Here is a 53,054-nt window from a genome sequence, read left to right on the forward strand (position 1 = left end):
GCCCACGACCACCGCCCCCACGACGACCTCGGAAGCGCCCGGGCCGGTCGTGGTGCCGCCGTCGTTCTCCGAACTGCCCACCCAGCCGCCCCCGCCGTCGTCGACCACCACGGTCCTGCCCGCGCCGCCGCCGGCCGGCACGTCCACGCCTGCGCCGTCGAGCAGCAGCCGCACGACCGTGCGCCCCGAGCCCGCGGCGGTGGTGCTCGGCCCCACCGGCTACGGACCGTTGCGGCTGGGGATGACCTTCGACGAGGCCAAGGCGACCGGGCTGCTCGCCGACGCCGGTACGGCGCCTGCCGAATGCACCACCTACCGGCTCACCGAAGGCACGGCGAACGTCGCGTCGGTGACGATTTCGCCGACCGGGGGAGTGGTGGTCTTCACCGCGACCGGCGCGCGCACTCCGGAAAAGGTGGGCACCGGTTCCACGGTGACCGAACTGAGGAATGCCTATCCTGATCTGACGGCCGGTGCGGGGAATTACAGCGCCGCCGCCGGATCGGGCGCCAACTACACGTTTTACGTCGATTCCGCGGAAACCGTCGTGCACTGGGAACTGGTCGCCCCGCCCGGCTGCTGACGCGAAAGAGCCCGGGCCGCGGCCCGGGCTCTCGTGCGCTCCGCGGTATGGCGGTCCTACAGGGCGCCACCGGCGACCGGCGGCATGTCGGAGGCGCCGTCGTCGCCGACGGACTCGCGGGCCAGCCAGGTCTCCACCTCGAACATGTTGCCGTTGGCGCGCTTGACCACGTTGACCAGTGTGGACATCTGCGACACCTCCTCGACCTGCTCCTTGAGGAACCACTGGAGGAACTGCTCGCCCTGGTAGTCGTCCTCGGCGCGGGCGGCCTTCATCAGGGTGCGGAAGTCGGCCGTGACCTCCTTCTCCTGCTCCAGCGCGAGCTCGACCAGTTCGAGCGGCTCCGCGAAGTCGTTGCGGACCTCGCCGGTGGGCGGGATGTCCACGTGGTGATCGGTGTCGATCAGGTACTGCACGATCGCCAGCGCGTGGTTCCGCTCCTCCACCGCCTGGCGGTAGAAGTGCTTGGCCAGCTGGGGCAGGTCCGCGTTGTCGAACCAGACCGCCAGCGCCACGTACTGCTGGGAAGCGTGGAACTCGTTCTGCACCTGCTGCTGCAGGAGCTCGTAGAACTTGGAGCGCGGTTCTTTCTTCAGCATCGCCATGACTCAAGAATAGGCCATTTTGCTGATCGTTAACCCCTTGGCCCTGGTGATTCCGATTTCGTTTGGGTAGGCTTACCGAGATTAGGAAGTACTTATTTAGGACGTACTAATTCAGCTTAGCCTTTCCTAATTACCCGATCGGGTCACGGACAACGGGACAGGACATGCAACGCGGCCCGCCCCGGCCGGAGCCCAGCTCGGAACCGGCGATGGCGAGCACCTCGATGCCGGCGTCCGCCAGCCGCGCGTTGGTCTCCACGTTGCGTTCGTAGCCGACCACCACACCGGGCGCGAGCGCCAGCGTGTTGTTGCCGTCGTCCCACTGCTCGCGTTCCGCGGTCACCGGGTCCAGCCCGGTGTCGATCACCCGCAGCTTCTCGATGCCCATCGCCTCGGCCGCCGCGTGCAGGAACGGCTCCGGGCCGTCCACGCGCAGCGAGCCGTCGCCGTCCGGGCGCAGCGTGAAGGCCACCAGCTCGTCGCGGGCCAGCGGGTACATCACCACGGCGTCCGGCGCGACCATCGTGCAGACGGTGTCCAGGTGCATCGTGGCTCGGGCCTGTGCGATCGGGACCGCGAGCACGGTGTGGGCGATGTCGTCGGCGAACAGCGAGCGCGCCAGCGACTCCGCGCCTGCGGCCGTGGTGCGCTCGCCGATGCCGACGGCCAGCACGCCCGGCGCGAGCAGCAGCACGTCGCCACCCTCGACCGGCGCCGAGTGGGCGCCGTACGCGCGCGAGGCGTGGGAGAACCGCGGGTGGTAGGCGTAGACGAGGTCGAGCAGCGCGGTCTCGCGGCGGCGGGCGGGCATGGCCAGCGACGAGATCGCCACCCGGTCGCCGATCCACACCGACGAATCGCGGGTGAACAGCAGGTTCGGCAGCGGGTCGACCGCGAAGTCGTGCGGGTGGTGGATCTTGCGCACCAGCGACGCGCCATCGGCGGCGGGCAGCTCCTCGAACGTCAGCCCGGCCATCAGGACCTCGGCCAGGGTGGCGGCGTCCACACCGGACAGGTGCGAGCGCAGCGCGTCCCCCAGGTCCTCGCCGAGGCGCCGGTCGTCGACCGCGGCGTGCACCCCGGCGGCGTGCGCGCGCGGATCGGTGAGCGCCTCGCGCAGCACCTCGGCCAGCAGGAGCACCTCGACGCCGCGGCCGCGGAGCACCTCGGCGAACGCGTCGTGCTCCTCCTGGGCGCGGCCGACCCACGGGATCGAGTCGAACAGCAGCTTGTCGTTGTTGCGCGGGGTGAGCCTCGTGAGCTCGTTGCCCGGCCGGTGGAGCAGGACGGCGCGCAGCGGCCCGACCTCGCTGTCCACCCTGGGGGTTTTGGTGGTCACGCGCTGAGCGTAGTGCGCTGAGTGCCTGTTCAGGGCAGCCAGCTGACGTGTCCGCGGAGCAGCGAGTACCCGACGAACGAGACCACGTCGAGCAGGGTGTGCGCGACGATCAGCGGCACCAGCCGGTTGGTCCGCTGCCACACGCGGCCGAACACCAGTCCCATCACCAGGTTGCCGACGAACCCGCCGAAGCCCTGGTAGAGGTGGTAGGACCCGCGCAGCACGGCGGCGGCGAACAACGCGGTGTTCTCGCGCCAGGCCAGCTGCCGCAGCCGGGTCAGCAGGTACCCGACCACCAGGACTTCCTCGGCGAAGGCGTTGCCGAACGCGGACAGCGTCAGCGCGATCGGGCGCCACCACGTGTCGTCCAGCCGGGACGGGACGACGGCGAGGTTGAAGCCGAGCTGCCAGCCGACGAAGTACAGCACCAGCCCGGGGATGCCGATCAACGCCGCCAGCCCCGCGCCCCAGAGCACGTCCCGGCCGGGGCGGGTGCGGTCCAGGCCCACCTCGGCCAGCTTCATCCCGCCGCGCCACAGCAGGTACGCGCCGAGCGCGCCCCACCCGACGAGCTGCACCGCGGACAGCAGCTGGGCGAGCAGGTCCAGCAGGTCGGCGGCGCGCTGCGGGACGTTCAGCGCGACCTGCTGGTCGGACAGCGGCTCGGGCTGCAGGAGCGAGTCGATCAGCGACAGCAGGCTGCGCGCGCCGGACAGGCCGAGCGTGATCGAGAAGACGACCACCAGCTCGATCTTCAGCCGCCGCGCGGTCCCGGCGTCCACGGGTTCGGGCATCGCGGGACGTTCGGGGCGGAGCCAGGAGCTGAGCACGTCCGCACGCTACCGTCTGGAGACATGGCCAAGATTGCGACCGCTGACCGCGTCGACCGCGCCGAACTGCTGGAGTTCCTCCGCCCCCGGCACCGCGCGATCCTGATGACCACCCGCGCCGACGGCACGCCGCAGCTGTCGCCCGTCACCGCCGGGATCGACCCCGAGGGCCGGTTCGTCGTGGCGACCTACCCGCAGCGCGCCAAGACCCGCAACGCCCGCCGCGACCCGGCCGTTTCGGCGTGCGTGATCTCCGACGACTGGAACGGGCCGTGGGTGCAGTTCGACGGCACGGCCGAGGTGCTGGACGTGCCCGAGGCGGTCGAGCCGCTGGTGGAGTACTTCCGGTCGATCTCGGGCGAGCACCCGGACTGGGACGAGTACCGCGAGGCGATGGTCAAGCAGAACAAGAGCCTGATCCGCGTGACGATCGAGCGGTGGGGACCGATCGCCACCGGCGGTTTCCCGCCGGAGCTCGGCTAGGGCTGCACGCGCACCTGGTTCCGCGCCAGGAACGGGCAGCCCACCAGGCGCCGCAGCTCGGTGCTGAGCTGGGCGGGGCTGTGCACCGGCTTGGCGAAGGCCAGGCGCACGTCGTGGTCGCCGTCGCCGGACTCGACCCGCAGCCGCAGCCCGAACTGGTCCAGGCCGAGCGGGCGGATCCGGCCGCCGCGCAGCTCCTCGGGGATGTGCCGGGCGAGCTGGCCGACGACGTCGGCGTGGTCGGTCTCCAGGTGCCGCAGCCAGCCGGACTCGTAGCCGGCGAACGGGTCCGGCGCGGCGGCGGAGAACAAGTGCGGCCGCAGCGAGTGGGTGCCCTCGGCGTCGGCGAGGACGAGCGAGGCCGGCGTGAGCCGCAGCAGGCTCAGGCCGTGGCCGAGGTCCAGCAGGCGCGGATCGGGCCGCGTCTCGGCGATGGACAGTGCCCTGGCGCGGGCCGACTCCGGGCTGAGGTGCCGCAGCCAGCCGGTGATCCAGAGCAGCCCGCGGATGGGTTCCCGCAGGTCGACGGGCGCGTGGTCGGCGAGTTCGAACACGACGGCCAGCTCGCCGCGGTCCGCCTCGCGGGTGCGGGTCAGCAGCGGGTGGTCGTCCGGCAGCAGGACGCTGACGCTGCCGCTCGGGTGGACGTGGTGCAGTTCGGGCACCACGCGGTCGCTGCCGGTCGGATCGCCCGCGGTCGGCAGCAGCGCGCCGGGGCCGTTCCGCACGGCGATGGTCTTCGCACGCTCGGCGGGGCTGGGTGCGGGCGGACGTCGGATCTCGGTCACTGGCCACCACCTCCTACTTAGGTGAGCCTAACCTGAGTGACGGAGGAAGGGAAGTGGATCAGTAACGTTCCCCGTTGCCACTCCGACTGGCGGACCGTGGAATTCACCCGGCAGCGTGTCTACGAGCCGCACCTCGGCGAACCGGCGGCGACCGATCCACTCGAGGTCGAGATCGTCGAGAAGACCCGTGGTCGTCTGATCACGTCGAGCGTGTTCTACGCCTTCCCGGTCGCACTGGCGGTCCTGTTCCGGCTCACCGGTCCCGCGGTCTGGACGGTGACCGCGGTGTTCACCGTGCTGGCGGCGTTGTCGGTGTGGACGCTGGCCTGCCGGACCCGGCCGCTGGGCCGGCTGCTCCGGATGCCCGCCGTCGTCCTGACGCCGGGGCCGGGGCACCTGCTGGTGTCGGGCCGGACGGTGAGCATCGCGTTGCCCGGGCCGCAGCCGCGCTGGGTCGTCGCGCGGATGCCCCGCTCGAAGCGGCTCCTGCTGGCGCGCGAGCGCCGCGTGTTCATGCTCGGGCCGGACGCGCGCGGCCGGCTCGTGTTGCGGGTCCCGGGCAGCATCATCGGGCAGTTCGGCCGCGTGCGGACCGCACCCGCGCCCGGCTCCCGGGCGCCCGACGAGGTCGCACCGGACGCGGTGGTGATCGCGTTCGTCCGTGAACTCCGGCTCCGGGCGGCGCTCGTGTCCACGGCCTTTCTGGTCGCCGGCGCGTTCGTGTGGGTGCTCACCGAAGCGGGCGCGGAGGCGTTCGGCTTCCCGCGCCCGAACGGCGTGACGGCCGTGTTCTGCGTGGCCTACGCGTTGCTCGGGGTCGCCCGGCCGCTGCAGGTGCGGAGCATCGCGCGGGCGGTGCGCACCCAGCCGTGGACCGAACTCGGCGTCACCCTGGACACGCCGGTCGAACCACAAGCCACGGGCACCGGGAACACGATGGGGCGGGTGACCCTGCCGGACGGGCGGGTCGCGCGGGTCCGGTTCGGCCGCCAGCCGCTCGACCTCCTGGTCAACGTGCGCGAGACGCAGCGGCTGTGGGTGCTCGGCGCACCGGAGCGGGGCCGCAAGCTCGCGGCCGGGGTGCCCGGTCACCCGGTGCTCGGCCAGGTCCGGTTGGACTGACGGGTAACGCCGGTGGCCGCTTGATCGACTCGGAGGTGTGGAACCCACCCAGGAGCGCGTCCTCGTCCACGAGCCGCGCCACGGCGAACCGGCCGCGGCGGACTCGCTCGACGTCGAGATCGTGACCAAGCAGCGCAACCGCCTGATCAACTCGATGGTCGTCTACGTGATGGCGGGCGCTGCGGTGGTGGCGCTGGACCCCGGCCCGCTCTCGGCCGGCTTGGCGACGATCCTCGCCGCGGTCACCGTCGCGCAGCTGTGGCTGCTGTTCTTCCGGGTGCTGCCCTGCCGGAGGCTGCTCGCGCACCCGGTGGTCCTGCTCACCCCCGGCCCCGGGCAGTTGCTGGTGGCCGGGTCGAAGGTCAGCGTCGCGCTGCCCGGTCCCGAGCCGCGGTGGCTGGTCGTGCGGCTGCCTGCGTCGAAGCGGGTCCTGCTGGCCGGGTTGCGGCGCCTCTACTTCATCGGCCCCGACCCGCGCGGCCGCGTGCTCGTCGGGTTGCCGGGCGGGATCAACGGCCGGTTCGGCCGCATCCGGACGGCACCCGAGCCGGGCTCGGTGGAATCGGCCGAGCAGCCGCGGCCGATGGTGGCGGCCCTGCGGGACCCGGTGGTGACCACGTTCCTGCGCGAGGTCCGGCAGCGGTCGTGGGGGATGGCGGGGTCTTTCGTGCTGCTGGCCGCCGGGATCTGGGCGCTGGGCAACCTCGCCTCCGACCTGCCCGGCACCCGCACGTTCACGATGATCCTCGCGGTCGTCTACGCCGTGACCGGGCTGCTGATGCCGGTCCGCGTCGCCACCCTGTCCTCGGCCGTGCGCGAGCAGCCCTGGCAGGAACTGCACGCCACGCTCGACACCGCGATCACGCCGGGCACCTCGGGCGCGGTCGGCAAAGCCACCGGCCGCGTGATGCTCCCCGACGGCGAAGCGGTGGTCCGGTTCCCGCGGGTGCCGCTCGACCTGCTGGTCAACGTGCGCGACACGCAGCGCCTGTGGGTGCTCGGCGTGCCGGAGCGGGGCCGCCGGGTGGTGGCCGGGCTGCCCGGGTATCCCGTTCTCGCGGTGGTGAACCTCCGGTGAACTGTCCGGGGGGCGTACGCGTTTGTCCGGTTCCCGTACGCTACTAGCGTGTCCCATGTGTCAAGCGCTGTGGAACTCACGCCCCCCGGCCCCCGCGGAATTCCGCCCCTCTTCGCGCGGCTCGTAGACGACTCGGCGCTCTTCCCGCCCGGAACGGCCACCATGCCGGACGCGCTGCGGAACTACCTGGCCGGCCGCGAGGGCGACCACGCGGGCCTGCTCGGTGTGTTCCTGTGCCAGGCCTCCCGCCTGCCGGAGCTGATCACCGAGCTGATCAAGATCAAGCCGAAGCAGCCGCTGCCGCTGTCGCTGATCATCGACACCGGTCTCGGCGGCGTGCCGAAGGCGATCTCGATCGTCGAGTCCCGCAGTGAGCTGCTGTCGCTGCGCATGGTCGAGATGCCGGCGCCCTCGGACGTCGACGAGGTGTGGCTGGAGCGCGTCTCGGAGTTCGTGCCGGAGGACGTGATCCGCGTGGTCGAGCCGCGGCGCGGGGTCGGCTGGCTGGACGGCGTGCGGCGGGTGATCGAGCACGGCAGCTGGCCCAAGATCCGCTGCGGCGGCCAGTCCAGCGAGAACTTCCCCAGCGTCGACGAGGTCGCCGACTTCCTCGCCGTCCTGTCCGGCTCGCCCGGCGCCTCCTTCAAGGCCACCAACAGCCTGCACCGCGCGGTCCGGCACGACGACCCGGACAACGGCATCGCCCACCACGGCTTCCTGAACCTGCTCGTCGCGGTGGCGCGCAGCCTGTCCGGCGGGGACGTCCGCGAAGCGCTCGCCTCCACCGACGGCGAGGCACTCGCCGCGGAGGCGAAGTCGCTGTCCGAGCCCGCCGCGAAGGCGGTGCGCGCGCTCTTCGCGTCCTACGCCTGCGACAGCTTCGAGGCTCCGGTCGCCGACCTCGAGGCGCTCGGCCTGCTGTAGTGAGCGCCGAAGGCTCGCTGACCCTCGACCGCGGCCTCGCATTGCTGCAGGCCGTGGCCGACGCCGACGGTGACGCGGCGACGATCTCGGAGCTGGCGACCGCGATCGGCGCCAGCCGCGCGGCGGTCTACCGGCTGCTGGTGCCGCTGTCCGCGCGCGGCCTGGTGTGGCGCGACGGCAGCAAGGTCCGGCTGGGCATCGGCGTGCTGCGGCTGGCCGGTCAGGTCGTCCCGCAGCTGCGCGAGGCGGCCCGACCGGCTCTGCGCGAGCTGGCGGAGAAGGCCGGCGCGACCGCCTACCTGTCGATCGCCGAGGGTGATCTGGTCGAGCCGGTCGTCACGGTGGAGCCGTCGTGGACCGATTTCCACGTGTCCTACCGGGTCGGCGCGCGCCACCCGATCGGTGTCGGCGCGGCCGGGAAAGCGCTGACCCTGCGTCGCGGCAGTCGCGGCTGGGCGGCGGTCACCGGCGAACCACAGCGCGGAACCTCGGGTGTCGCCGCGCCGGTGCGGGGCGTGCCAGGCCTGCGCGCGGCGGTCGGGGTGATCGCGCTGGGGCCGCTCAACGCGGACGCGGTGGGCCCCCAGGTGGTGGCGGCCGCCGCCGCGGTCGCCGAGGTCCTGCGCGGGGACTAACGGGTGCGGCGGTACTCGGCGGCCGCTGCCTCGTACTGCCGGTGCTCGGCCTCGTGGTCCGGCGCGTCGTCCGGGTCGGCCGAGGTGACGAACTCCTGAAGCGCCTGGTTGGCGCCCACCGCGAGTTCACCGGCCCGCGCGAGCATGCCCTTCTCGTAGCGGGTGATCGCGGCGTCCAGGGTGGGCTCCGCCGCGATCGCGTGCGCCAGTTCCGCGCCGTCGAGCAGGGCGAGGTTCGCGCCGAACCCGCCGAACGGGGCCATCACGTGCGCCGCGTCGCCGAGCAGGGTCACGCCCGGGGTGTGCGGCCAGGTCATCGGCGCGGGCAGGACGTGGATCGGCCGCTCGACGACGGCGTCCCAGTCGGTCAGCGCAGGCCGGAAGACGCCGGCCCAGTGGGCGAACTCGCCGAGCAGGAAGCGCTTCAGCGCCTCGGGGTCGTGCAGCGCGATGCGGTCGCCGCGCACGACCAGGTAGCCGCGGATGTGGCCGTTGCTGTTGCGCTGCAGGATGATGCCGTGCCCGTCGCCGTCGTTGGCGAACATCTGCCCGGGGCCGGTCAGCGCGGCGACGCCGGGGTGGCGGGTGTCGACGTCGTCGAAGCGGACGTCGAGGAAGCTGACGCCGGTGTACTGCGCGGTGGCGTCGGTGACCAGCGGCCGGACCCGGGACCAGGCGCCGTCGGCGCCGATCACCAGGTCGGTCTCGGTGGCCGAGCCGTCGGCGAACTCCAGCCGGTGCCTGCCCCCGCCGAGCGGTTCCGCGCGCGCCAGCTTGTGTCCCCAGTGGACGGTGCCGGGTTCGACGTGCGCCGCCAGCAGCGCGCGCAACTGGCCGCGGTCGATCTCCGGGGCGGCGAGGTCGTCGTCGGCGGGCACGAAGGCCTTGATGACCGTGCCGTGGTGGTCGAGCCGGCTCCCGGCCTGTGACTCGGGGCGGGACAGCGCCAGGAACTCGTCCAGCAGCCCGGCGTCGGACATGGCGATCTGCCCGGTGTCGGCGTGCAGGTCGAGGCTGCCGCCCGCGTCCCGGGCGTCCACGGCGGCGTCGGCGTCGTACACGGTGACCTCGATGCCGTGGCGCTGGAGGACGCGGGCGCAGAGGAGGCCGCCGGGGCCGGCTCCGATGATCGCGATTCGTGCAGTCATGGTTACTTCTCCTATCTACTGAACGGGCGGTCGGTCAGTGAATAGGCTAGCTGAACGGGCGGTCGGTCAGCAACTAGACTGGGCGCATGGCCACGAGGGAGGACCGGCGCAGCGGCGCCGAGACGCGAGCCGAGATCCTGCGCGTCGCGCTGCGGTTGTTCATCGAGAAGGGGTACGAGGGCACCTCGACCAGGGACATCAGCACCGCGCTCGGCATCACGAAGTCGGCGCTCTACTACCACTTCCCGAGCAAGGAGGCGATCGTCACGAGCCTCCTGACCGAACGCCGGAAGGAGCTGGCCGAGCTGGTCGAGTGGATCCGCGCGCAGCCGGCGTCACCCGATCTGGTGCGTCGCGCCGCCCTGCGCTGGATCGACGGCACGACGCCCGAGCGGCTCGACGGCATGCGGCTGATGCACGCCAACGGTCCCGTGCTGCGGAACCTGCTCGACGACGGCACCGACGTGCGATCGGAGTTCGAGCAGGTCGTCGACCTGCTCGTGCCCGGCGACGCGACCCCGGCCGACCGGCTGCTGGTGTGGATGGCGTTCGACACCGTGGGTGCCGCGCTGCTGTCCGCTCAGCGGACGGACGCGAGCCGCGAGGACGTGCTGGCCGCGGCCCGCCGGGCCACGATCGCGTTGACCGCCTAGACGAACGCCTGCACGACCGCCAGCAGCGCGAACACCGCGAACGCGAACCCGGCGATGCGCTGCAGCAGCTTCGGCTTGAGCCGGCCGCGTACCTTGTGCCCGATGAACACCGCGACCGCGGCCACCGTGATCAGCGCGAGCAGCGAGCCGGCGCCCACCATCAGCGGATGGCCGTACCGGGCGCTCAGCCCGGCGGTCGCCAGCTGGGACGCGTCGCCCCATTCGGCGGCGAACAGCACGCCGAACGAGGTGGCGGCCGAGCGCAGGAAGGTCACCGGCTTCACGCCCTGCCGGGCCGCGTCCTCGCCGCTCTCGTCGGCCGTCGAGAAGCCCTCGCGCAGCAGCAGGAAGGCCCCGAGCCCGAACAACGCGGCGACGACCGCCGCGACCAGGCTCTCCGGCAGCAGCGTCAGCGCGCGGCCGAAGAGCACCGCGATCGTGGATTGCACGGCGAACGCCAGGGAAACCCCGACCAGGACCGGCCACGCGCGGAAGCGGGTGGTCAGCACGAGGGTGGCGATCATCGTCTTGTCCGGCAGCTCCACGGCCAGGACAAGGACGTACGCGCTGAGCAGTGCCAGCAGTGCGGTACTCACGGTGATTTCCACTCCCCTTTCACTGCAACGATAAAGGGGAGCTCCGGCAATTACCAGCAGATCGGTTTCGCGAATTGCCGGTTTTCGGTTCGCCAGAATTATTTCTGGCTCGGGCGCAGATTTTTCTTCGTTGCGCCGAAACCTGCCTTGAGCTGGGCAGAACCGGTCCGCTCCAGCCACTGGGCGAAGGTCGTCAGCGCTGGTAGGAGCGCTCGTAGCGCGGCGATGTCGACGGGCGGCTCGGGGTTGTTGTTGAGGTATTCGTAACCCTGGGCGAAGCGTGGATTCACGCGGCGCAACTCGTCGATCGGGAGCTGTTCGTAGGGCACTGTGACGCCGATCGCCGCGCTGATGGCGGCGGCCACCTCGCCCGGGGTCAGCGCGTCCCCGGCGAGGGTCAGCGTGCGACCGTCGAGCCGCCCCGCGAACCCGTCCGCGGCGAACGCGGCGATGTCGTCCAGTGCGATCAGCTGCTGCCGGACGTGCGGCGCGAGCGCGGTCCGCAGAGCGCCGTCCCGCAGGCCGAACAGCGGGTTCAGGTAGTTCTCCATGAACGACGACGGCCGCAGGATCGTGTACGGCATCCCGCTCGCCGCCAGGTGCTGCTCGACCTCCCACTTCGCTGCCTGGAACACGTCGGCCGCGAGGGCCGAGCTGTAGACCAGGCGCCGTACGCCGGCCCGCCGCGCGACGTCGATGAGCAGTTTCCCGGCGCGGACCTCGTCCTGTCCGGGCGCCAGCGGTCCGGGGTGCACGCTGAACACGCCGTAGGCGCCCGCCACCGCGGCGGCCACCGAAGCCTCGTCTTCCAGGTCGCCGCGCACCACCTCGGCGCCCGCCGCCGCCAGGTCCTGGGCCCGTGCCGGGTCGCGAGTGAGCGCCCGCACCCGCCAGCCGTCGGCCAGCAGCCGCCGCGCGACCGCCCCGCCCTGCTGCCCGGTGGCTCCGGTGACCAGTACCAGCTCGTTCATGACTTCCTCCAGAAGCGGGGCGACCGCCCCGGCTAATCCGGAAGATACGGAACGATCGCCCCGCTTGTCAAAGCCGTGTCGGTGACCGGGACCTAGGTCCCGGCAAGATCAGGACCCCGGGACCTGATGCCCGGCGAGGGAACAGAGCAGTCTGAATGACGTGGACGTGCTCCAGCTGGCGCGGTGGCAGTTCGGGATCACCACCGTCTACCACTTCCTCATGGTCCCGCTCACCATCGGACTGTCGGTCCTCGTCGCGGGGATGCAGACCGCCTGGGTCCGCACCGGTGAGCAGCGCTACTACAAGATGACCAAGTTCTGGGGGAAGCTCCTGCTGGTCAACTTCGCCATGGGCGTGGTGACCGGCATCGTCCAGGAGTTCCAGTTCGGGATGAACTGGAACGCCTACTCCCGCTTCGTCGGTGACGTGTTCGGGGCGCCACTGGCGATGGAGGGCCTGGTCGCCTTCTTCGTCGAGTCGACGTTCCTCGGCCTGTGGATCTTCGGCTGGGACCGGCTGCCGAAGAAGGTGCACCTGGCCTGCGCCTGGGCGTTCTCGCTGGCCACGATCGCCTCGGCGTACTTCATCCTCGCCGCGAACTCGTGGATGCAGCACCCGGTCGGCGCCGAGATCGTCGACGGCAAGCCGACGCTCAACTCGATCTGGGCGGTGCTCACCAACAACACCGCGCTCGCCGCGATCCCGCACACCATCGCCGGCGCGTTCTCGGTCGCCGCGGCGTTCCTCGTCGGCATCGCCGCCTGGCACCTGTGGCGCAAGCGCAAGACCGACGACGAGCACCGCGCGGTGTGGCGGTCGTCGATCCGCCTCGGCGGCTGGACCGGGATCGTCGCGTTCGCCGTGCTCGCCATCACCGGCGACGTCCAGGGCAAGCTGATGTTCGAGCAGCAGCCGATGAAGATGGCCTCGGCCGAGGCGCTCTGCCACACCGAGCAGCCGGCCAGCTTCTCGATCATCGCGATCGGCGACGTCACCTCGGAGAACTGCGAGGACGTCAAGACGTTCAACGTGCCCGCGCTGCTGTCCTTCCTGGCGCACAGCGACTTCACCACCGAGGTCAAGGGCGTCCAGGACCTGGTGACCGAGTACCAGGCGCGCTACGGCACGAACTACCCGGACGACCCGGCGCTCGGCGAGCTGGCGGGCAAGCCGATCGACTACGTGCCGAACCTCCCGGTGACCTACTGGGGCTTCCGGATCATGATCGGCTTCGGCGCGATCTCGGCGGGCACCGGGCTGCTGGCGCTCTGGCTGACGCGCAAGAACAAGATTCCGGACACCAAGTGGTTCCCGCGACTGGCGCTGCTGAGCATCGCGACGCCGTTCATCGCGAACAGCGCGGGCTGGATCTTCACCGAGATGGGCAGGCAGCCGTTCGTCGTGGTGCCCAACCCGTCCGGTGTGGACGGTGTCTGGATGTTCACCGCGCAGGCCGTGTCGCGGATCTCCACCGGTGAGGTGTGGACCTCGCTGATCGCGCTGACCACCCTGTACGCCGTGCTCGGCGTGGTCGAGGTGTTCCTGATCCGCAAGTACGTGCGCGGCGGCATCGAGGGCGTCATTCCGCCCAAGACCGATCACGACCAGGAGGGCAAGGATGAGCTTGCCTTCGCCTACTAGGGAACGGCCATGACCCTGGAAACCATCTGGTTCTGCATCATCGTGCTCTTCTGGCTGGGGTACCTGTTCCTGGAGGGCTTCGACTTCGGCGTCGGCATGCTGCTGCCGATCCTCGGCCGCGACAACACCGAGCGGCGGGTCATGATCAACACGATCGGCCCGGTGTGGGACGGCAACGAGGTCTGGCTGATCGTCGCGGCGGGCGCGATGTTCGCCGCCTTCCCGGGCTGGTACGCGTCGTTGTTCTCGGCCACCTACCTGCCGTTGCTGCTGGTGCTGCTGGCGCTCATCGGCCGCGGCGTCGCGTTCGAGTACCGCGGCAAGGTCGACTCGGAGCGCTGGCGGCGCAACTGGGACCGAGTCATCATGATCGGCTCGTGGGTTCCGCCGCTGGGCGTCGGGCTGATCCTGACGACCACGATCCTCGGGCTGCCGCTCGACGAGCACGGCAACCGGATCGGCGGCGCGTTCGAGTCGGTCCGCTGGGACACGCTGCTCGGCGGGCTCGCCGTCGTCGGGTTCGCCCTGGTGCACGGCGCGGCGTTCCTGGCCCTGAAAACCGCGGGCGACCTGAGGGAACGGGCGCGGCTGTTCGCCATCCGCGCGCTGCCGGTCGCGTTGGTGCCGCTGTTCGCCCTGCTGGCGGTCGTCCAGTGGCGCGAGGGTGCACTGTGGACACTCGTCGCGCTCGGCGTCGCGGCGGTGGCCGCGGTGGTCGCCTGGCGCAAGCTGGTGGCGGACCGGGACGGGCAGGCCTTCGCCGCGCTCGGCGTCACGATCGCCGCGGCCGTGGTCACCCTGTTCGGCGCGCTCTACCCGGACGTGCTGCCCTCGACGCTCGACCCGGCGAACTCGCTGACCGTCGCGGACACCGCGTCCAGCCCGTACACGCTCGAGGTGATCACCTGGGTCGGCGCGTTCGGCGCCCCGGCCGTGCTGGTCTACCAGGGCTGGACGTACTGGGTGTTCCGCAAGCGGATCAGCGCCGCCCACATCCCGCCGGTGCACACCCCATGAACTTTCCCGGACGCTCCGTCCTTCCCGCACCGGTGTCCACAACGGACACCACGCGTCCGGGAAAGGGTCCGCTCGGCGCGCTGCCCCTGTTGTCCGCGGCCGCGCGCCGGGCGCTCGCCCTCTCCGGTCTGCTCGCGCTCGGCAACGCCGCGGCGCTGGTCGCGCAGGCCTTCCTGCTGGCTTCGGTCTGCGCGGCGGTGGTCGCCGGGCACGGCGTCGGCGCCGGTCGACTGGCCGCCCTCGCCGGTGCCGTCGTCGCCCGTGCGCTGATCGCGTGGGCGCTGCGGGTGGTCGCCGCGCGCGCCGCGGCCGGGGCCAAGGAGGAACTGCGGGCGAAGGTCGTCGACCACGCGCTGCGGCTCGGTCCGGAGTGGATCGCGCGGCGCGGGCCGGGCGAGCTGACGACGCTCACCACCAAGGGCCTGGACGCGCTCGACGCCTACTTCACCGACTACCTGCCCGCGCTGGTCACCGCCGCGGTGGTGCCCCTCGGCGCGGGCGCGGCGGTGTTGTTCGCCGACTGGCCGTCCGCGGTGATCATCGCGCTGACCGTGCCGTTGCTGCCGATGTTCGCGATCCTCGTCGGCAAGTACACCGCCGACCGCTCGGCCGCCGCGAGCGACGCGCTGCAGCGGATGTCCGGCCACCTGCTGGAACTCGTGCGCGCGTTGCCGGTGCTGGCCGCGTTCCGCCGCGCGGAGGCGCAGGCCGAGGCGGTGCGGCGGGTGTCCGACAAGCACCGGCAGGCGACCCTGAAGACGTTGAAGGTCGCGTTCTCCTCGGCGTTCGTGCTGGAGCTGGCGGCGACGCTGTCGGTCGCGCTGGTCGCCGTGGTCATCGGCGTGCGGCTGGTCGGCGGCGACCTGTCGCTCGCGATCGGACTCGGCGTGCTGATCCTCGCGCCGGAGTGCTACCAGCCGCTGCGCGCGGTGGGCGCGGCTTTCCACGCCAGCGAGGACGGGGTCGAGGCGGTCCGCCGCGTCACCGACGTGCTCGCCGAACCGGTCACGCCGGAAGGCACCGCGATCCCCGGCCGCGGCGAGGTGCGGGTCGAGGGGCTGCGGGTGGCGCGCCGCGGCGGGTACGCGCCGGACGGCGAGACGTTCACGCTGCGGCCGGGCACGCTGACCCGGCTCGATTCGCCGAGCGGCGCCGGCAAGTCGACGACGCTCGCCGTCCTGCTGGGCTTCGTGCGGCCGTCCGCGGGGACGGTGCTGGTCGACGGTCTACCGCTGAGCGAGGTCGACATGTCGGCCTTCCGCCGGGACATCGCGTGGGTGCCGCAGAACCCGGCGTTCACCGGGGGCACCGTACGGGCCGAGCTGGACCTGGCGGTCGAGGAGCCGCCGGACCCGGTCGAGGTCGACGCGCTGCTCATCGAACTCAACCTCGCCGGCCTGGCCGACGCGCCGGTGCACGAGCTGTCCACCGGCCAGCGGCAACGGGTCGCGGTCGCACGGGCGCTGCTGCGGGTCCGGCACGGCGCCTGGCTCCTGCTGCTCGACGAGCCCACCGCGCACCAGGACGCCGCCAACGCCGCACTGGTCGACGCCGCCATCGCGTCGACACTGCCGCTGGGCACCGCGGTCCTCCTCGCCGCGCACCACCGGGACAACCACGTCGCGGTCACCCACGCGGTGGCACCCGCGCCGCACACCACGACCACCGCGGAGGCGCAGACACAGACGTTGCGCGGCGTGGTGAGCCGGCGGTTCCTCGGCGGCGCCGCGGTCGGCGCGCTCGCGTTGCTGGCCGGCGTGGCGCTGACCGCGACCTCGGGCTGGCTCATCGCCAAGGCCTCGTTCCAGCCGCCGATCCTGACGCTGACCGTCGCCGTCGTCGGGGTGCGTGCCTTCGGGCTCGGCCGCGCGGCACTGCGGTACCTGGAACGGCTGATCACGCACGACGCCGCGTTCCGCATCGCCGGGCAGCTGCGGGTCCGGCTGTGGCGCGGGCTGGTCCGGCTCGGGCCCGCCCGCGCGCTCGGCCTGCGGTTCGGCGAGGGGCAGCGGCGGCTGGTCGCCGACGTCGACACGGTCCGCGACCTGCTGCCGCGCGTGGTCACGCCGCCGCTGGTCGCGGTGCTCGTGCTGGCTGGGGCGATCGCCGTGCAGACGGTCCTGCTGCCGGCCGCCGGGCTCGTGCTCGCCGTCGCCGTGCTGGTCGGGGCCCTCGCCGCGCCCGCGCTCGCGTTGCGGCTGGAGCGCCGGGCGACCACCGTGCTCGCCGAGGGGCGCCGGACGGTGAGCGCCCGGGTGCTCGGCCTGTTCGAGTCGGCGGCCGAGCTGATCGTGTCCGGCGCGCACCGCAGGCGCCGCGCCGAGCTGGCGGAGGCCGATGAGCGGCTGGTGCACCAGGCGCGGCGCCAGGCCTTCGGAGCGGGCGCGGCCGACGCGTTGATCACGCTGGTGACCGGCGCGGCCGCGGTCGCCGGGGTCGGTCTGGCTGCGGGCTCCGGCATCGACCCGGTGCTCGCGCCCGTCCTGGCCCTGGTGCCGCTGGCACTGGCGGAGGTCCTCGCGACGCTGCCGCCGGTGGCCCAGCACTGGGACCCGCTGCGCACCTCGATGGCCCGGATCGCCGACGTCGAACGCGCGCGGCCGCAGCCGCCGGTGCCGACCGGGCCGATCGCGTTCGAGCACGCCGACATCGGCTGGACCGCACCGGTGCTGCGGGACGTCGACCTGCGCATCCCGGCCGGCGCGCACGTCGCCGTCGTCGGCCCGTCGGGCGCGGGCAAGTCGACGCTGCTCGCCGCGCTGCTCGGGTTCCTGCCCGCCCAGCGCGGAAGTCTCACCACCGCCGCCGAGGTCGCCTGGGCGCCGCAGGAACCGCAGCTGGTGTCCACGACCGTCGCGGAGAACCTGCGGCTGGCCGATCCGCACGCCGACGACGACCGGTTGCGCGAAGCCCTGCGCCTGGCCTGCCTGGACCTGCCGCTGGACACCGTGCTCGGCGGCGCGGGCAGCGGCCTGTCCGGCGGGCAGGCGCAGCGCCTCGCGGTCGCGCGGGCGCTGGTCGCGGCGCCGCACGCGGATCTCGTCCTGCTCGACGAGCCGACGGCGCACCTCGACGAGCCGACCGCCCGGCGGCTGTGGGCCAACCTGCGCGCGGCGCTGGCCGGCCGCACGGTCGTGCACGTGACCCACCACCCCGAGGAGGCGGCCGAGGCCGACCTGGTCGTCGAGGTGGGTGACGGGCGCGTCAGCGTGCGGGAGCCCGCCCTGGAAGGCGGCTACGCTTGACCCTGCTCATGGAACCCACCCTCGCCGCCCGCGCGTTGTCCGCGGCCACGGAGATCACCACCGCCGCCCTGTCCGGCGGCGACCCCGACGCGGTCCTCGATTCGGTGGTGCACAAGGCCGCCGAGCTCGCCGGGGCCGATCTGTGCCTGGTGATGGTCCGCGCGGACGACGGCAAGGTGTCCGTCGAGGCCGCCCACGGCAGCCACCACGAGGACCCGCGCGGCGTCGTGCTGCCCGCCGAATCCGCGGCGGGGCAGGTCGCCCGCGGCGGTGTCACGGTGGTGGCCGACGACATGACCACCGACCCGCGCACGGCACCGTACGTGCCGTCCGAGCTGCGCCGCTTCGGCCCGTTCGCGGCCGCGCCGTTCGGCTCCGGCGGCCGGGTGCTCGGCGCGCTGGCGGTGTACCGGGAGCGGTCCGGGCGGCCGTTCGACGAGGCGACGGTCGAGGTGCTGACCGCGTTCGCTGCGCAGGTCGGCGTCGTGCTGGCGCTGGCCGAGGCCGCCAACGACCGGCACCGGATCACTCTCTACCAGGAGCGCGAGCGCATCGCCCGCGAGCTGCACGACGTGATCGTGCAGCGGTTGTACGCGGCGGGCATGCAGCTGGACCGGGTGCGCCGCCGCATGCGCAAGCGGTTCGCCTCGACCGACGCGACCCGGCTCGGCGAGGCGATCGACCAGCTCGACCAGACCATCGAGGAGATCCGGCACACCGTGCGCGAGCTGCGGTCGCCGGAACCGGAGACGGCGGAGAAACCCGCGGCCACCGACCTGGCCGAGTCGGCGCGCGCGGAGGTGCGGATCGCGGGGGAGCTGCTCGGGTTCCCGCCCACGCTGGAGCTGTCCGGCGAGCTGGCCGACATCCCGGCCGAGCGGGCCGACCACATCCGGGCGGCGCTGCGCGAGGCACTGTCCAATGTGGTCCGCCACTCCGGGGCCAGCGAGACCAGGGTGACGCTGGTGCGCGACCACGACGGCGTGAAGCTGCGGGTCCGCGACAACGGCGCCGGCGTGCCGCAGGACGTGCAGACCCGCGGCCTGCGGCACCTGGAGGAACGCGCCAAGCGCGCGGGCGGGAAGTTCTACCTCAACTCCTCGCCCAGCCTGGGCACGCTGGTGGCGTTCGAGCTGCCGCTGGACAAGCGCGCCAGCTGATCACGCGACGCCGCCGCCACGTCGGCCGCGACGCCCAGCTCGCCCAGCATCTCCGCGGCGGCGGCCATTTCGGCGGTGCGGCGTTTCGCGTGCTTGACGCTGCCGGTCACCAGCCGCTCCACAGTGGACTCGTCGGCGCGGGTCAGCTCCTCGACGATCACCCCGTGCAGCCAGTCCTGGACCCCCGCCGCGCGGGCGGCTTCCAGCGCCTCGACCACGGCGGCGGACATGCCCTTGAAGAACACGCTCCGCAGCAGCTTCCGTTCCGCGGCCACGCCGGCTTCGCCGGGCAGCACCTCGACCGTCGCCCCCAGCGCGCCGAGCAGCTTCGACACCGCCTCGGCAGCCGGACCGCTCGCGAGCATCGGCACCCGCAGGCCGCGGCCGGGGACCGGAGCCATGATCGCGACGTCGGCGAAGTCGATGGCGGCTTCGGCGGCGATCGCGGCGAGCTCGCGCTTCTTGCCGGGCGAGGCGGTGTTCAGGTCCGCCCAGACGCCGCTGACCTTCGGCAGACCGGCCCGCAGCGCGTCGACGGCAGCGGCCGAGCTGTTCACGCTGAGCACCAGGTCCGCGCCCTCGGCGGCGTCGGACTCGGAGTCGAACCCGGACGGCACCACCGGGTCGTAGCCGCGCACGACGGCGCCGGCCGCGCGCAGGTCGCGGGCGAATTCACTGCCCGCTTCCCCGAGGCCGAGAATGGCGACGACGGGTGGCTCATCGGACATTGCGGACTCCTCCTCGACACCGACTACCATCCGAGTAGACGATGTGCTCGACAAAATTGTCAACAAAGCGTGTGGGGAGCGGGCGTGGGAGAGCGGGCCGAGATCGAGAAGCCGGTGGTGGACGCCATCCGGGAGGCGATCATCCGCGGCGAGTTCGTGCCGAACCAGCGGCTGGTCGAGGCCGACCTGTCCGCCCAGTTCGCCGCGAGCCGCGCCAACGTCCGCATCGCGCTGCTCGAACTCGCCAACGAGGGCCTGGTCGAGCGGGTGCAGAACCGCGGCGCGCGGGTCCGGGCGGTGTCGCTGGAGGAGGCCATCGAGATCTCCGAGGTGCGCATGGTCGTGGAGAGCCTGTGCGCGGAGAAGGCCGCCGAGCGCATCAGCGACGAGGAGATCGGCGAGCTGAAGGCCCTCGGCAAGGCGATGCGCAAGGCCGTGGCGTCCGGGGACGTCATGGGGTACTCGGGGCTGAACCAGGAGCTGCACCGCCGGGTGCGGGAAATTTCGGGTCAGCACACGGCGGGCCAGGTGTTGGAGCGGCTGCGCGCGCAGAGCGTCCGGCACCAGTTCCGGCTGGCCATGCGCCCTGGCCGGCCGTCGGTGTCGCTGCCCGAGCACCTGGCGATCATCGACGCCATCTGCGCCCACGACGCGGCCGCGGCCGCCGCGGCGATCCGGCAGCACCTGAGCAGCGTGATCGAGGCGCTGCGGGAAGCCGAGCAGGCCTGAGGCGTGATCGCGGCGCCGCGGGACTCCGAGCAGGCTTGAGCCTCAGCTGACGCCTTCGACGGTTTCCAGCATCACCTTGAGCAGCCGGGCCAGTTCTTCCTGCTGCTCCGGCTGCAGGTTGGCCAGCGCGGCCTTTTCGCCTTCGAGGTGGGTGGGCAGCAGTTCGTCGATCAGCTGGACGCCCAGCTCGGTCAGCCGGACCTGCACCACGCGCCGGTCGCGTTCGCTCGCCGTCCGCGACACCAGGCCCAGCCGTTCCAGGCGGTCGAGCCGCTTGGTGATCGCGGCGCCCGAGGACAGCATCTCGCGGCTGATCTGGCCCGGGTTGAGCACCTCGTTGCGCCGCAGCGCGCACAGCACGTCGAACTCGGCGCGGTTCAGGTCGTTGGCCAGCAGGAGGTCGTCGGTCGCGCGGCGGATCAGCGACGCGAGCCGCAGCACCCGGCCGACGACCGCCATCCCGGTCGTGTCGAGGCCGGGGTGCACGTCCAGCCACTGGCGCCGCACTCTGTCGACGAGATCACTCACCGCTGAGCTCCTTCGTACACGAATCGTTCGGTAGTATTTTACTCGTGAATGATTTCGGCCGCCACGACCTGTTCCGCGCACTCTCGCCGCGCGGCTGGTGGCGCCTGCGCCCAGTCGACCGGGCGCTGGTGTCCGCGTTACGGGCCATGACCGGGGCGAACATAGTCCTGGTCGCGGTTGTGATCGCAGGGCACACCGAGCTGGCGCCCGCCGCGGCGTTCGGCGGGATGACCGCGGTGCACGCCCGGTTCGAGCCGTACCCGGTGAGGGCCCGGCTGCTCGCCGTGATCGGCGCAGGTCTGACGCTCGCGGTCGGCCTCGGCGGGGCGGCGTCGGCCGCCGGGTGGGGTCCGCTGCCGATCGCGATCCTGGTCGCGGCGGTCGCCGCGGTGGCGAAACTGGTCACGGACGGTATCCGGTCGGGCCCGCCCGGCGGGCTCATGTTCGTCTTCGCCGCGGGCACCACGTCGGCGTTCCCGGTCAGCTGGCCGGGTGTCGCCGCGCAGGTCGGCGCCGCGGCCGCGGGGGCGCTCGTCGCGTGGGTGGTCGCGCTGTCCGGGTGGCTGTTCTTCGACCACGACGGCGACCGGACGACGTCGTGGCGCGCGGGCTTGCGGGCCGCGGTGGACCGCTCGTCGCACGAATGGCCGCGCGCGGTGAAGGTGTTCGCCGCGGTGCTGGCGGCCGGTCTGCTCGCACACGCGCTCGGGCTCGGGCACCCGTACTGGGCGACGGTCGCGGCGGCCGCGGTGCTGCAGGCCACCCACCTGCAGCACACGATGCACCGGTTCGTGCAGCGCGTCACGGGCACGGTCGCCGGCGTCCTGGTGGCCGCGCTGCTGCTGACGCTGGACCTGCCGCAGCCGGTGAAGCTCGCGGTGATCGTCGTCGCGCTGCTCGGCGCGGAGCTGACCGTCATCCGCAACTACGCGCTCGCGATGGTGTTCGTGACGCCGCTGGTGCTGCTGCTCGGCTCGATGTCGGCGCCGGTCGACACGGTCGCCGTCACCGCGGACCGGCTGGTGGACACGGTGCTCGGCGCGGCGATCGGACTGGCCGCCGCACTGGTCCGGCCCGGTCGCGGCTACCAGCTGGCCTGAACTACTTGGCGCGCCGCGCCACCCACGCCACCGCCTGTGTGCGGCGCTGCATGCCCAGCTTCGACAGCACCGACGTGACGTGGTTCTTCACGGTCTTCTCGGCGAGGAACAGGCGCTCGGCGATCTCCCGGTTGGACAGGCCCTCGCCGATCAGCTCCAGCACCGTGCGCTCCCGGTCGGTGAGGCTCGCCAGCTCGTCCTCGGCGGGGTGGCGCAGCTTGTCCAGCACGCGGGCGGTGGTGACCGGGTCGAGCAGCGACCGGCCCGCGGCGACCTCGCGCACGGCGTTGACGACGTCCTGCCCGCGGACCTGTTTCAGCAGGTAGCCGGATGCGCCGGCCATGATCGCACCGACCATGGCCTCCTCGTCGTCGAACGCGGTGAGGACCAGGCAGTACGGCGGGTTCGGCCGCGCCCGCAGCTCCCGGCACAGCGCGACGCCGTCGCCGTCCCCGAGCCGCACGTCGACGACGGCGACGTCCGGCTCCACGTGCATCGCGACGGCGAGGGCCTCGTCGGCGCTCCCCGCCTCGGCGACCACCTCGATGTCCGGTTCGTCGCTCAGCATTTCCCGCAGGCCGCGCCGCACGACCTCGTGATCGTCGACGAGCAGCACCTCGATGGCCATACCACCGAGCCTAGTCAGCCGGAGAGTTCTTCGACCGCCTTCGCGATGCGGCGCTGCCGGGTCGCGTCGGTCTTGGCGTCCTCGATGGCGAGCGTGTACCGGCGCTGCTGGCTGTAGGAGAGCTTGTCGAAGGCCGCCCGCGCCCCGGCGGCTTCGAGCGCCTCGGCGAGGTCCGCGGGCACCTCCACGACGCGGGGTTCGGTGTCCACGGCGAGCTCGACCTCGACCTCGTCGCCCGCGGTCAGTCCCGCGGCCGCCCGGACCTCGGCGCTGACCGGCAGCATCGCCCTGCCGTCCATGCTGCCGACGCTGGTCCGGTACTCGTAGCCGTTGAGCCGGGCCCGGACCTTCGGCCGTCTGCCCGCGTTCAGGCCGTCCAGCACGTCGGACGGGACCTCGATCCCCGTCGCGGTCTTCTTGCTCTGCTCGAGCGTCGCCTGGAACTTCATGCCGCCGCCTCCCAGATCCGCCGGGACGCGGCTATCGGGTCGCTGGTGACCGAGACCGGGACGTCCCAGATCCGGGTGATCCGGTTGTCCTTGTCGTACTCCGGCCAGCCCGGGTCGCCGGTCGTGGCGAACGAGACCCACGCCTTGCGGATCTCCTGGGACAGCGTGTCGGCCTCGGGCGGGGCCGGGTTGCCCAGCAGCATCTCCGCGAGCGGGCCGGTGTAGTTGCCGAACGTGAGCTGCACGTCGAGCGCGTGGCAGGAGCGCAGGAGCCCGCCGAACGCGGGCGAGCGCCAGGTCAGCTCGTAGCACCAGCTGCGGCCGGGGTGGTTCTGCGCGGACCACAGCGACGGCAGGCGGAAGGTGCGGTCGGACAGGATGAGGACGTGCAGGTCGGCGTCGGAGATGCCGGGGTGGGCGGCCCGGTACTCGGCGACGGCGCCGGCGGGCAGGCCGACGGCGTCGGCGGTCGCGGCCGGGTCCACGCCGGAGAGGTCCTGGCCCGCGACGAAGAGGGTGAACTCGTCGTGGTTGAAGCCGGCGATCAGGTCGACCTCGGCGCGCAGGTTGTGCCAGGGCAGGCCGGTGAGCAGGTCACCGTCCACGACCGGCCCGAACGGCGTGATCTCGCCGGGCGCCATCTGCACGGCGTGGATGGCCTCGGACGGCACCTGCGCGAAGCCCTCGAGCGTGGCGGGGACGCCGAGGGCCGCCGCGATGCGCTCGGTGGTGCGCCGGACGCGGTTCTCGGAGAGGAACCCGTGCGCGACGCTCTGCCCGATGGCGCGGCGGAACAGACCGCGCCCGGCGTCCGAGGCGGTCAGCGCCGCGACCGACGTGCCACCGGCGGACTCGCCGAAGATCGTCACGTTGTCCGGGTCGCCACCGAAGTCGGCGATGTTCTCCTGGACCCAGCGCAGGGCCGCGAGCTGGTCCAGGAAGGCCCGGTTGGCGGGCGCCCCGGGCAGCCAGCCGAACCCCTCCAGCCCGACGCGGTAGTTGAAGGTCACGACGACGACCCCGGCACGGGCGAGGTTGGCGCCGTCGTACTCGGGCTGCCGCGCGGTCCCGATCAGGTAGGCGCCGCCGTAGATCCAGACCATGACGGGCAGACCGCTGCCGCCGGCGTCCGGAGTCCACACGTTGACGCTCAGGGAGTCGTCCCCTTCGTCCGGCCGCCAAGCCGACGGCATGCCGGGAAAGAGCGACCCCTGCGGCGGCGAGGCCGAAAAGCGGACCGCATCACGCGTCCCGTCCCACGGCTCCGGCTCGGCGGGCGCCTGGAACCTCGCGGGACCGGTCAACGGCCCGGCGAACGGAATGCCCTTGAAGGAGCTGACCACCCCGTCAGCCACGCCACGAACGGCACCGGAACGCGTCTGCACGATGGGATCCACCGGTCGTGGATATCACACGTTCTGCGACGAAGTCACTCGCAAGCGGTTCCGTCGCCGTCGCGGTCCAGCCCCGAGCGGTAGCCGGGGTCGCCGCGGTGAAGGGGAGCCGCGCCCGCGGCCCGCGCTTCCGAGCAGTTGGCGTAGTAGGCGCTGGAGACGTCCGGTTCCTCGGTTGGCTTCTGCGTGCTGGGCTTCGGCGCCGCGGGTTTGGGGGTGCTGGCGGGAGCGGGTGGAACGGTGACCGGCGGCGGCGCGACCGGCGGTGTGGTGGGGCTGCCGTTGCAAGGCGGTCCCCACAATCCTGCCTTCGCCGTGCTGGCCGCGCTTTCCGCGGACCGCAGGACGTTCGCGTAGGAGTCGGTGACCGCATCCGCGACGAAACGCGCGTAACCACCCTGCAGGGCGGCGACCGCGTAGTCCGTTCCATCGGCGAGCAGGACGTGCGCCAGCGTCCGCCCAGCCTCCTCGGTGACCGACTGCAAGCTCACTTCCTTGCCGACCAGAAATGCGGTGGCCCAGCTCGCGGTCTCCGTTCCGTAACAATCCGCGGCCGGCTGGATTCCGGGGACGTAAACGGTTTTCGAGATTCCCGCGGTATCGCTTACCACGATGCTAGATCCGGTCACCCGCGTGACCCGGAGAACGGGCTCCACGGGCGGACTGCTGCTGGTGGTGGCCACGGTGGTGGTAGTCGGCGCGGGCTGCGCGACCGGTTTCTCCGTGGGCTTTCCGAACACCGCGCCGAGCACGAAGAGCACCGCGAACACGGCTAGAACGATCTTGATCCAGGTGGGCACTCGCCGTTTCGGCGTGGCGGGAACATCGGGCACGGCTCTTTTCTCGCTGCGCGTCCCGAATGCGTTACAGAACCGCCGATGATCACGATTGTGTTTCACCAGGAACGTTTTCGCGCCCGCCGCGATGGACTACGCGTCAATCCTCGACCAGGGAAGCCGGAATGCTCATCGACATCATCCCCATGTCCGGTTCCGGCCGATTTCCGGCCGTCGGCACCGAGTTCACCGCGATCGACTTCGAGACGACCGGCCTGCAGCCCGGCCGGATCATCGAGGTCGCGGCCGTGCGCGTGCGCGCCGACGGCACAGTGCTGGGCGAGTTCTCGACCCTGGTCGATCCCGGGCCGGGAGTCGACTCGGGGCCCGCGCGGGTCCACGGCATCACGCGGGCGCAGCTGGACTCCGCGCCCGCGCTCGGCCAGATCGCGGGGCACCTGCTCGACCTGTGCCAGGGCAGCGTGCTCGTCGGCCACAACCTGGCGTTCGAGCAGGGTTTCCTGGCCGCGGAGCTGGAGCGGATCGGTCTGCGGCTCCCCACGTTGCCGGGCGTGTGCACGCTGGCTGCCGCGCGCACCGCCCTCCGGTTGCCGAACTACCGGCTGGCCACTGTCGCGGAAGCGCTCGGCCTCGGCGGGTTCCCCGCGCACCAGGCGGCTCCCGACGCGCGGGCCTGCGCGCAGGTCCTCGCGGCACTGGTGAGCACGCACGGCCTGGCCTTCGAGCGCCGGTTCGACCTGCCGCGGTTGCCGCGCCTGGCGGTCACCGGTCGCGTGGTGAGCCGTCCCGAGCCCGCCCGCGCGACCGCCGGGACGTGGCTCTCCGGCCTGGTCGACCGGATCGAGTCGGCGGACACGCCGTACGCGGACCTGCTCGCCGACGCGCTCGCCGACCACCACCTGTCCGACGCCGAAGCCGCCGACCTGGCCGCGCTGGCCACGGCGGCCGGCATGTCCTCGTCGGACGTGCACCGGGCGCACCTGAACTTCGTCGCCGCGATGCGGGCGGTGGCCGAGTCCGACGGCATCGTCACCGACGACGAGGAACGCGAGCTGCGGCACGTGGCCGAGGCGCTGGGCGTGCCCGAGGCGCTGCGGGACCTCCGCCGGGCGCCGTCCGCGGACCGGACGCGGGTGCTCGTCCTCGGACGCACCGCTGCCGCCGACGCGCTGCGCGCCGCGGTGCTCGCGGCTCGGATCCCGCTCGCCAAGAACCTCACCGCGTCGGTGACGCACCTCGCGGTCGCGGACGACGTGCCCGCCGCCGAACCGCGGCTGGCGCGGGCGCGGGAACTCGGTGCCGCCGTGCTCGACCTGCCTGCCGCGTGGCAGTCGCTGGGCCTGGTCCCGGTGCAGCCGCGGACGGCGCCCGCACCGCCGGTCGCCGTCGCGCCCCCACCGCCGGTCGCCGTCCCGCCGCAGCCGACTGCGGTGCTGCCTCCGACGCCCGTGCCCGCCTGGCCACGACCGGCCGCCACACTCCCGCCGGTTCCGCGGGACCGCCAGTGGATCGCCTGGATCACGATGGGCACGGGCCTCGTCCTGATGTTCCTGACGGTGATCGCCCTGTTCGGCGGCGCCGGGCTGGCCGCGGGCGTCCCGCTCGGCGCGATCGGCGTCGGTCTCCTGCTCGGCGGCTGGACCGTGGGCGACCCCAAGAGCCGCTACCCGGCCATCTCCTCGAGGAAGGCCTGAGTCTCCGGGTCCGTCGAGTACACGCAGGTCCCCCGCATCCCGCGGGTCAGCAGCACCTTGTACGTGTTCCGCACGAGCCGGCCGAACTCCAGGTCGTCGGCCTTCTTGGCGTCCGGGTCGTGGGAGTGCTCCCGGCGCGCGACCCAGCGTCCGTCGCGGCGGACGAGGTCCGGGCCGAAGATCACGCCGGACCAGTCGTACTCGAAGCCCTGCGCCGTGTAGATGCAGCCGACCTGCCCGAAGCCGCGCTCGTCGGAGGCCCAGTAGTACGACTCGGGCACGTCCGGGACCCGCTGTTTCGGCTTGGCGTTCCACGGACGGCGCCAATCCCCGATGACGACGTCGTCCACGAGCCGCTTGCCGTCGGGGGTGGACGCGGGGTCGCTCCACCGCCAGCAGTAGCCCGCCGACAGCCGGCCGGTGCCGCCGTGGGTCTCCATCCGCTGCCGCAGCCAGGCGTCCAGCGCGTCCGGCGTCGCGGCGCTGGCCACCACGAAGTCGTCGCCCAGCTTGCTCCACGGCACGGGCGGCAGCCGGTCGAGACCGAGCAGCCGGGCCACCCAGCTGTCGAACGCGTCCGACCCGCCGCACCGGAACTGCCCGGACAGGCGCACGACCTCCAGGCGGCAGCCCAGCGACTCGGCCGCCGCGGAGATCTCCGCGAGGGAACCCATTTCGCCGGGCCGCACGGTCTGGTTCTCGTCGAGCAGGAACACCGGCACCGACGCCACTTCGATCAGCTCGTCGACCTGCCGCCCGGCCTTCGCGCGCTGGTCGCGCTTCGTGTAGCGGTTGACGCTGGTCTCGCGGATGCGGTGCGCCTCGTCGCAGATCAGCACGTCCAGCTCGCGGGGCGGCGAGTCGATGTAGTTGTTGAAGTACTTGAACAGGGTCTGCACGCGCCGGTTCCGCGCCCCCGCCACCTTGCGCATCGTGTTGGTGAACGCGCTGGACCCGGTCGCGTGGTGCACCCGCCGTCCGCGGCGGGCGAGTTCACCGAGCAGGCTCAGCGCGATCACGCTCTTGCCCGAGCCGGGACCGCCCAGCACGACCACGACCGTCCGCGTCGCCGCCGCCCTGGCCCGCTCGACCGCCTGCATCACCACCTCGACCGCGACCTGCTGCTCGTCCAGGAGCACGAACTGCTCCCGCTCCTGGATCTCCCGCGCGGCGAGGTCCAGCAGCGGCTTGGTCGGCGCGTGCTCGAAGCCGAGGAACTCGTCGGCCGAGCGCCGGGCCGCGTCCCGGCCGGCGGCGGGGTCGAGCAGCGACCGCAGGCGGTCGGCGAGCTTCGCCTTGTCGTCCTTGGTGAACAGCGTGCCGAACTCGCTGGGCTGGTACTGCCGCAACGACGAAATGCCGGCGGCGTCGGCGTTGTGCAGGTACGCGACCCCGTGCACCGCGTTCGGCCGGTCGGCGAGCGCCGGGGTCGAGTCGACCAGGTACTCGCAGTACCGCCGGACCTGCTCGACCGGGTGCAGCACCGGATCGGGGCGGGAGGCGATCCGCACGAGGTCCGCCGCCAGCAGTTCGGCCTTCGACCACTGCTTCAGCTCGACCAGGACGTAGCTGGCCTCGCCGGTGCGCGGGTGCAGGCCGCAGAGCACCGCGTCGACGCGCTTCGGGCTGTGCGGCAGCTTGTGCTCCAGCAGCACCTCGACCTCACCGAGCCCGGCGTCGACGAGGTCGGCCAGGAACGGTCGCAGGCTGCGCTCCCAGGAGTCGATCTCGCTCTGGCCGGGGCGGTGGCCCCACTGGTGCCTGGCCTGCTCCGTCAACGTCGTGGCCAACTGACCGGCCTCCGCGAGAAGGTGCTCGGCGCTGTGCCGGACAAGAGCCACTTCGTTTCCCCCACTGGGCACGCGTCATCCACGTGCGGGTGGGGGCAGCGACGAAGTGGCTACTTCGGTGCCCGTCGGGCCGCGGGTGCCAGGTTAGTCGAAACGATCAACGGGGAACCGCGACTCGTTGCGGTTCACCTTTGCTTCGGCGGCTTCCAGGAGGTCCACGCCGAGCACGTCGGCCAGCCGGGCGAGGTAGATGGTCACGTCGGCCAGTTCGTCGAGCACCGCGGCGCGGGTGGCCGGGTCGTCGAGCACCGAGGCGGACTCCGCGGGCGTCAGCCACTGGAACAGCGCCGTCAGCTCGCCCACCTCCCCGGACAGCGCCATCACCAGGTTCTTCGGCGTGTGGAACCGTTCCCAGTCCCGGGCGGCGGCGAACTCGGCCAGCCGCCGTTGCAGATCGTCGAGCGTCACAGGGCGCAGTATCCGGTGCCGCACGACCCGATCGGGTTGCGGTATCACTGTGGGTATGTCGCCGATCCCCGAGCTCCAGCAACGCCAGATCGATCGCTGGTGTGAGCGGCGGGTTCCGGCTGGTCAGCGCGGTGAGTACAGCGTGATGTCCCGCTGGCGCGGGCGCATCGTGACCCTCGTCGAGCGGCGCGCCGAATGGGCCAGCGGCGGTGCGGCCGAACGGCCGTTCGCGCAGCTCCGCTACGGCCTCGACGAGATGTGGTCGCTCTACTACCTCGCCGACGCGGGACGCTGGCGCCCGTACCCGCGCAGCGTCCCGGAGATCTCGCCCGTCCCCCTCCTGGACGACCTCGATCGTGGCGCGGAGACCGGTTACTTCTTCCAGTGGCTCAGCCCCTGCTGATGCTCACGCAGCGTCAGAGAAGACGACGCTGTTGGGTGACGGTCTCCTTCCATCGGGTGCGGCAGGATTGTCCGCATGACCTCGGCCCCGGATCTGCGTGCCTACCTGCGCACTCTCGACGCGGAGACGCTGGCCGAACTCCTCCTCGAACAGGCGGACCGTGACCCGCGGTTACGACACGAGCTGGAGTTGCGCGCCGTCGCGCACGGCACCGTCGGTCCGGTTCTGGACACTCTGCAACGACTCCTCGACGCCGGCACCCAGGCCGACCTGACCCCGCTGGCCCGCCGGATGGCCGACACCGGAGCCACCGGCGCCGAGCTGCGCCGCGCGATCGGCCTCTACGCCCGCGCCTGCGCCGTCCACCCACCCGACCCGCGCGAGCTGGCCGACTGGATCCTGGAAACGCAGCTCGACCGGCCCGGCTGGCCCGAGATCAACCTCGCCGACTTCGCCGCCGCGCTCGGCGACGAAGGCTTCACGCACCTCAAGGCCGCGCTCGGCGAGGCCCCGGAGAACGACGCCACCCGCCGCCTGACCGAGCAGCTCGCCGAGGTCACCGGCGACGTCGACACCCTCCTCGCGATCCTGTCCGCCCAGCCGCCCACCCCGGCCACCACGCTGCGCATCGTCCGCCTGCTGCGCTCCGCGGGCCGCCACGGCGAGGCCATCGCCCACGCCGCCCGCACCGTCGTGCACCCGCGCGAGGGCGTGCTCGCCCTGCGCCGCGCCGAGTTCCGCCGCCACCCGTCGCCGGACACCTACCGCGCGCTGCGGGCCGCCGCCGAGGAGCTCGGCCGCTGGCCCGAGGAGCGCGAGCAGGCGTTGTCCCGCCTCGCCGAACACGACCCGGCCGAGGCGATCCCGGTCTACCGCCTGCACGTCGACGAGCTGATCCAGCTCAAGGACCCGGACGGCTACCGCGAGGCGGCCCAGCGGCTGCGTGAGCTGCGGGCCCTGCACAAACGCGCGGACCGGGTGCCGGAGTTCGGCGAGTACCTGGCCGGTCTGGTCGAGACGCACAAGCGCAAGACCCGCCTCCTCGTCGAGGTCCGCAACGCCCGCATCGCGCTGCCCAGGGTGGTCTCCGGCCGCGGAGCTGCCACCATGGGCGCATGAGCCCGGTCAGCCGGAAGCGAAAGCCCGCGAAGAAGAAGTCCGCCGTCTCCGATGAGCGGCGGCAGCTGCTCAAGACTGTGCTCGCCGACGCGGAGGACGCGTTGGCCGAGCGCGACCCGGTCGAGGTCGAGCTGATGGCCTCGACGATCCTCGGCGACCTGTGGCACCCGTCCGACGAAGGCCGCGACGTCGTGCTGCCGCTGATCGACGACGCCGCCCGCCGCCCGAGCCCGGCCGCCCGCGCGCTGCTGCGGATGCTGCAGCACCTGGCCCTCACCGAGGAGCAGCGCGACCGGGCCGCGGAGGCGGCCGACGCGTTCTCCGCCATGCCCGAACCGCCCTGGGACCTGGGCGACCTCACTGTCACCGAGTGCTGGCAGCAGGCCGACGTGTACGGCGACGGGGCCACCCTGCTGCTGTGTGCGGCCCGGGCCGGTCACGCGCACGGGCTCGTCGCCGAGGTCGAGCTGAGCGGCGGCGGCCTGGGCGACGTCTACCTCACCGACCAGGTGGGCGACCTGGTGGACAGCATGCGCGCGGGCGAGGAGGCCAGCGAGGTCTTCGTGACCGAGCGGATCCCGCTGCCGAAGGCACGCCGGATCCTGGAAGACGCGGTCGCGGTCAACGACAGCGCCGCGGCCCTGCTGCCGGACGTGATCGCCGAGGACCCGCTCACCCCGCTGCGCGCGCTGGTCGCCGCCCGGCTGCGCGCCATGCCGCCGGCCGAGCCGCCCGTGGAACCGCCGACGTTCACCGAGCAGGAGCGGGACGAGCTGGTGCGCGCCTTCCTCGCCGAGGCCGACGGCGTCCGCGACGACCGCTGGTTCACCGACTGCGTCCGGTTCGTCGTGGACTACGGCTGCGACGACGACTTCGGCCGCCCGCTGCGGGTGGGCCCCGGCAAGTTCGACCTCCTCCTGGAGGACGTCCTCAACACCGAGGGCTTCCCCGAGGAGTTCCTGGCGACCCTGCCGGAGGTCCTGCCGCCGTGGGGCCGCTGGGCCGGCGAGCGCTCCGGGCTGCGGCCCGCCGCGATCGAGCGGCTGCTGGAGGAGCTGGACGAGATCACCGAGGAGTTCCGCGACCTGCTCGCCGAGGAAGACGCGGATTTCGATCATGAAACAGGCGGTGCCGCGCCGATCGCGCTGCGACGCGAGTAGGCCAGGATGTGCGGGGTGACGGATCTCCGCGCCTACCTGTCCTCCCTCGACTCCGAGACGCTGGCCGGACTGCTCCACGAACAGGCCGAACGCGATCCGGAACTGCGACGGTCGCTCGAACTGCGGGCCGCGGCGCCGGAGCCGCAGGCCGAGGTCGCGAAGATCGGCCCGGTGCTGGACACCGTGCAGCGGCTGCTCGACTCCGGCACCCGCGCCGACGTCGCCCCGCTGGCCCGCCGCACCGTCGAGCGCATCTGCCGGGACGAGGGCGACGGCGCCGAGCTGCGGCGCGCCCTCGGCCTCTACGCGCGGGCGTGCGCGGCCCGGCCGCCGGACCCCGTCGAGCTGGCCGACTGGCTCGCCGGCATCGCGTTCGACGGGCGCACCGAGATCGACCTGGCCCAGTTCGCCGTCCCGCTCGGCGAGACCGGGCTGGCCCAGCTGCGGTCCCACGTCGACCGGGCCGGCCGCGACCGGGCGAAGCGGCCGGTCGCCGAGCGGCTGCACGAGCAACTGGTGGAGATCTCCGGCGACGTCGACGGCCTGGTCGCGATCCTGTCCAAGCAGCTGCCGACCATGGAGGCGAGCCTGCGGATCGTGCGCGTGCTGCGGGCCGCGGGCCGCACGAGCGAGGCGATCACCTACGCGGCGCGGGCGCTGAAGCAGGACCCGGCGGCCACCGAGCTCGCCGACGACGTGCTGGGCCTGCGGCGCGCGGAGTTCGACCGCGAGCCGACTGTCGCGAACGCCGACGCGCTGATCGAGGCGCTGGTCGCGGCAGGCCGCGAGGACGAGGCCGCGGAGCTGCTGGAGGTCCACCGGGCCCACGTGGAGGAGCTGATCGGCAGCCGGACCGTCGAGCACTACCGCGAGGCGGCGCGCGCCCTGCGCCGGCTGCGCAAGCTGTACCGGACGGTCGGCCGCGGGGCGGACTTCGCGCCCTATCTGGCCGAACTGGTCGGCAGGCACAAGCGGAAGGTCCGGTTGATCACCGAAATCCGGAACGCCCGGATCGCGCTGCCCAAGGAGTGAAACGCCGATCCCGCGCGTCGGCCCGGGCGCGGCTGGTGCGAACATGAGCGCATGACCGAGGTGCCGCAGCCGGAGACCGCATTCGACGAGGTTCTGAACGCCTTCGCCGAACTGGGGAACGACGCCGATCCGACCCGCGTCGAGCTGGTCACCTCGGAGATCCTCGGCGAGTGGTGGGAGGCCGACGACGACCTCGCGGCCGGCCTGATCGACCTCGCCGCGAGCACCGCCGAGCCGGAGCGCCTGGTGGCGCCGCTCGCCGCGCTGCGGGTCCTGGCCGCGGACGAGGACCAGCGCGAGGCCGCGGGCCTGGCGCTGGAAAAGTTCGGGCTGCCCGAGCCGGCCTGGGCGGCGAAGCTGAACCAGGTCACGCCCGGCGCCTGCTGGCGCGCCACCGACGTCTACGGCGACGAGAGCTCGGTGCTGGTGTCGTTCGGCGACCACGGGCTGGTCGTGTCGATCAACTACGGCAGCTTCGGCGGCTGGGTCACCGACGCCGCGATCGTCGAGTCGCCGCAGGACGTGCTGGCCGAGCTGCGGGCGGTCGGCGAGTCCGCGGAGATCAGCCCCGAGCAGGCCCACGAGGTGATCGCGGACGCCTTCGCGGGCACCGAGTGGCAGGCCGAGCCCGAGGTGGGCGAGGACTTCGTCCGGTTCCGCGCGCTCGCACTGGCCCGGCTGCGCGCGTTGCCGGAGCCGGCGGAGGTCGCGGAGCCGGAGCCGCTGTCGGTCGAGGAGCAGGCCGAGGTCATCGACTCGTTCTTCGCCGCGGCCGGGAACGAGGTCGGCGACACCGAGGACGCCCGCGTGGTCGCGTTGCGGCTGATCGAGTTCGGCCTGGAGCACGACGCGCGGCGCCCGCTGCGGGTCGGCCCGGCCAAGCTGGAGTCCTTTGTGGACTTCGTGGACGACGGGCAGATCGAGCTGACCGAGGAGCAGGACGCGGCGATGGCCGCGCTGCTGCCGGTGTGGGCGCGCGTGTTCGGCGAGCGCCAGAGCCTGCCCGAGGACGCGCTGACCGCGCTGGTCGAGGCGGTCGAGGACCGGCTGGACGACCGCGAGCCGGAGGAGGAGTCCGCATTGGACGCCTACCTGGCCGGCTCGGAGGACCTGACTCCGGAGGACGTGCAGGACCTGCTGGAACGCCGCCAGTTCGCGCTGCCGTCGCTGACGGTCGAGACCGAGGACGACGAGGTCGAGCTCGACCCGTCCGACCCCGAGCAGCGCCGGATGCTGGTGCTGAGCGAGTTCGCGGCCGAGTTCGAGGACGACGACGAGTCCGAGCTGCGGGCGGTGGCGCTGACGACGGTGGTCGACCAGCTGTGGGACGGCGAGCCCGCCGAGACCTGGATCGCCGCCCAGCGCCTGACCGAGTCGGGCCTGGAGCGCGACGAGGTGCTGGCCGAGCTGACGGCGGTCCTGGAGGAGCACCTCACCCAGGACGAGGACGGCGAGCTGGAGTTCGACCTCGACGACTACGTCGCCGCCCTCGACGAGCTGGACCCGGGCTCGGCGGACGAGTGAGGCAGCGGTAGTGACCCGGACCGTCGCGATCACCGGCGCCACCGACGGCCTCGGCCGGGCCCTCGCGGTGCGTCTCGCCGCCGAAGACGTCCGTCTCGTCCTGCACGGTCGTGACCCCGGCAAACTCGACCGGATCGCCGCGGAGGTGCGCGCCGCCGGGGCCCCCGCGCCGGTCACAGTGACCGCCGACCTGTCCGAACTCGCCCAGGTTGCCCGGCTGGCAGGCACGATCGCGGACGAAGCCGGCCGGCTCGACGTGCTCGTCAACAACGCCGGCATCGGGTCCGGCGAGCCGGACGGCCGCGAGCGCCGCACCAGCCGGGACGGCCACGAGCTGCGCTTCGCGGTGAACTACCTGGCGACCTTCGTGCTCACCGAGAACCTGATCCCGCTGCTGCGGGCCTCGGCGACCGCGGACCACGCCGCCCGCGTCGTCCACGTCGCGTCACTGGGCCAGCACCCGCTCGACTTCGACGACCTCATGATCGAGCGGGACTACTCGGGTACGCGTGCGTACGGGCAGAGCAAGCTCGCGCAGATCATGCACTGCCTCGACCTCGCCGGGCGGTTCGCGCCCGCCGAGCTGACCGCGACCAGCCTGCACCCGGGCACCTACATGCCGACCAAGATCGTCCTGTCCGAGATCGGCTTCAGCTCCGACACCCTGGACACCGGGGTGGCGGCCACCCGCAGGCTGGCGGTCGCTCCGGAGGTCGAGGGCGTGACTGGCCAGTTCTTCGACCGGGACCGGCCGGCCCGGGCGAACGAACAGGCCTACGACGAAGCGGCGAGGGCGACGCTGCGCGCCCGCAGCCTCGCTCTCGCGGGCGCGCACCTCACCGGCTAGGGCACGGCGGTCGTCGGGCTGTCCACGGCCACGGGGTCGAGCGGGCGCTTGCGGCGGCGGTCGGCGAGAGCGTCTTCGAAATCGAGGACGAACGCACCGAAGGCCATCACCAGCAGCACCGTGATACCGAGCACGGCGCCGATCCACGTGAAGATGATCGCGAACATCGGCGTGCCTCCTCCCTGGTCAGGGCGCATTTCCTGCACTCCAGGGTGAGCTTTGCGAGGTGCCGGCGGTATCGGCCAACCGGTTACCGCTCGGTCGCCGGGGTCAGCCGTTCGGCCGAGGCCGCGCCTACAGTTTGCGCAGGCGCACCCGGTTGATGCTGTGGTCCGGGTCCTTCCGGAGCACCAGCGTCGCGCGGGGGCGCGTCGGCAGGATGTTCTCCACCAGGTTCGGCTCGTTGATAGTGCGCCACAGGTGCCGCGCCTCGGCGCGGGCCTCGACGTCGTCCAGCGTGGCGAAGTGGTGGAAGTGCGAGGCCGGGTCGGCGAACGCCGTGCTGCGCAGCTTCAGGAACCGCTCCACGTACCAGCGCTCGATGTCCTCGATGTGCGCGTCCACGTAGATGGAGAAGTCGAACAGGTCCGACACCGTCAGGCTCGGGCCGGGCTGCAGCACGTTCAGGCCCTCGATGATGAGGATGTCCGGCCGGTTCACGACCTGCTCCTCGCCGGGCAGGATGTCGTAGGCGAGGTGCGAGTACACCGGCGCGCTGACCGACTCGGCGCCGGACTTGACGTCGGAGACGAAGCGCAGCAGCGCGCGGCGGTCGTAGCTCTCCGGGAAGCCCTTGCGGTGCATGATGCCACGGCGGACCAGCTCGGCCTTCGGGTAGAGGAACCCGTCGGTGGTGACCAGGTCGACGCGCGGGTGGTCGGGCCAGCGGGCGAGCAGGGTGCGCAGGATGCGTGCGGTGGTCGACTTGCCGACCGCGACGCTGCCGGCGATGCCGATCACGAACGGCACCTTCGTGCCGCGGCAATCCTCGCCGAGGAAGGTCGTGGTGGCTTCGTAGAGACGTTGACGCGCCGCGACCTGCAGGTTGATCATCCGCGACAGCGGCAGGTAGACCTCGGCGACCTCGGTCAGATCGATCTGCTCCCCGAGCCCCCGCAGACCGCGCAGCTCCTCGGCAGTCAGCGGCAACGGGGTGCTGCGACGCAGCTCCCGCCACTGCTCCCGGTGGAGCTCGACGTACGGGCTGAGCTCACGTACCCGTGGCATTCCCACACTCCTTGCCCGTCGGTGGGCTGGGCTGGCGTCGACATCTCCGGTAACGCAGGTTCAACGGTAGGTCTTACGGCGCGTAAATGCGCTGTGACCTTCTACACGCACCCCGGAAAGCGCCGCTGACCAGCGCGGGAGTGTTAGGGCGTGTCCGGAAGGGGCTTGCGTGGCGGTGCGGGTGGCGGCCCCTCCCGCCAGCCCGCCACCACCCTCAACGGACGCGCTTCGCGTGGCGGTCTCCATCTGCGTCACCCACCACCACCCTCAACGGACGCGCTCCGCGCGGCTCCGCCCGTTCAAACCCGCGGCGGCGCCAGGTGACGGCCCACCGCAAGCGGCTCCGCCGCTTGGGAAACAGAACCTAGTTGCGCCGGAAGACCTCGTCCCAGGCCGCCGCCACCTGGCGCGCGCAGGTCTCCGGGCTGACGCCGCCGACGCCGGTGCCGAGACCGGGCATCGCGATCGTCCCCACGACCGCGCGCACCGCCACGCCCTGCTCCAGCACGCCGTCGCGCCACTGCAGGAACACCGCCCGCGCCGCCAGGTACGGGTGGACCGTATCGGCGGGCAGTCGCTCGCCGGGTTCACGCATCGTCGGCGCGCTGATCAGCCACGCGGGCGCGGGCTCGCCGGTGGGGACCACGACCGCGCTGCCCACCGGCAGTTCGCCGCCGTGGTAGGCGAGGATCGTGCTGCGGACGTTCTGCTCGACGTTCGGGAAGGCGCGCGCGTAGACGGCGTCGATCCCGCCGCGCATCCAGCCGAACGAGTTCGCCGGGCTCACCACGGCGTCGGCGACGACGTCCAGCACCGAACCCTGGTGCACGCGCACCGATCCCGTCATGGTGTCCACAACGGAGCGCCACGCGCTGGCGAGTGGTTCGTCGACGGCACACAGCACCAGGGCGGGAGTCGAGGGAGCGACCTGGTCCTCCGTTCGGTTGCCGGTGGGTTGGGTGCCCGATTCGGCAGTCACCTCTACACCATGCCAAAAAACGCGACCCCGCGTAACCACGAGACGCACTCGAATGCCTGAACAGACCAAGTCCCGGCGCGGTGCGTAGCCTGTCCGCGTGTCACGGATCGCATATTTCGGGCCGGTCGGGACGTTCACCGAGCAGGCGGCGCGCACTTTCACGACGGCGGGGGACGAACTCGTCGCCGCCGAGACGATTCCGAAGGCGCTGGACGCCGTTCGGCGCGGTGAAGCGGATGCGGCGTGCGTGCCGGTCGAAAACTCAGTCGAGGGCGCGGTTCCCGCGACGCTGGACAGCCTCGCCGTCGGCGAGCCGTTGATCGGTGTTGCGGAAGCCTTGCTGCCAGTGCACTTCAGCGTCCTCACGCGGGACGACGTCGGCGAAATCCGTACTGTGGCGAGCCATCCGCACGCGCTCGCGCAGGTCCGGAAGTGGCTGGAGGACAACCTGCCCGGCGCCCGCGCGGTGGCGGCCGGCTCGACCGCGGCGGCCGCGGTCGCCGTGCAGGCAGGGGAGTTCGACGCCGCCGTGACCGCGCCGGTCGCCGTCGAGCACTACCCGCTGAAGGTGCTGGCGACGGAGGTCGCCGACGTCCGGGACGCCCGCACCCGGTTCCTGCTGATGCGGCGGCCCCCGGTGACGTTGCCGGAGCCGACCGGCGCCGACCGCACCTCGATCGTCGCCGCGGCCGCCAACCGCACCGGCGCGCTCGCCGAACTGCTCACCGAGCTCGCGACCCGCGGCATCAACCTGACCCGCCTGGACGCCCGCCCGAACAAGCAGAACTTCGGCGAGTACCGGTTCTTCATCGACTTCGAGGGACACGTCGCCGAGCCGCGCATCGCCGACGCGCTCGCCGCGCTGCGCCGCCGCTGCCGGGATGTCCGGTTCCTCGGCTCGTTCGCCCGGGCCGACGGGGTGACGGCGACCATCGAACCGGCCGCCCGCAACGAGGACTTCACCGACGCCGCGGACTGGGTCGCCGCGGTGCAGAGAGGGGAGCAGGCGTGAAGCTGTACCTGGTCCGGCACGGGCAGACCCCGGCCAACGTCGCGAAGAAGCTGGACACCGCGTTGCCCGGGCCGCCGCTCACCGAGCTGGGCCACGAGCAGGCGCGGCAGCTGGCCGAGAAGCTCTCGACCGAGCCGGTGGAGGCGGTCTACGCCTCGCACGCGATTCGCGCGCAGCAGACGGCGGCCCCGCTGGCCGAGGCACTGGGCATGACGGTGGAGCGGGTCGAGGGCGTGCACGAGATCGTCGTCGGCGACCTGGAGGGCCGCCACGACCGGGAGGCGATCGAGCACTACCTGACCGTGGTCAGCCACTGGACCCGCGGCGAGCTGCACGTCTCGATGCCCGGCGGGGAGACCGGCGAGCAGGCCAGGGCGCGGTTCACCGGCGCGATCGCCGGTCTCGCCGAGCGTCACGACCTCACCCGATCGGACGGTGTCGTGGTGCTGGTCTCGCACGGCGGGCTGATCCGCGTCGGCGCGGAGTGGCTGGCCCCGAATGTGCGGCCCGAGCTGGCCGATCAGGGCCTGATCCCGAACACCGGCATCGTCGAGCTGGAGATCGCCGCGGACGGTGGCTGGCAGTGCCTGAACTGGGTCGGTTTGCCCATGTAGGCGACTTCCCGGGCGGTGACGCAGGGTGGTTTGTTGTAGTTTCACCGCATGTCGCGATGGGTCGTCGGAAAATCGCGTGACACCACGCAACCCGGCGTGTGGACCGCACGTCTCCCGGGTAGTGCTCCGATCGGCACAGGGAGGGGAAAGATCGTGGTTCGAGGACATTTCCCGCGCATCGGGCTCGGTGTGGCGACGGCGGCACTGGCGGCCGTCCTGGCCGGATGCGGCACCGCGGGCACCGAGAACGCCCAGCCGCAGTCGGGGGCGCCGACGACGCCAGGCTCCACCTCGAGCAGCCCGTCCACGTCCGAGTCGTCGCCCGAACCGGACGCGGCGACCAGCACGAAGGCCGGCGAGACGCTGTGCAAGTCCAGCGACCTCAAGCTGACCCTCGGTCACGGTGACGCCGGCGCCGGCACGGTCTACCGGCCGCTGATCTTCACCAACGTGAGTGACCGTCCGTGTGTGATCCAGGGCTTCCCGGGCGTTTCGTACGTCGCCGGGGAGGACGGCCACCAGGTGGGCCCCGCGGCGGTCCGTCAGGGCGAGAAGGGCGGCGCGTTCACGCTGAACAACGGCGACACCGCCTACGCCGAGATCGGGTTCGTCAACGTGCAGAACTACGACACCGTGACGTGCCAGCCGCAGCCGGTGCGCGGCCTGCGGGTCTACCCGCCGCAGGAGACGGCGTCGATGTTCGTCGAGCTGCCCACCACGGGCTGCGCGAGCGAGAAGATCCCCGGTGACCAGCTCACCGTCCGGACGATCCAGAAGGGCAGCGGCGAGTAGCTAGACGGTGCCGCAGATCTCGCGGGCCTGGGCGAGGTGCCGCCGGCCGTTGGGGTCGGCGAAGTTGAGGCTCAGCGCCATCCGCCGCACGCCGTCGATGTGGTCGGCGAGGTCGTCGTAGGTCGAGCTGACCTCGGCGGCCGCCGAGGCCAGCGCGTCCGCCGCCATGATGTGCTGCAGCACGCCCGGTTCGAGGGTGCCCCGGCCGACGCGGCCCTCCGGCAGCGGCTCGGCCCTGGCCAGCGCGGCGCATGCGGCCTTCGCGTCCGCGGTCGGGCCGCTCACCGCGGTGGTCGACGCCCACAGCACGCCGATCATCCCGGCGCCGACCGCGAACCCGGCGACACCCGCCAGCACCAGCCGGCGCCGCGCCGCGACCGGCTCATCGGAGTCGCTGATCCGCATAGGACATTCCAGCACCGACCGGACGCCCGCACCAGACGCTGATCGGCCCCCATCCGGGGGTGGCACGCGCGGGCCCCGGCGACGACCATCGGCTCCATGACATCGACGTCCCCCTACGACCGGCCGGACGCCTGCGTCGCCCGGCTGCTGTGCGACGACCACCCGGACGGCGACGTGGCCTTCACCGTCGTCGAACCGGACCTGACCAGCCGCGACCTCACCTTCGGCGAGCTGCGGGACGCCTCCGCGCGCTTCGCCACCGCGCTGGCGGAACTGGGGGTCGGGCGCGGTGACCGGGTCGCGACGCTGATGGCCAAGTCGGCCGAGTTCGTCGTCGCCGTGCTGGGGATCTGGCGGCTCGGCGCGGTGCAGGTGCCGCTGTTCACCGCCTTCGCACCGCCCGCGATCGAGACCCGGGTCGGCGGCGTCCAGGTGGTCATCGCCGACCCGTCGCAGCGCGCCAAGCTCGACGAGGTCCCCGGCGAGCGGCGGGTGATCGTCACCGGCGAGGCGAGCGGGGACGACCTCGCGTTCGCCGACCTGCTGCGCGCGGAACCCCAGCCGGAGCCGGTCGCCGTCGGCGGCGACGGGACGATCGTGGAGCTGTTCACGTCCGGTACGACCGGTGCGCCGAAGGGCGTGCCGATCCCGGCGCGGGCGATCGCCGCGTTCCGGATGTACCAGGAGTTCGGCCTGGACCACCGGCCGGACGACGTGTTCTGGAACGCCGCCGACCCGGGCTGGGCCTACGGCCTGTACTACGCCGTGATCGGCCCGCTCGCGCTCGGGCAGCGCAGCCTGCTGCTGCACGCCGGGTTCTCCCCGGAGCTGACCTACTCGGTGCTGGAGCGGTTCGGCGTCACCAACTTCACCGCGGGCCCGACGGTCTACCGCGCGCTGCGCAACGCCGACGTCCCGGTGCCGGACGGGTTGCGGCTGCGGCACTGCTCGTCGGCGGGCGAGCCGCTGAACCCGGACGTCATCGAGTGGGCGGAGAAGGCGTTCGGCGTGCCGATCCTGGACCACTACGGCCAGACCGAGCTGGGCATGGTGATCGCGAACGGCTGGCACCCGGACATCCGCGGCGAGCTGCGGCCGGGCTCGATGGGACGCGCGCTGCCCGGATGGCGGGCCGAGGTGCTGCGCCCCGACGCCGACGAGGTCGCGCCGCCGGGCGAGCAGGGCCGGGTGGCCGTCGATCTGGAGCACAGCCCGCTGATGTGGTTCACCGGGTACCGCGACGCGCCGGATCGCACCGCGGAGCGGTTCTCCGCCGACGGCCGCTGGTACCTGACCGGGGATGTGGCCACGAAGTCCGCGGACGGCTACTTCACGTTCGCCTCGCGGGACGACGACGTCATCCTGATGGCCGGGTACCGCATCGGGCCGTTCGAGGTGGAAAGCGTGCTGCTGCAGCACGACGCCGTCGCGGAGGCGGCCGTGGTCGGCCTGCCGGACGAGCTGCGCGGCGAGGTGGTGGCCGCGTTCGTCGTGCTCCGCCAGGGCGCCGAACCGGGTGAGGAGCTGGTGACGGAGCTGCAGCAGCTGGTGAAGACGAAGTACGCGGCGCACGCCTACCCGCGCCAGGTGCACTTCGTGCCCGAGCTGCCGAAGACCCCGAGCGGCAAGCTGCAGCGGTTCCTGCTCAGGAAGAGCTGACCGGCTCGCGATCCATCGAGAACCGCCACAGCAGCAGCACGGCGAGCGCGGCCAGCGCGATCTGGGCGCCCCCGGACACCGCGAAGGTGGCGCTCGCGCTGCCGAGCACCTGCGTCAGCGCGCCGCCGGCCAGCGCGCCGAGCGGGATCGCGCCCCACACGACCGTCCGCCACACCCCGAGCACGCGGCCGAGAAGCTCGCTCGGCACCAGGGTGTGGCGGGCGGTCGCCAGCACCACGTTCACCGCCACGACGGCCGCCGCGAACAGCCCGAACAGGGCGGCGGACGCGATCGGCTGGTGCACCAGGCCCATCGCGCCGAACCCGACGCCACCGGCGAAGATCCCGGCCACCAGCACCGGCCGCCGCCCCGCGCGCCGCACCAGCCGCGGCGCGACCGCGGCGCCGGCCAGCCCGCCGATGCCGCCGACGAACGTGAACAGCCCGAACGCGGCCTCGCTCAGCCCGAGGTCCTCCAGCGCGTACAGCACCAGCTGGGCCTGGGCCATCTCGCTGGCGAAGCTGATCAGCCCGGCGATGACCACCAGACGGCACAGCAGCGGGTGGTGGACCAGCCACTTCAGCCCGTCGACCAGGTCGGTGCGCAACCGGGTCGGCTCGGCCCGGGTCTTCGGCCGGAAACTGCCCGCCAGCCCGACGAGCAACGCGGCCGCGATCGCGAACCCGGCCGAGTTCAGCAGGAACGGGAACGCGGCGAACACCGCGAACGTGAGACTGCCGATCGGCCCGCCGAGGAAGGTCTGGCCGAGGATCTCGGCGCCCTGGAACTTGCTGTTCGCGCTCTCCAGCTGATCCGGCCTGGCCAGCGCCGGGATCATCGCGTTGCCCGCGCTCTCCGCCACCGTCTCGGCCGCACCCAGCAGCAGCGCGGCGACGTAGACGAGCCAGATCGACAACGTGCCGGTGTACACGAGCAGCGCGGTCAGCCCGACGACCACCGCCCGCGTCGCGTTCGCCAGCAGGACGGCCCGCTTGCGGTCCACCCGGTCCGCCAGGGTCCCGGCGAACACGCCGAGCAGCAGCCACGGCAGGAACTGGGTCGCGGACAGCGCGCCGATCTGCACCGGGTCACGCGTCAGGGTCGCGGCCAGCAGCGGAAAGGCGACCTTGCCGATCCCGTCGGCGAGGTTGCCCACCGCATTGGCCGCCAGCAGCCAGCTCAGCCGCCGGTCCGGCATACGTCCTTCATGATCACCCTCGGTGGCGTCCCGATTCCCCAGTGCTTCCGATGCTGCCATGACGAGCGTTGGAAAGGCGAGTTGATGAACCCGAATCGGGGGTCGGCGAAAGACAAAAGATGCCTCGCCGGCGGGCAAGCTCTGGGGAGGAAGGGGCCGGGTCGCCGGGGTGGTTCGTTTGTTGTGCCCGTTGCTTTGGGTGCGGGTGGGCCTGGGCTCGCGTCCGCCCCGTGGCCAGGCAACAGGGAAGCACCAAAGACAGGCCCTGTCCAGGGTGAAGTGGACGCTGCGCGCCCTGGACAGGGCCTGTTTTCGGCGCTCGGGTGGCAGCCAGGCGACGGGGAGAACGCGAGCGGGGCCCACCCTGGTGGGTCACCTCTAAAGAAGGGTTAGCCCCAGCCGAGTTCGTGCAGGCGGCTGTCGTCGATGCCGAAGTGGTGTGCGATTTCGTGCACCACCGTGATCAGCACCTCTTCCACCACCTGCTCCTCCGAATCGCACATGGCGAGGATCGGGGTGCGGTAGATCGAGATCCGGTCGGGCAGCACGCCGCCGTAGTCGCTCGTTCGTTCGGTCAGCGCGACGCCGTGGTAGAGGCCGAGGATGTCCGGCGCCTCGTCGTTGTGGTCCTCCACCAGCACGACCACGTTGTCCATCGCGCCGGCCAGTTCCTCCGGCACCTCGTCCAGCGCGTCGGCCACCAGTTCCTCGAACCGGGCCTTCGACATCTCCACGGGCACGGGCCACTACCTGCCCGGGCTCGTGGGCGGAGCCGGCGTCCCGGCCTTGCGGATGCTGCCCGTCACCGGCGCGAGGCCGCTGTTGTCCGCCAGCTTCGCGCCGACCTTGCAGTTCACCAGCGTCGAACCGGCGTCCCAGCTCTCCTGCTCCCGGATGTCCCACGTCAGGATCAGCTTCTGCGCCGCCAGGTCGACCTCGCCCGCGTAGTCCTGGACCGCCCGGTTGCACTCGGTGTCCAGCCAGATCTTCTGGTCGTTCTGCGACGGGTAGCCGTCCGGGAACTTCGTCTTCAGGTCCAGCGTGGCGACGATCTCGTAGGAGTGCGGCTGCGCGCAGTCGATCGGGTTGCCGACCGTCTTGTCGACCAGCGCCAGGCACGTGCCCGGCTCCCACACCGCCGACTGCGACTGGCCCGCCGCGTTGCCGATGATCGGCTCCAGCTTGCCGCCGGGCGCGGCCCACTGCAGCACGCACCGCATCTCGCGGTCGCCGTCGGCCCACTCGTCGTTTCCGGGGCGCAGCGCGCTCACCGTGAACCGGCCGAACGGGTCGAGCTGCTCGTTCAGGTACGTCTCCACACCGGCCGTGCAGCGTTCCAGCGCGATGTCCCGCCACTGGTCGACCGTCGGCGCGGGCGCGTTCGGCGGGTACCTGTCGCCGATGTTGACCACGCCGGTGACCTCGTACAGGTGCGGCTGGGCGCACGGCACGATGTGGATGTCCGACACGTCCGGCATGGTCCACGTGACGCAACTGCCGGGCGGAGCGGTGAACGCGGCCTTCGCCTCGGGGGACTCCTCGACCTCGCCGCCGCCGCTGACGGCGCCTCCCCACGAGAACGCGACGCTCAGCGACAACGCCAGGATGGCGCCCAAAAACACACCCGCCATCACCAGGCGGGTACGCAGCGTGGTCTTTTCCACTCCATCTCCGAGCATCGCGTCCCATAATGCCTGCGTCAGCGGGACGGGACACCCCTCGGGTGGTTAGGGTGAGCGCGATGACAGACGACGGTGCGCCGGGCGGCCAGCAGCCCCCGGAAGAACAGCCCCCGCGTGGCTCGATGCGGTTCCAGGACCCGTCGACGGCCAAACGACGGGAGCCCACGCTGGCCGAGCAGCGCGCTCGGCGGCAGGCGCTGGAGGACCAGGCCCGCCAGGAGGCCGCCGAGGAGCAAGCACGCGCCCAGGCGGAGCAGAAAGCCGCCACCCGGCGGAAGGTGCTGATCGGCAGCGGCGTGACCGTCGGCCTGGTCGCCGTCGTGGCGAGCTGGTACATCGCGGCCACCGGTGACGAGGTCAGCGCGGTCTGCACGGACAGCACCGGCACGGTGCGGCCCGACGAGTTCTGCGACGACAACTACGCCACCAGCCACGGCGGGTACTACAACTCGGCCACCGGCTTCTGGTTCATCCCGATCGGCGGCGGCCGCTACGAGCAGTACCGCTACAACTACGGCGGCACCGGCACGGTCGGTCAGCCGGTGCGCGGCGGCACCTACACCGCGCCGTCCGGCAACACCACGGTCAAGACCCAGTCCGGCAAGACGGTGCAGCGCGGCGGCTTCGGCATCAGCGGCAAGTCCAGCGGCGGCGACGGGAAGAGCGGGGGATCCTAGGGTGCGGAGGGGGACCGCCCAGCCGCGGCGGGACTGGCAGCGCATCGTCGAAGAGCAGGGCCTCGTGTTCGGCACGCCCGCCCGCTACGGCTCCGGCCAGGAGCGGCCGTACTGGGACGAGTCGGTGCACTACGTCCTGGAGATGGACGAGGTGCTCAGCCTCGAAGCCGACGTCGAGCTGCTGCATTCGATGTGCCTGGAGGCCGTCGACAACGTCGTGCTGACCGAGCGCTACCGCGAGTTCGGCATCCCGGAGTGGGTGTGGCCGCACATCGCGGAGTCGTGGAAGCGCCGCGACCCGCACGTCTACGGCCGCTTCGACCTGCGCTACGACGGCAACGGCCCGGCGAAGCTGCTGGAGTACAACGCCGACACGCCGACGTCGCTGCTGGAGGCGTCGGTGCTGCAGTGGCACTGGAAGACCGACGTCTTCCCGGACGACGACCAGTGGAACTCGGTGCACGAGCGGCTCGTCGAGCGCTGGCAGGAGATCCGCGGCCAGCTGCCCACCAACGAGCTGTACTTCACCTGGTCCAGCGCCGACCCGACGGGCGAGGACCACATCACCACTTCCTACCTGCAGGAGACCGCGGCCGAGGCCGGCCTGGACACCGTGGGCCTGGCGATCGAGGAGATTGGCTGGGACCCGGTGCTGAAGCGGTTCGTCGACCTCGAAGAGGCGCCGATGAACACCGTGGTCAAGCTGTACCCGTGGGAGTGGGTGGTCGAGGAGGAGTTCGGCCGCTTCGCCGCCGAATCACTGCCGCGCACCCTGTGGATCGAGCCGCTGTGGAAGATGCTGCTCTCCAACAAGACGCTGCTGGCGATCCTGTGGGAGAACTACCCGGGCCACCCGAACCTGCTGCCCGCGTTCGTCGACCAGCCGGGCATCCTCACCGAGTACGTGCGCAAGCCGAAACTGGGCCGCGAGGGCGCGAACGTGCAGATCGTGGCGCCCGGCTACGAGACCGAGACCGGCGGCGTCTACGGCGCCGAGGGGTACGTCTACCAGGCGTTCGACCCGCTGCCCGAGTTCGACGGGTTCCGCCCGGCGCTGGGCGCGTGGATCGTCGGCGACACGTCCGCGGGCCTCGGCATCCGGGAGACCGCGGGCCTGGTCACCGACGACGGCGCCGCGTTCGTCCCACACCGGATCCCGCAATCGTGATAAACCACCCGCGATCACTCACACCACCAAACTGGGAGAATCCGTGACCCACACCCTCGCGCTGGCCGAGACGTTCGGTTCCGACCTCGTGCGCGGGATCGGTGCGATCCTGCTGTACGGCGTCATCGGGCTGCTGCTGATGCTGGTCGGGTTCTACGCGATCGACTGGACCACCCCCGGCAAGCTGTCCGACCTGGTGCGCCGCGGCCTGCCGAACGCGGTGATCGTCACGGCGTCCGGGATGCTGTCGATGGCGTTCATCGTGGTCGTCGCGATCTTCAACTCGGCCAGCGACCTCACCGAAGGCCTGATCACCTCGCTGGTCTACGGCCTGCTCGGGATCATCGTGCAGGTCCTGGCGGTGCGGCTGCTGGAGTGGTCGACCCGCATCGACGTCAAGGGGACCATGCAGAGCGAGGTGTTCGCGCCGGCCAGCATCGTGGTCGCGGCCGCGCACCTGGCGCTGGGTCTGGTCGTCGCGGTCTCGATCAGCTGACCGGTAGCCCCTAGGGTGGGTGTGTGCGCCTGCTGAGGACTCCCGAAGACCGGTTCACCGACCTCCCCGACTTCGACTACCCGCCGCTCTACTGCGACCTGGAGAGCGAGCACGACGGCATCGTCCGGATCTCCTACGTGGAGGCAGGCCCGTTCGACGGTCCCGTCGTGTTGCTCCTGCACGGCGAGCCCAGTTGGTCCTTCCTCTACCGCAAGGTGCTGCCGGTGCTGGCCGACGCCGGGATCAGAGCGATCGCGCCCGACCTGATCGGCTTCGGCCGCTCCGACAAGCCCGTCGACGTCGCCGACCACACCTACGCGCGGCACGTCGAGTGGATCCGCTCGTTCGCGTTCGACGCGCTCGACCTGCGTGACGTCACGCTGGTCGGGCAGGACTGGGGCGGCCTGATCGGGCTGCGCGTCGTCGCCGAGAACCCGGACCGGTTCGCCCGCGTGGTGGCGGCCAACACCGTCCTGCCGACCGGCGACCAGCCCATGCCGCCCGAGTGGCTCGCCTTCCGCAACGCCGTGCAGAAGGCGCCAGTGCTCGACATCGGACGGTTCGTGCAGTCCGGCTGCCGCACCAAGCTCACCGACGAAGAGCGCGCCGCCTACGACGCGCCGTTCCCCAACGAGATGTACAAGGCCGGTCCACGCGCCATGCCCGGGCTGGTGCCGACCACTCCGGACGACCCGGCGAGCGAGGCGAACCGCCGCGCCTGGTCGGTGCTGTCCGAACTGGACACCCCGTTCCTCTGCGCCTTCGGCGACAGCGACCCGATCACCGGCCCGGCGGCCCCCGTCCTGCAGCGCGCCATGAAGGGCGCGGCAGGCCAGGACCACCGGACGCTGGCGAACGCGGGCCACTTCCTGCAGGAGGACCAAGGCGAGGAGCTGGGCCGGATCATCGCCCGGTTCGTCACCGGCTGACAGCCGCGGACGCCACGGTGGCGGCACCACCGTGGCGTCCCCGCGTCAGCGGTTGCGGCGCTGCTTGGTGTCGTCCTCCATCTCGACGCGCTCCTTGCGCACCTGGCCGGACACGGTCTGCTCGTCGCGCACGGTTTCCTTGGCCAGCCGCACCTTTTCGACCGGCACGGTCTCCTTCTCGACCTTCGGGCGCTCCTCGTGCAGGGTGATTTCCTGCTCCTCGTCGGAGATCCGGGCGCCGGTGCGGTCGCCGTCGGTGATCGGCTCGCGCTCCAGCCGCACCTCCTCGTGCGTCACCGGCACCTTGACCTGCTGCTCCTCGGTGACGGTGTACTTGCGCAGCTTCACCCGGCCGGTCTCGACGCGCTCGGTGCCGACGTTCAGCCGTTCCTCCGAGCGGGTCATCGACTCGCCCGCGGCGCCCCGCTTGCTGGGCTGCGGCGTGGTGCGGCCGCCGCCCCGGTTCTCCTGGCTGGCCCGCGGCGCCGGCATGTCGTAGAACCGGTACAGCTCGGCGGATTCCTGTTCGGACAGGTGCCGGTCGCCGTCGGTCTGCGGCGCCTCGGACACCTTCTCCTTGGTCACCTGCACGTGCAGGCCATCGCGGTCCATCGTGGCGCCCTTGAGCGGCACGAAGCTTTCCTTGTGCCCGAACATCCCGGTGCGGACCGTGACCCACTCCGGCTGCTGCGTGTCGTCGGCGACGTAGACCGTGCCGACCTTCCCGATCTTGCGGCCGTGGGTGTCCACCACCGCGTTCTCCATGAGCTCCTCGGGACGCATGGTGCCAGTCATTGCTCACTCCTTCCCCGTTTCCGTTCCGCCATGGGTGTAGACGGATCGGTGGGGGTGCGAAACTGACACCATCAGGGATCACTCACGTGGGCGTCACCCGCGCATCGGTTGCCGCTGCTTCGATCGCGTCGAGCAAAGCATCCAGAGTGGACAGCTGACGCGGTTCGAGCCGACCGAAGACGCGGGACAGGATTTCAGTGCCGGCCCGCCCCGCGCCACGTGCTCGTCCACCGCCCGCCGCACCTGGTTGGAGACGGTCAGGTAGCGCAGCCCGATCTTCCCGGCTTCCGGCATGTGCACCTCTCGGAAAGTAGTGAGGTACCTCAGCGTGAAGGTGGACGAGCTCCGCCACGCGGCCGGGCAGCCGGTCGACGCGTTCCTGGCCGGACGGCTTCGCCGAGATGACCGCGGTCAACTACCTCGCACCGTGGCTGCTGACGAACCTCCTGCGGGAACGGATCACCGGGCGGGTCGTCACGGTCGCCTCCGAGGCGGCCCGGCACGCGCCCAGCGTCGACGCGGCGCGCGACCTCGCGTTCACCGGCGAATACACCCGCCGCGAGTCGTCCGTCCACTACGGCCGGACGAAGCTCATGGCGATCGTGTTCAGCCAGGGACTGGCCCGCCGCCTCGCGGGCCCCGGCGGCTCCGCCGTGTGCTGCGACCCCGGCTTCGACACCACCGGCCTCGGCCGGGAACTGCCGTTCGCCGGGCTGCTCGAAAAGACCCTGCGCGGCTTGCGGATCGGCGATCCGCGTCGCGGAGCCGGGATCATCACCCGGCTCGCGACCGACGACACCCTCGCCTCCGGCGGCTACTACTCCGTCCGGGACGCCCAGCCGCTCGATTGCCCCAAATCGGGCCGCGGCGCGGAGATCCAGCGCCGCCCCTGGGACGAGACGGCGAGGCTGCTCTAGGCCGTGCTGCCGTCGGGGTTGATGACCGCGAAACCGGTGTAGGGCACCAGCGCCTCGGGGATCCGGATCGAGCCGTCGGCCTGCTGGTTGTTCTCCAGCACCGCCACCAGCGTCCGCCCGATCGGCAGGCCGGACGCGTTCAGCGTGGCGATCTGCGCCCGCTTGCCGTCCTTGCCCTTGCCGCGGATGTTCGCCCGCCGCGTCTGGAACGTGCCGGTGTCCGACGCGCTCGAGATCTCCCGGTAGGTGCCCTGGCTGGGCAGCCACACCTCGACGTCGAAGGTGATCTGCGCGGAGAACCCGGTGTCCCCGGCCGCGAGCTTGATGACCCGGTACGGCAGCCCGAGCTTGCGCAGCGGCGCCTCGGCGTGCGACAGGATCTCGTCCAGCGCCTCGCGCGAGCGCTCCTCCTCGACGAACTGCACCAGCTCGACCTTGGAGAACTCGTGCTGCCGGATCAGGCCGCGGGTGTCCTTGCCGTACGAGCCGGCCTCCGAGCGGAAGCAGGGCGTGTGCGCGGTGTAGCGCAGCGGCAGGTCCTCCAGCTGCAGGATCTCGCCCGCGTGCAGGTTGACCAGCGGCACCTCGGCGGTCGGGATGAGGAACAGCTCCCGGTCCGCCACCCCGGTGCGGAACAGGTCCTCCTCGAACTTCGGCAGCTGGCCGGTGCCGGTCATGGTCTGCCTGGTGACCAGCGCGGGCAGGCTGAACTCGGTGTAGCCGTGCTCGCCGGTGTGCACGTCGAGGAAGAACTGGGCCAGCGCGCGCTGCAGGCGCGACCCGGCGCCCTTGAACACCGCGAACCGCGGGCCGGACAGCTTCGTCGCGCGGCTGAGGTCGAGGATCCCGGCGCGCTCGCCCAGGTCGACGTGGTCGAGCGGCTCGAAGTCGAACTCCGGCGGCGTGCCGACGCGGCGCACCTCCTCGGCGAACTCCTCGGTGGCGCCGTCCGGGATCTCGTCGAGCGGGATGTTCGGGATGCCGAGCAGGAACTCGTGCAGCTCCGCCTCGACCTCCCGCTGCTCCTCCTCGAGCCGGGTGATCCGGTTCTTCAGCTCGCGGGCCCGCTCGCGCAGCTCGGTGACGTCCTCACCGCGCTTGGCGGCGGCGCCGACCTCGGCCGCGGCCTTTTTCGACTCGGCCCGCGCCTGGTCGCCCTCGCTGATGACGGAGGACCGCCTGCTCACCAGCTTGCTCAGGTGGTCGGTGTCGAGCACGTACCCGCGACGGCGCAGCTTGGCGGCCGCGTCCACCTCGGGGTCGAGCAGCTGGCGGGGGTCGTGCATCAGTACTCCTGGTGCGAGCCGGTACGGATGCGCTCCAGCGTAACGAGCCCGACCAGCGGGTTTCGCGCTACCCGGTCGGCAGCCCGATCTCCCGCCGCGACGGAGCGCCCAGGTCCCAGTCGAGTGGCACGCCGGCGGCGCGCAGGGCCGACCACATGGTCACCTGGTTGGCCGTGAGCACCGGGATGCCCAGCCGCCGCCGCAGGGGCTCGATCACGTCGTAGGTGGGGACGTTCGTGCAGCTCACGAACAACGCGTCGGCGCCGGTGGTGTCCAGCTCGGCGACCGCGGCCAGCACGTGCGCGTAGGTCATCTTCCAGATTTCGCCGAGCATGCCGAGCCCGACGCTCGCGGTCGTGGTGATGCCGTACTCGGCGAGGAACGACACCAGCCGGTCGGTGACCGCGTCCACGTACGGCGTCACGACCGCGACCCGGCGCACGCCCAGCGACTCCAGCGCGCCGACCATCGCGCCGGAGGTGGTGACCGCGCGTGGCGCGCCGGCGTCGAGCATCGCCGCGACCAGGGCGGCCTCACCCGCGGCGCCGCCGATGAAGCTGCCGGACGTGCACGAGTAGGCGACCACCTCGGGTTCGGGGACGAGCAGGTCGCGGGTGGCGCGGCGGACGCCGTGCGGGTCGGCCAGCGCCTCGGCGAGCTGCACGGTGACCGGCTCGGGCAGGTAGGGCAGGCGCGTGGTGTGCAGGCACGCGTGGTCGGGCACCCAGCGCCACAGCTCCCGGTCGAGGGCGAAGTCGAACGGCGCGACCACACCGATCCCGGTCTGGACCGGCAGGGTGATCTCGAACGGATCAGCTGTCATGGCGGCGTCTCCCTCTCCCGGCAGCGCCCGCCAGGCTAGGTTCGGCGTGGGACAACCGATCACGCCGCGAGTTACCGAGCGGTTAAACCTGGTCCGGGGAGGCATTCAGTGAGGTGGCGGATCGCCGCGGTGGTGGCAGCGGCCGGCCTGGTCAGCGCGTGCACGACCACGGTCAGCGGGACACCGCAGCCGGCGCCCGGGCGGATCACGGTCGCGCCGGCCGACTCGACCGACCCGTGCACGCTGCTCACCACCGACGAGGCCGCCGAGCTGGGGCTCGGCCCTGGCACGCCGAAGGCGGCCCAGCCCTCCTACCGGGTGCCGCCGGGCTGCGAGTGGCGTTCACTCGACCCGGACGCCAGCCTCGACGACTCGCTGCAGGCCTACTACGGCACCGACCAGACGATGGAGGAGTACTTCGCCGCGCAGCCGCTCGGGGAAAAGGAGATCGGCGGCATCACGTGGCAGCACTACAGCTCCATCATGGGCGACTGGCTGTGCAACCTGGCCGTCAAGCTCGGCGAGATGGAGTTCGTGGTGCTCAGCGGGCAGAACCTGCTGGACCCGAGCAAGTCGTGCGTGGTGGCCGAACGCGCGGCGCCGATCGTGGCCGCGCACCTGCCCCAGCGCTAGGGCGAGCAGGGGCCCAGCGTCCGGACCTCCGCGCCGGGGAACAGCTGCACCAGGTCCGGGGCCACCTGCTCGGGCGTGGTGTCCGGCCGGGTCATCAGGACCACGGCCGCGGGCAGTGCCTCCGGCCGGGACTTGCTCAGCAGGTCCGGGTCGTCGGCGAAGATCCGCTTGAACTCCGCCCAGGCCTCCAGCCGGGTCTGGGTGCGGACGCTGGCGAACCGGGCGTCGCCGCGCAGCCGGTCCGCGGCGGCGGACATCACCGGGTCCGGGTCGGTGCCGTTGAAGTAGACGGTGATCTGGTGTTCGCACTGGTCCCGTGCCTCCGCGGCCTGCCGGTCCGCGGGCGATTCGCCCGCCCACAGGAGCGCGCCGCCCCCGAGGCCGGCGCCGACGGCGAGCACGAGCGAGAGGACGAACACCCACACCGGGATGCTCCTGGTCCGGGGCGGGCCGGCCGCGGCGGCGGGGGGGGGGGGGGCCGGGTGGTAGGGGGCCGGGCGGTTCGGTAGTACACAACGCTTTATTTACTCACCAAAACACTGTCTCAGGTGTG

56 protein-coding genes (1 of these 56 only partly in view) are annotated in these 53,054 nt (G+C 72.1%); 30 read left to right on the plus strand and 26 right to left on the minus strand.

What is annotated here, in order from left to right; genetic code table 11:
- On the plus strand, positions 1-583 hold the 3' portion of the coding sequence (locus tag ABZ193_RS09585) for a hypothetical protein (protein WP_020416375.1). Its footprint begins 230 nt before the window's first position; the window shows 583 of its 813 coding nt (coding positions 231-813); the start codon falls outside the window, past its left edge; the stop codon is at positions 581-583.
- Positions 584-639: 56 nt separating this feature from the next.
- Here the strand turns inward: ABZ193_RS09585 and ABZ193_RS09590 are convergent, their stop codons facing one another.
- From ABZ193_RS09590 to ABZ193_RS09600, 3 genes are all read right to left on the minus strand, one after another.
- Positions 640-1,188: a ferritin gene (locus ABZ193_RS09590; RefSeq protein WP_020416376.1), complete on the minus strand. Its 549-nt coding sequence runs from the start codon at positions 1,186-1,188 to the stop codon at positions 640-642.
- 130 nt (positions 1,189-1,318) lie between these two features.
- On the minus strand, positions 1,319-2,506 hold the full coding sequence (locus tag ABZ193_RS09595; RefSeq protein WP_027935604.1) for an arginine deiminase: 1,188 nt from the start codon (positions 2,504-2,506) through the stop codon (positions 1,319-1,321).
- Between the two features lie 50 nt (positions 2,507-2,556).
- Positions 2,557-3,321: a CPBP family intramembrane glutamic endopeptidase gene (locus ABZ193_RS09600; RefSeq protein WP_020416378.1), complete on the minus strand. Its 765-nt coding sequence runs from the start codon at positions 3,319-3,321 to the stop codon at positions 2,557-2,559.
- 60 nt (positions 3,322-3,381) lie between these two features.
- On the opposite strand from ABZ193_RS09600, the gene ABZ193_RS09605 reads away from it, so the two are divergent.
- Positions 3,382-3,840 (plus strand): PPOX class F420-dependent oxidoreductase, encoded by a 459-nt coding sequence (locus ABZ193_RS09605; protein WP_020416379.1) that lies wholly within the window; start codon positions 3,382-3,384, stop codon positions 3,838-3,840.
- Here the strand turns inward: ABZ193_RS09605 and ABZ193_RS09610 are convergent.
- Positions 3,837-4,628, minus strand: coding sequence for a DUF2470 domain-containing protein (locus tag ABZ193_RS09610; RefSeq protein ID WP_020416380.1), 792 nt, complete (start codon positions 4,626-4,628; stop codon positions 3,837-3,839). The genes ABZ193_RS09605 and ABZ193_RS09610 overlap by 4 nt on opposite strands.
- A 96-nt stretch (positions 4,629-4,724) precedes the next feature.
- On the opposite strand from ABZ193_RS09610, the gene ABZ193_RS09615 reads away from it, so the two are divergent.
- From ABZ193_RS09615 to ABZ193_RS09630, 4 genes are all read left to right on the plus strand, one after another.
- Complete coding sequence (locus ABZ193_RS09615) at positions 4,725-5,750, plus strand: hypothetical protein (RefSeq protein ID WP_020416381.1); 1,026 nt, start codon at positions 4,725-4,727, stop codon at positions 5,748-5,750.
- 37 nt (positions 5,751-5,787) lie between these two features.
- On the plus strand, positions 5,788-6,828 hold the full coding sequence (locus tag ABZ193_RS09620; RefSeq protein ID WP_354709535.1) for a hypothetical protein: 1,041 nt from the start codon (positions 5,788-5,790) through the stop codon (positions 6,826-6,828).
- A 69-nt stretch (positions 6,829-6,897) separates the two neighbouring features.
- Positions 6,898-7,752 (plus strand): hypothetical protein, encoded by an 855-nt coding sequence (locus ABZ193_RS09625; RefSeq protein WP_269462683.1) that lies wholly within the window; start codon positions 6,898-6,900, stop codon positions 7,750-7,752.
- Positions 7,752-8,387, plus strand: coding sequence for a helix-turn-helix domain-containing protein (locus ABZ193_RS09630; RefSeq protein ID WP_020416384.1), 636 nt, complete (start codon positions 7,752-7,754; stop codon positions 8,385-8,387). Before ABZ193_RS09625 ends, ABZ193_RS09630 begins: the two co-directional genes overlap by 1 nt.
- On the opposite strand, the gene ABZ193_RS09635 is transcribed toward ABZ193_RS09630, so the two are convergent.
- Positions 8,384-9,535 carry an NAD(P)/FAD-dependent oxidoreductase gene (locus ABZ193_RS09635; protein ID WP_020416385.1) on the minus strand — a complete coding sequence of 384 codons (1,152 nt, stop codon included), beginning with the start codon at positions 9,533-9,535 and terminating at the stop codon, positions 8,384-8,386. The genes ABZ193_RS09630 and ABZ193_RS09635 overlap by 4 nt on opposite strands.
- Positions 9,536-9,621: 86 nt before the next feature.
- Between ABZ193_RS09635 and ABZ193_RS09640 the strand changes: the two genes are divergently transcribed.
- Positions 9,622-10,188, plus strand: a complete 567-nt coding sequence (locus ABZ193_RS09640) for a TetR/AcrR family transcriptional regulator (protein ID WP_020416386.1) — start codon at positions 9,622-9,624, stop codon at positions 10,186-10,188.
- Here the strand turns inward: ABZ193_RS09640 and ABZ193_RS09645 are convergent.
- On the minus strand, positions 10,185-10,772 hold the full coding sequence (locus ABZ193_RS09645; RefSeq protein WP_027935606.1) for a TMEM165/GDT1 family protein: 588 nt from the start codon (positions 10,770-10,772) through the stop codon (positions 10,185-10,187). The genes ABZ193_RS09640 and ABZ193_RS09645 overlap by 4 nt on opposite strands.
- A gap of 110 nt (positions 10,773-10,882) precedes the next feature.
- The gene (locus tag ABZ193_RS09650) at positions 10,883-11,755 is read right to left on the minus strand and encodes an NmrA family NAD(P)-binding protein (protein ID WP_354709537.1); all 873 of its coding nucleotides are present in this window, start codon (positions 11,753-11,755) and stop codon (positions 10,883-10,885) included.
- Positions 11,756-11,915: 160 nt separating this feature from the next.
- On the opposite strand from ABZ193_RS09650, the gene ABZ193_RS09655 reads away from it, so the two are divergent.
- The 4 genes from ABZ193_RS09655 to ABZ193_RS09670 are packed head-to-tail and all read left to right on the plus strand — an operon-like array spanning position 11,916 to position 18,819.
- The gene (locus ABZ193_RS09655; RefSeq protein ID WP_354709538.1) at positions 11,916-13,397 is read left to right on the plus strand and encodes a cytochrome ubiquinol oxidase subunit I; all 1,482 of its coding nucleotides are present in this window, start codon (positions 11,916-11,918) and stop codon (positions 13,395-13,397) included.
- Between the two features lie 9 nt (positions 13,398-13,406).
- Positions 13,407-14,414, plus strand: coding sequence for a cytochrome d ubiquinol oxidase subunit II (cydB, locus tag ABZ193_RS09660; protein WP_354709539.1), 1,008 nt, complete (start codon positions 13,407-13,409; stop codon positions 14,412-14,414).
- Complete coding sequence (cydD, locus tag ABZ193_RS09665) at positions 14,411-17,659, plus strand: thiol reductant ABC exporter subunit CydD (RefSeq protein ID WP_354709541.1); 3,249 nt, start codon at positions 14,411-14,413, stop codon at positions 17,657-17,659. Before cydB ends, cydD begins: the two co-directional genes overlap by 4 nt.
- Positions 17,660-17,667: 8 nt before the next feature.
- On the plus strand, positions 17,668-18,819 hold the full coding sequence (locus ABZ193_RS09670; protein ID WP_354709542.1) for a GAF domain-containing sensor histidine kinase: 1,152 nt from the start codon (positions 17,668-17,670) through the stop codon (positions 18,817-18,819).
- On the opposite strand, the gene ABZ193_RS09675 is transcribed toward ABZ193_RS09670, so the two are convergent.
- On the minus strand, positions 18,747-19,547 hold the full coding sequence (locus tag ABZ193_RS09675) for a DUF1932 domain-containing protein (RefSeq protein WP_354709544.1): 801 nt from the start codon (positions 19,545-19,547) through the stop codon (positions 18,747-18,749). The genes ABZ193_RS09670 and ABZ193_RS09675 overlap by 73 nt on opposite strands.
- 84 nt (positions 19,548-19,631) lie before the next feature.
- Between ABZ193_RS09675 and ABZ193_RS09680 the strand changes: the two genes are divergently transcribed.
- A complete protein-coding gene (locus tag ABZ193_RS09680) occupies positions 19,632-20,276 on the plus strand; it encodes a GntR family transcriptional regulator (protein ID WP_020416394.1) in 645 nt (214 codons plus the stop codon).
- Positions 20,277-20,318: 42 nt separating this feature from the next.
- Here ABZ193_RS09680 and ABZ193_RS09685 read toward each other — a convergent pair whose 3' ends face one another.
- Entirely contained in the window at positions 20,319-20,804 is a 486-nt protein-coding gene (locus tag ABZ193_RS09685) for a MarR family transcriptional regulator (protein WP_354709545.1), read from the minus strand.
- Positions 20,805-20,848: 44 nt separating this feature from the next.
- On the opposite strand from ABZ193_RS09685, the gene ABZ193_RS09690 reads away from it, so the two are divergent.
- A complete protein-coding gene (locus ABZ193_RS09690) occupies positions 20,849-21,904 on the plus strand; it encodes an FUSC family protein (protein ID WP_237337493.1) in 1,056 nt (351 codons plus the stop codon).
- 1 nt (position 21,905) lies between these two features.
- Here the strand turns inward: ABZ193_RS09690 and ABZ193_RS09695 are convergent, their stop codons facing one another.
- The 4 genes from ABZ193_RS09695 to ABZ193_RS09710 are packed head-to-tail and all read right to left on the minus strand — an operon-like array spanning position 21,906 to position 25,145.
- Positions 21,906-22,532 carry a response regulator transcription factor gene (locus tag ABZ193_RS09695; RefSeq protein ID WP_017986145.1) on the minus strand — a complete coding sequence of 209 codons (627 nt, stop codon included), beginning with the start codon at positions 22,530-22,532 and terminating at the stop codon, positions 21,906-21,908.
- A gap of 14 nt (positions 22,533-22,546) precedes the next feature.
- Positions 22,547-22,981 (minus strand): YdeI/OmpD-associated family protein, encoded by a 435-nt coding sequence (locus ABZ193_RS09700; RefSeq protein ID WP_237337494.1) that lies wholly within the window; start codon positions 22,979-22,981, stop codon positions 22,547-22,549.
- Positions 22,978-24,378 carry a carboxylesterase family protein gene (locus ABZ193_RS09705; RefSeq protein ID WP_354709546.1) on the minus strand — a complete coding sequence of 467 codons (1,401 nt, stop codon included), beginning with the start codon at positions 24,376-24,378 and terminating at the stop codon, positions 22,978-22,980. Before ABZ193_RS09705 ends, ABZ193_RS09700 begins: the two co-directional genes overlap by 4 nt.
- Before the next feature lie 32 nt (positions 24,379-24,410).
- Complete coding sequence (locus ABZ193_RS09710; protein WP_237337496.1) at positions 24,411-25,145, minus strand: excalibur calcium-binding domain-containing protein; 735 nt, start codon at positions 25,143-25,145, stop codon at positions 24,411-24,413.
- A 191-nt stretch (positions 25,146-25,336) separates the two neighbouring features.
- Between ABZ193_RS09710 and ABZ193_RS09715 the strand changes: the two genes are divergently transcribed.
- Positions 25,337-26,866 carry a 3'-5' exonuclease gene (locus ABZ193_RS09715; protein ID WP_354709547.1) on the plus strand — a complete coding sequence of 510 codons (1,530 nt, stop codon included), beginning with the start codon at positions 25,337-25,339 and terminating at the stop codon, positions 26,864-26,866.
- On the opposite strand, the gene ABZ193_RS09720 is transcribed toward ABZ193_RS09715, so the two are convergent.
- Positions 26,836-28,707, minus strand: a complete 1,872-nt coding sequence (locus tag ABZ193_RS09720; RefSeq protein ID WP_354709548.1) for a DNA/RNA helicase domain-containing protein — start codon at positions 28,705-28,707, stop codon at positions 26,836-26,838. The genes ABZ193_RS09715 and ABZ193_RS09720 overlap by 31 nt on opposite strands.
- A gap of 93 nt (positions 28,708-28,800) precedes the next feature.
- The gene (locus ABZ193_RS09725) at positions 28,801-29,124 is read right to left on the minus strand and encodes a nucleotide pyrophosphohydrolase (protein ID WP_237337499.1); all 324 of its coding nucleotides are present in this window, start codon (positions 29,122-29,124) and stop codon (positions 28,801-28,803) included.
- Between the two features lie 145 nt (positions 29,125-29,269).
- On the opposite strand from ABZ193_RS09725, the gene ABZ193_RS09730 reads away from it, so the two are divergent.
- The 6 genes from ABZ193_RS09730 to ABZ193_RS09755 all read left to right on the plus strand — a co-directional run bounded on the left by ABZ193_RS09730 (position 29,270) and on the right by ABZ193_RS09755 (position 35,209).
- Complete coding sequence (locus tag ABZ193_RS09730; RefSeq protein ID WP_235716050.1) at positions 29,270-29,527, plus strand: hypothetical protein; 258 nt, start codon at positions 29,270-29,272, stop codon at positions 29,525-29,527.
- A gap of 75 nt (positions 29,528-29,602) precedes the next feature.
- On the plus strand, positions 29,603-30,646 hold the full coding sequence (locus ABZ193_RS09735; protein ID WP_354709549.1) for a hypothetical protein: 1,044 nt from the start codon (positions 29,603-29,605) through the stop codon (positions 30,644-30,646).
- Positions 30,643-31,806, plus strand: a complete 1,164-nt coding sequence (locus ABZ193_RS09740) for a hypothetical protein (protein ID WP_237337501.1) — start codon at positions 30,643-30,645, stop codon at positions 31,804-31,806. Before ABZ193_RS09735 ends, ABZ193_RS09740 begins: the two co-directional genes overlap by 4 nt.
- 6 nt (positions 31,807-31,812) lie before the next feature.
- Positions 31,813-32,838: a hypothetical protein gene (locus tag ABZ193_RS09745; protein WP_237337502.1), complete on the plus strand. Its 1,026-nt coding sequence runs from the start codon at positions 31,813-31,815 to the stop codon at positions 32,836-32,838.
- Positions 32,839-32,889: 51 nt separating this feature from the next.
- Positions 32,890-34,362, plus strand: coding sequence for a hypothetical protein (locus ABZ193_RS09750; RefSeq protein ID WP_354709550.1), 1,473 nt, complete (start codon positions 32,890-32,892; stop codon positions 34,360-34,362).
- A gap of 10 nt (positions 34,363-34,372) precedes the next feature.
- A complete protein-coding gene (locus ABZ193_RS09755) occupies positions 34,373-35,209 on the plus strand; it encodes an SDR family NAD(P)-dependent oxidoreductase (RefSeq protein WP_354709552.1) in 837 nt (278 codons plus the stop codon).
- Here the strand turns inward: ABZ193_RS09755 and ABZ193_RS09760 are convergent.
- The 3 genes from ABZ193_RS09760 to ABZ193_RS09770 form a co-directional block, all read right to left on the minus strand.
- Positions 35,206-35,376, minus strand: coding sequence for a hypothetical protein (locus ABZ193_RS09760; RefSeq protein WP_020416408.1), 171 nt, complete (start codon positions 35,374-35,376; stop codon positions 35,206-35,208). The genes ABZ193_RS09755 and ABZ193_RS09760 overlap by 4 nt on opposite strands.
- A 127-nt stretch (positions 35,377-35,503) precedes the next feature.
- Positions 35,504-36,436: a type I pantothenate kinase gene (gene coaA, locus ABZ193_RS09765; RefSeq protein ID WP_017986156.1), complete on the minus strand. Its 933-nt coding sequence runs from the start codon at positions 36,434-36,436 to the stop codon at positions 35,504-35,506.
- Between the two features lie 364 nt (positions 36,437-36,800).
- Positions 36,801-37,415 (minus strand): macro domain-containing protein, encoded by a 615-nt coding sequence (locus ABZ193_RS09770; protein ID WP_027935612.1) that lies wholly within the window; start codon positions 37,413-37,415, stop codon positions 36,801-36,803.
- 97 nt (positions 37,416-37,512) lie between these two features.
- On the opposite strand from ABZ193_RS09770, the gene pheA reads away from it, so the two are divergent.
- The 3 genes from pheA to ABZ193_RS09785 all read left to right on the plus strand — a co-directional run bounded on the left by pheA (position 37,513) and on the right by ABZ193_RS09785 (position 39,833).
- Positions 37,513-38,427, plus strand: coding sequence for a prephenate dehydratase (gene pheA / locus ABZ193_RS09775; RefSeq protein WP_020416411.1), 915 nt, complete (start codon positions 37,513-37,515; stop codon positions 38,425-38,427).
- On the plus strand, positions 38,424-39,041 hold the full coding sequence (locus ABZ193_RS09780; protein WP_020416412.1) for a histidine phosphatase family protein: 618 nt from the start codon (positions 38,424-38,426) through the stop codon (positions 39,039-39,041). The genes pheA and ABZ193_RS09780 overlap by 4 nt, the downstream gene beginning before the upstream one ends.
- A 153-nt stretch (positions 39,042-39,194) precedes the next feature.
- The gene (locus tag ABZ193_RS09785) at positions 39,195-39,833 is read left to right on the plus strand and encodes a DUF4232 domain-containing protein (protein ID WP_039791165.1); all 639 of its coding nucleotides are present in this window, start codon (positions 39,195-39,197) and stop codon (positions 39,831-39,833) included.
- Here the strand turns inward: ABZ193_RS09785 and ABZ193_RS09790 are convergent, their stop codons facing one another.
- Positions 39,834-40,238, minus strand: a complete 405-nt coding sequence (locus ABZ193_RS09790; protein WP_020416414.1) for a hypothetical protein — start codon at positions 40,236-40,238, stop codon at positions 39,834-39,836. It abuts the gene before it with no gap.
- A 96-nt stretch (positions 40,239-40,334) separates the two neighbouring features.
- Here ABZ193_RS09790 and ABZ193_RS09795 point away from each other — a divergent pair, with 96 nt between their 5' ends.
- Entirely contained in the window at positions 40,335-41,897 is a 1,563-nt protein-coding gene (locus tag ABZ193_RS09795; protein WP_354709554.1) for an AMP-binding protein, read from the plus strand.
- Here the strand turns inward: ABZ193_RS09795 and ABZ193_RS09800 are convergent.
- The 3 genes from ABZ193_RS09800 to ABZ193_RS09810 all read right to left on the minus strand — a co-directional run bounded on the left by ABZ193_RS09800 (position 41,884) and on the right by ABZ193_RS09810 (position 44,774).
- Entirely contained in the window at positions 41,884-43,095 is a 1,212-nt protein-coding gene (locus tag ABZ193_RS09800) for an MFS transporter (protein ID WP_020416416.1), read from the minus strand. The two genes, ABZ193_RS09795 and ABZ193_RS09800, sit on opposite strands and share 14 nt — an antisense overlap.
- 389 nt (positions 43,096-43,484) lie before the next feature.
- On the minus strand, positions 43,485-43,835 hold the full coding sequence (locus ABZ193_RS09805; protein WP_020416417.1) for a metallopeptidase family protein: 351 nt from the start codon (positions 43,833-43,835) through the stop codon (positions 43,485-43,487).
- 6 nt (positions 43,836-43,841) lie between these two features.
- The gene (locus ABZ193_RS09810) at positions 43,842-44,774 is read right to left on the minus strand and encodes a septum formation family protein (RefSeq protein ID WP_354709556.1); all 933 of its coding nucleotides are present in this window, start codon (positions 44,772-44,774) and stop codon (positions 43,842-43,844) included.
- Between the two features lie 125 nt (positions 44,775-44,899).
- Here ABZ193_RS09810 and ABZ193_RS09815 point away from each other — a divergent pair, with 125 nt between their 5' ends.
- Genes ABZ193_RS09815 through ABZ193_RS09830 form a run of 4 tightly spaced genes read left to right on the plus strand, consistent with a single transcriptional unit; the run spans position 44,900 to position 48,047 of the window.
- The gene (locus tag ABZ193_RS09815; protein ID WP_020416419.1) at positions 44,900-45,454 is read left to right on the plus strand and encodes a hypothetical protein; all 555 of its coding nucleotides are present in this window, start codon (positions 44,900-44,902) and stop codon (positions 45,452-45,454) included.
- A gap of 1 nt (position 45,455) precedes the next feature.
- On the plus strand, positions 45,456-46,622 hold the full coding sequence (locus ABZ193_RS09820) for a glutathionylspermidine synthase family protein (protein ID WP_020416420.1): 1,167 nt from the start codon (positions 45,456-45,458) through the stop codon (positions 46,620-46,622).
- A 43-nt stretch (positions 46,623-46,665) separates the two neighbouring features.
- The gene (locus ABZ193_RS09825; RefSeq protein WP_020416421.1) at positions 46,666-47,118 is read left to right on the plus strand and encodes a DUF350 domain-containing protein; all 453 of its coding nucleotides are present in this window, start codon (positions 46,666-46,668) and stop codon (positions 47,116-47,118) included.
- Positions 47,119-47,141: 23 nt separating this feature from the next.
- Entirely contained in the window at positions 47,142-48,047 is a 906-nt protein-coding gene (locus tag ABZ193_RS09830) for a haloalkane dehalogenase (RefSeq protein WP_020416422.1), read from the plus strand.
- Between the two features lie 45 nt (positions 48,048-48,092).
- On the opposite strand, the gene ABZ193_RS09835 is transcribed toward ABZ193_RS09830, so the two are convergent.
- Positions 48,093-48,842, minus strand: a complete 750-nt coding sequence (locus ABZ193_RS09835) for a PRC and DUF2382 domain-containing protein (protein ID WP_020416423.1) — start codon at positions 48,840-48,842, stop codon at positions 48,093-48,095.
- Between the two features lie 401 nt (positions 48,843-49,243).
- On the opposite strand from ABZ193_RS09835, the gene ABZ193_RS09840 reads away from it, so the two are divergent.
- Positions 49,244-49,759: a hypothetical protein gene (locus ABZ193_RS09840; protein ID WP_354709559.1), complete on the plus strand. Its 516-nt coding sequence runs from the start codon at positions 49,244-49,246 to the stop codon at positions 49,757-49,759.
- Here ABZ193_RS09840 and serS read toward each other — a convergent pair.
- On the minus strand, positions 49,756-51,045 hold the full coding sequence (gene serS, locus ABZ193_RS09845; RefSeq protein WP_354709560.1) for a serine--tRNA ligase: 1,290 nt from the start codon (positions 51,043-51,045) through the stop codon (positions 49,756-49,758). The genes ABZ193_RS09840 and serS overlap by 4 nt on opposite strands.
- Positions 51,046-51,112: 67 nt before the next feature.
- Positions 51,113-51,868 carry an Asp/Glu/hydantoin racemase gene (locus tag ABZ193_RS09850; protein ID WP_237337510.1) on the minus strand — a complete coding sequence of 252 codons (756 nt, stop codon included), beginning with the start codon at positions 51,866-51,868 and terminating at the stop codon, positions 51,113-51,115.
- Positions 51,869-51,976: 108 nt separating this feature from the next.
- Between ABZ193_RS09850 and ABZ193_RS09855 the strand changes: the two genes are divergently transcribed.
- Entirely contained in the window at positions 51,977-52,501 is a 525-nt protein-coding gene (locus ABZ193_RS09855; RefSeq protein WP_354709562.1) for a DUF3558 family protein, read from the plus strand.
- Here ABZ193_RS09855 and ABZ193_RS09860 read toward each other — a convergent pair.
- A complete protein-coding gene (locus ABZ193_RS09860) occupies positions 52,498-52,926 on the minus strand; it encodes a permease-like cell division protein FtsX (RefSeq protein WP_354709563.1) in 429 nt (142 codons plus the stop codon). The genes ABZ193_RS09855 and ABZ193_RS09860 overlap by 4 nt on opposite strands.
- Positions 52,927-53,054: the final 128 nt, after the last annotated feature.

Source organism: Amycolatopsis sp. NPDC006125 (assembly GCF_040614195.1).
GTDB lineage: Bacteria > Actinomycetota > Actinomycetes > Mycobacteriales > Pseudonocardiaceae > Amycolatopsis_E > Amycolatopsis_E tucumanensis.

Bases quoted from the DNA above. Each gene is read 5' to 3' on its own strand.
- serS (WP_354709560.1), bottom strand. From the start codon at position 51,045: ATGCACGACCCCCGCCAGCTGCTCGACCCCGAGGTGGACGCGGCCGCC.
- ABZ193_RS09605 (WP_020416379.1), top strand. From the start codon at position 3,382: ATGGCCAAGATTGCGACCGCTGACCGCGTCGACCGCGCCGAACTGCTG.
- ABZ193_RS09800 (WP_020416416.1), bottom strand. From the start codon at position 43,095: ATGCCGGACCGGCGGCTGAGCTGGCTGCTGGCGGCCAATGCGGTGGGC.
- ABZ193_RS09810 (WP_354709556.1), bottom strand. From the start codon at position 44,774: ATGCTCGGAGATGGAGTGGAAAAGACCACGCTGCGTACCCGCCTGGTG.
- ABZ193_RS09850 (WP_237337510.1), bottom strand. From the start codon at position 51,868: ATGACAGCTGATCCGTTCGAGATCACCCTGCCGGTCCAGACCGGGATC.
- ABZ193_RS09635 (WP_020416385.1), bottom strand. From the start codon at position 9,535: ATGACTGCACGAATCGCGATCATCGGAGCCGGCCCCGGCGGCCTCCTC.
- ABZ193_RS09840 (WP_354709559.1), top strand. From the start codon at position 49,244: ATGACCGCGGTCAACTACCTCGCACCGTGGCTGCTGACGAACCTCCTG.
- ABZ193_RS09670 (WP_354709542.1), top strand. From the start codon at position 17,668: ATGGAACCCACCCTCGCCGCCCGCGCGTTGTCCGCGGCCACGGAGATC.
- ABZ193_RS09650 (WP_354709537.1), bottom strand. From the start codon at position 11,755: ATGAACGAGCTGGTACTGGTCACCGGAGCCACCGGGCAGCAGGGCGGG.
- ABZ193_RS09760 (WP_020416408.1), bottom strand. From the start codon at position 35,376: ATGTTCGCGATCATCTTCACGTGGATCGGCGCCGTGCTCGGTATCACG.
- ABZ193_RS09730 (WP_235716050.1), top strand. From the start codon at position 29,270: ATGTCCCGCTGGCGCGGGCGCATCGTGACCCTCGTCGAGCGGCGCGCC.
- ABZ193_RS09815 (WP_020416419.1), top strand. From the start codon at position 44,900: ATGCGGTTCCAGGACCCGTCGACGGCCAAACGACGGGAGCCCACGCTG.
- ABZ193_RS09675 (WP_354709544.1), bottom strand. From the start codon at position 19,547: ATGTCCGATGAGCCACCCGTCGTCGCCATTCTCGGCCTCGGGGAAGCG.
- ABZ193_RS09745 (WP_237337502.1), top strand. From the start codon at position 31,813: ATGTGCGGGGTGACGGATCTCCGCGCCTACCTGTCCTCCCTCGACTCC.
- coaA (WP_017986156.1), bottom strand. From the start codon at position 36,436: ATGCCACGGGTACGTGAGCTCAGCCCGTACGTCGAGCTCCACCGGGAG.
- cydB (WP_354709539.1), top strand. From the start codon at position 13,407: ATGACCCTGGAAACCATCTGGTTCTGCATCATCGTGCTCTTCTGGCTG.
- ABZ193_RS09795 (WP_354709554.1), top strand. From the start codon at position 40,335: ATGACATCGACGTCCCCCTACGACCGGCCGGACGCCTGCGTCGCCCGG.
- cydD (WP_354709541.1), top strand. From the start codon at position 14,411: ATGAACTTTCCCGGACGCTCCGTCCTTCCCGCACCGGTGTCCACAACG.
- ABZ193_RS09600 (WP_020416378.1), bottom strand. From the start codon at position 3,321: ATGCCCGAACCCGTGGACGCCGGGACCGCGCGGCGGCTGAAGATCGAG.
- ABZ193_RS09735 (WP_354709549.1), top strand. From the start codon at position 29,603: ATGACCTCGGCCCCGGATCTGCGTGCCTACCTGCGCACTCTCGACGCG.
- ABZ193_RS09715 (WP_354709547.1), top strand. From the start codon at position 25,337: ATGCTCATCGACATCATCCCCATGTCCGGTTCCGGCCGATTTCCGGCC.
- ABZ193_RS09640 (WP_020416386.1), top strand. From the start codon at position 9,622: ATGGCCACGAGGGAGGACCGGCGCAGCGGCGCCGAGACGCGAGCCGAG.
- ABZ193_RS09790 (WP_020416414.1), bottom strand. From the start codon at position 40,238: ATGCGGATCAGCGACTCCGATGAGCCGGTCGCGGCGCGGCGCCGGCTG.
- ABZ193_RS09695 (WP_017986145.1), bottom strand. From the start codon at position 22,532: ATGGCCATCGAGGTGCTGCTCGTCGACGATCACGAGGTCGTGCGGCGC.
- ABZ193_RS09590 (WP_020416376.1), bottom strand. From the start codon at position 1,188: ATGGCGATGCTGAAGAAAGAACCGCGCTCCAAGTTCTACGAGCTCCTG.
- ABZ193_RS09750 (WP_354709550.1), top strand. From the start codon at position 32,890: ATGACCGAGGTGCCGCAGCCGGAGACCGCATTCGACGAGGTTCTGAAC.
- ABZ193_RS09835 (WP_020416423.1), bottom strand. From the start codon at position 48,842: ATGACTGGCACCATGCGTCCCGAGGAGCTCATGGAGAACGCGGTGGTG.
- ABZ193_RS09740 (WP_237337501.1), top strand. From the start codon at position 30,643: ATGAGCCCGGTCAGCCGGAAGCGAAAGCCCGCGAAGAAGAAGTCCGCC.
- ABZ193_RS09700 (WP_237337494.1), bottom strand. From the start codon at position 22,981: ATGAAGTTCCAGGCGACGCTCGAGCAGAGCAAGAAGACCGCGACGGGG.